A 57,671-nucleotide genomic window follows, 5' to 3' on the forward strand; every position below is an offset into this window, starting at 1 on the left:
CAAGTACCAAGTTACTTACCCCTGGGAGGGGCCATGGAGTACGACTACGTGATCGTCGGGGCGGGGTCGGCCGGATGCGTGCTGGCCAACAGGCTGTCGGCCGATCCAGGGGTGTCCGTGGCGCTGGTGGAGGCGGGCGGCCAGGACGACAAGCTGGAGATCCGGATGCCCGCCGGGTTCGCCAAGCTGTTCAAGACCGACGCCGACTGGGACTACACGACCGCCAAGCAGGCCGAGATGGGGGAGAGGGAGCTCTACTGGCCGCGCGGCAAGGTGATCGGCGGCTCGTCCTCGCTCAACGCCCAGATGTGGGTGCGCGGCTGCCAGCGCGACTACGACCAGTGGGACGTGCCCGGCTGGTCCTACGACGAGGTCCTGCCGTACTTCAACAAGGCCGAGCGCCGGGTCGGCAGCAACCGCGGCGACGTGTACGGCTCCACCGGGCCGCTGTACATCTCCGAGCTGCGCAGCCCCAACGTCACCACCGCCGCCTTCCTCAGGGCCTGCGAGGAGATGGGCATGCAACGGCTGGCCGAGCTCAACGGCCGGTCCAACGAGGGTTTCAGCCCCACGCCCGTCACCCAGCGGCGCGGCCGCCGGTGGAGCGCCGCCGACGCCTACCTGCGGCCCGCGCTGAAGCGGCCCAACCTGACGGTGATCACCGGCGCGACCGTCGACCGGGTGCTGTTCGACGGCCGGCGCGCCACGGGCGTCGAACACGACGGAGGCGCCCAGGTCAGGGCCAGGCGCGAGGTCATCCTGTCGGCGGGCGCGATCGGCTCGCCGTACCTGCTGCTGCGTTCGGGCGTGGGCGCGGCCGAGGAGCTGCGCGAGGCGAGCGTCCCGGTCGTGCACGAGCTGCCGGCGGTCGGCCGCAACCTGCAGGACCATCTCACCAGCGGGGTGCTCGTGCGGTGCAAGCAGCCGGTGACGCTGACCAAGGCCGAGTCGCTGGGCAACCTGCTGCGCTACGTCGTGGCGCGTTCCGGCATGCTCACCACGAACGTCGGCGAGGCGGTCGCGTTCATCAGGACCTCACCGGAGGAGCCGGCGCCGGACATCGAGCTGGTCTTCGCGCCGGGACCGTTCATCGACCACGGGCTCACGCCGCCCACCGACCACGGGATGACCGTGGGCGTCGTGCTGCTGCAGCCGGAGAGCCGCGGCCGGGTCGGGCTGAGCGGGCGCGACGTGGTGATCGACCCCGGCTACCTGACCGAGGAGGCCGACGTCCGGCGGCTGGTCGCCGGGCTGAAGACGGCCAAGCAGGTCTTCGCCACGGACGCGATGAAGCCCTTCGCCGACGGTCCGTTGCCGCCCTACACGTTCCCCGAGAGCGACGAGGAGTTCGTGCAGTGGATCCGCGACAGAGGGGAGACGCTCTACCACCCGGCCGGCACCTGCCGGATGGGCACCGATGCCGAGTCGGTCGTCGACCCCTCGCTGAGGGTGCGCGGCGTCGAGGGGCTCCGGGTCGTGGACGTGTCGATCATGCCGACGGTCAACCGTGGCCACACCCACGCGCCGGCCGTCATGATCGGTGAGAAGGCGGCGGATCTCATCCTGCCGGAGCAGGCCTTGACGTAAGTGAACACTTGCGTGAAGGTCGTGGAGTATGACGCTCTCCTTGGACACGGACCTGTCGCGGATCCCGTTCTGGGCGTTGCCCCAGGCTGAGCGGATGGCCGCCTTCCGGCGGCTGCGCGCGCTCGACAGGCCCGTGTTCGTGCCCGAGCAGCAGGTGCCGTTCATCGGGGGCGGCCCCGGCTACTACGCGCTGGTGCGCCACGCGGACGTGACCGAGGCCAGCCGCAACGCCGCCGTCTTCAGCAGTGAGCCCTGCTCCAACAGCATCCCCGACATGCCCCGCTGGCTGGCGGTGTACTTCGGCTCGATGATCAACATGGACGATCCGAGGCACGCGCGGCTGCGCCGGATCGTCTCCCGGGCGTTCACCCCGCGCATCCTGTCCAAGATGGAGGAGGACCTGGCCAGGGCCGCCGCCGAGATCGTGGACCAGGCGATCGAGGAAGGGCCGGGCGACTTCGTCCCCCAAATCGCCGCGAAGCTTCCCGTACGTGTCATCTGCGACATGATGGGGATTCCGGCGAAATTTCATGACATGGTGTTACGCCGGACCAACGTGATCCTCGGCAACGCCGACCCCGAGTACACCGGCCTGTCCCCCGACTTCAGCCGGGTCAACGTGGCCCGCGGCCTGGTCAAACTGCTGCACGCCGGCTTCTCGCTGAACCGCCTGGCCGCCCGCCTGGGCGACGAGCGGCGCGAACGCCCCACGGGCGACCTGGTGAGCCTGCTGGTCAACGGCGAGGAACGGCTCACCTCGCAGGAGCTGGGCTCGTTCTTCATCCTGCTCGTGGTGGCCGGCAGCGAGACGACCCGCAACGCCATCGCGTACGGGCTCAAGCTCCTCACCGACCACCCGGACCAGCGCGAGCTGCTGCTGGCGGACTTCGACGGCCGCATCGGCAAGGCCTGCGACGAGATCGTCCGCTACGCCACCCCGGTGATCCAGTTCCGCCGCACCCTCACCCGCGACCACGAGATGAACGGCATGAACTACCGGAAGGGCGACAAGGTGCTGCTCTTCTACAACTCCGCCAACCGCGACGAATCGGTTTTCGCCGACCCCGACGCGTTCGACATCACCCGCGACCCCAACCCCCATGTCGGCTTCGGCGGCCCCGGCCCGCACTACTGCCTGGGCGCCCACCTCGCGCGCAGGGAGATGACCGTGATGTTCCGCGAGCTGTTCACCCGGCTGCCGGACATCAGAGCCACCGCGGAGCCCGACTTCCTGCTGTCCAACTTCATCAACGGCATCAAACACCTGCGCTACACCTACTGACCGAATGCTAGGTTTCGCAGTCATGGAGATCAGAACTATCCACGCCAATGGGGTGGAGTTCGCGTATCTGGCCGTTGGGGAAGGACCGCTGGCGCTGTGCCTGCACGGCTTCCCCGACACCGCGCACACCTGGCGGCACCTGATGCCCGCCCTGGCCGAGCGCGGCTACCGGGCGGTGGCGCCGTTCATGCGCGGCTACGCGCCCACCGAGGTGCCCGCCGACGGCGCCTACGAGGGAGCGGCGCTCGCCGCCGACGTCGTCGCCCTGCGCGAGGCGCTCGGCGGGGACGAGCGGGCCGTCGTCATCGGCCACGACTGGGGCGCCTTCCCCGTCTACGCCACGGCCGGCCGCTTCCGCCGGGCCGTCGCCATGGCGGTGCCTCCCTCGGGCACGCTGTTCCCCGCGTTCCTGGAGTACGACCAGCTCAAGCGGTCGTTCTACGTCTTCCTCTTCCAGACCGGCCTGGCCGAGACGGCCGTCGCGATGCCGGGCTTCCTGGAGAAGCTCTGGGCCGACTGGTCACCCGGCTACGACGCCGGCCGGGACGTGGAGTTCGTCCGGCGCAGCATCGGCGAGCCCGCCAACCTGGCGGCGGCCCTCGGCTACTACCGTGCCGAGCTGGGCACGACGCCGCCGTCCGGCCGCTACCCGGAGCCCTCTCCGACCCCCACCGGGCCGGTCCTCTACCTGCACGGCGCCCAGGACGGCTGCCTCGGGCCCGAGGTGGCCAAGGGCGCCTTCGACCACCTGCCCGAGGGGTCGAGGGCCGAGCTGGTCGCCGAGGCGGGCCACTTCCTCCACCTCGAACGCCCCGACGAGGTCAACCGCCTCATCCTCGACTGGCTCGGCCCCGCCCCCTCCTGAACGTCAGCGGTCTCGCCGGCGCCGGGGACGAGGGCGTTTCCTGAGCACCGCGATCACCGGGTGGCGTCCGGCCAGGCTCACCTCCAGCGTCCGCTCCACATCGAAGCCGGGCGGCACACCGGTCGCGCCCGGCGCGCCCTCGTGCAGGAGCGCGACCGCGACCCCGTCGCCCGCCAGCACGCGCCACAGCTCCCGCCAGAGCAGCCCGGCGTCGCGTGCCAGCGCCCCCGACGGCGCCACCTGCCGCCCCCAGGGCGGGTTCACCAGCACCCGCTCCACACCGCCGTCCGGCACCGGCAGCCGGCCGGCGTCCCCCAGCGCCCACCCGAAGGCGCTCCGCCCGGACGATGCCCGGGCGGCGTTGGCGGCGGCCGTGCGCAGCGCGAGGGGGTCGCGGTCGACGCCGAGCAGGCGCGCGCCCGGGGCGAGCGCGTGCGCCTCGATGAGCGTGGTGCCCGCGCCGCAGCACGGGTCCAGCACCGTGCCGGCTCCGCCGATCCCGGCCAGCCGCGCCATCGCGGCGGCCACCGGCGGGTGCAGGGTCCCGGCGACCGTGCCCAGTTTGTACGGCCTGCGGTGCAGCGGCCGGTCGGCCACCCGCAGCGCGATGACCGCCTGGTCGTCCTCGACCGTGACCCGCCAGGCCAGTGACCCGCCGGGCGGCACCCCGCCGTCGCGGCGCGGGTGATAGGGCAGCCCGAGCGGCCGGGCGAGCGCCGCGCCGACGCTGTCCTCGAGGTCGAAACGGGTGTAGTTGCGGCGTCCGACGAAGGAGGCCGACACCTCCACGCCCGTCACGGGAGACGGACCGCCCTGCTCCCGCGCCTCTCCGTCCGCCGGGCGAGCGGCCCCGGTGATGCGCCGTCTGAGCCGCAACAGGCCCGGGGCGTCGATCTCGCGGGCTGCCCTGCCGAGGCGCTCCAGGGCGCTCCGGTCGCGCCCGACACCCTCGACGACGGCCGCCACCAGCAGCACGTCGTCGGCCGTCCGCAGGCTCAGGAGCCCGGGCCCCGGCTCCGCCGTCTCGAACCACACCTCACGGTGGCGCGTCGCGCGCACCCGTCCCAGCCCGCTGATCTCCGCGGCCACCAGGGGCTCGATGCCACGCACCGCCCTGGCCACGGCATATGTACGCACGTGTCCTTCTCCCACGTCGCGACCCGGGGCGGCGGTCGGCCGTCCCGCATCGCCGGCGGTGGGTCGTCCACGGACCCGCCGGCGGATCGCTAACGCAGGTGGAAGAAGAAGAACACGCCGCCACCCTAAAGCTTTGGGATCTTGGGCGCGACAGATTTTCCGAGAGATGGACGTACGGTGTACGTCGAAAGCATTGACGTGAGTGTCGTCACTTTGAATGATTGCCTCATGAGCGTGGACTTCGACCTCTCCGACCAACGATTCTGGGCTCGGCCCATGTCCGAGAGGGAGGAGGCGTTCGACCGGCTACGCGCGCTTGAGACGCCGGCCTTCTTCGAGGAGATGGAGATCGGCCTCATTCCGAAGGGGCCCGGATACTACGCGTTGGCCAAGCACGCCGACGTCGTCGAAGCCAGCCGCAACGCCGAGGTCTTCTGCTCGGGCGACGGGGGAGCGACGAACATCCCCGACATGCCCGCCGAGTTCGCCGAGTACTTCGGCTCCATGATCAACATGGACGATCCCCGTCACGCCCGCCTCCGCCGGATCGTCTCCCGGGCCTTCACGCCCAAGATGATCAAGCAGTTCGAGGCCGACGTGGAGACCGCGGCGTCGGGCATCGTCGACGACCTGCTGGACAAGGGCCCCGGCGGCGACTTCGTGACCGACGTGGCCGCGCGGCTCCCGCTGAAGATCATCTGCGACATGATGGGCATCGCCGAGCGGGACTACCGGTTCGTCTTCGACCGCTCCAACATCATCCTGGGCGGGTTCGACCCCGAATACGCCGGCGACGACGTCAGCAAGATCGCCGAGCGGCTGCTCACGGCGGGCATGGAGCTCCAGCAACTGGTGCATGACCTGGCCGCCCACCGCGCCGAGAACCCCACGAACGACCTGACGTCGTCCCTGGTCAACGCCAACATCGATGGCGAGCGGCTGACCATGCAGGAGCTGGGGTCGTTCTTCATCCTGCTGGTGGTGGCGGGCAACGAGACCACCCGCAACGCGATCTCGTACGGACTCCGGCTGCTCACCCAGAACCCCGACCAGCGGGCGCTGTGGCTGGAGGACATCGACGGCCGCGCGCCCGGCGCGGTCGAGGAGATCGTCCGGCTCGCCTCGCCGGTCAACTTCATGCGCCGCAAGGTGACCAGGGACCACGAGATGAACGGTCACCTCTACCGCAAGGGCGAGAAGGTCGTCCTCTACTACTGGGCGGCCAACCGCGACCCCGAGGTGTTCGACTCGCCGTACGCCTTCGACATCACCCGCAGCCCCAACCCGCATGTGGGCTTCGGCGGGCCCGGGCCGCACTTCTGCCTCGGGGCGCACCTGGCCCGGCGCGAGATCACGCTCATGTTCCGCGAGCTGCTGCGCCGCGTCCCGCGGATCGAGGGCGGCAAGCCCGACCGGCTCCACAGCAGCTTCATCAACGGCATCAAGCACATGGAGTGCACCTTCTAGCGCGACGGCTAGCGCGACGGTCACCGCGCGGCCGGGCTACGACTGCGCGGTGACCTTCAGCTGCTTGACCACGGTGTTGATGTCGGGCAGCAACTGCTTGCCGGTGGACGGCACCGACATGTACACGATCGCCGGCAGGTCGTTGCCGCTGTTGACGGCGATGGTGACGATCGTCGCCTTCTGCGTGTCCGACGTCAGCGAGTAGGCGATCAGGCGGCCGGTGGCGTCGCCCACCTTGATCGGCTGCTGAGCGATCTTGCGGACCTGGTTGCCGGGCGGGAAGAACCGCTTACGGGCGTTCACCACGACCGCCTTGATCACCGGTTCGAGATCGTCGCCGGAGGTGTAGGCCGACGCCATCCGCTGCGGCAGCGGGCCCGTGAGCAGCTCGGCCTGGGTGTCGCCGACCCTGGCGTGCTGGCGGGTCTCGAAGCCGTAGGTGGCCTGGACCGTGGCGCGCTGGTCAAGCTGCCAGGTGCCGCCGAGCCGCGGCACCGAGACGCCCGCCGTGGGGCTCTGCACGACGCCGACGACCGGGGCGGCGGTGCCGGCGTAGGTGCGCAGGCGGCCGATCGAGTTGGACGTCTTCTTGGGGGCGGTGGCGCTGGCCGACGCGCTCGGCTGGGCCACCGGGTCGTCCGCGCCGTCACCCGCCAGGGGGCCCGCCAGGAACGCCCAGAGCAGGGCGCCGACGAGGGCCACCCCTACCGATCCGGCCAGAGCGTAGATCCAGATGGGTTTGCCCGTGTCGTCCAGCGAATCCGGCTCGCCCATGGACTGGTAGTCGTCGCCGAAGACGGTGTCCCAGAGCTGCTGCTGGCGCTCCGGCGGAGGGGTGCGCGAGCCGCTGATCTGACCGGCCGTCACGAACGGCCGGTCGGGGTCGGAGGGGTCGCGGCTCAGGTTGGCGCCCGGCCTGCCGTGCCGCGCCTGCTGCTCGCCGCCCGGCCGCTCGCCCGCGGGCTGCGGCGGTCCCTGCGGCATCGCCCGCTCGTCCAGCGGCGTCCCCCCGCCGTAGGGGGCCTGCTGCGCGGCGCGTCCGTCGAAGGCGGGTTGCTGCATGGTGCGCTCGTCGAAGGCGGGCTGTTGCATGGTGCGCTCGTCGAACGGCGCAGCGCCGACCTGCCCGCCCTGCGGCGCCCGGGTCTCCGGTCCGGAAGGTGCGGCCTGGCGGGCCTGGTCGGCCTGCGGCCAGGGAGCGGGGGAGCTGAGGTTGGCCCAGCCGGTCGCGGCGGGCGGCGCCTCCTGCCAGGCGGGGACCGGATCCTGCCGGCTTGGCTCCGGCCGTGCCGGCTGCTGCGACGGCGCTGTCGCGTCCGGCCAGGACGGCTGCTCGTAGCGCGGGCTGTCGGGCCAGGACGGCTGGGACGGGGAGGTGGCGTCGGGCCAGGACGGCTGCTGTGCCGGTGCGGCGCCCGGTCGCTGGGCCGGTTGTCCGGGCCGGGTGGCGTCGGGCCACGACGGTTGCCGCGGGGGCGGCGTGGCGTCCGGCCAGGAGGGTTGCGACGGCGGAGCGGTATCAGGCCAGGACGGCTGCGACGGCGGAGCGGTGTCGGGCCAGGACGGCTGCCGGGAGGTGTCGGCTCGCTGCGCCGGGGAGGTGGCGTCGGGCCAGGACATGGGGACGTCCGCGTGGCCGCCGGCCGGCCACGAGGGGGGCACATCGCGCTGAGGAGCCTCCTGCGGCGGCACTTCGGGCCAGGACTGTGGCAGGTGTGGTGCTCCGGAATTCTCCGTTGCCATTGCTGCCATACCTCCTGGTGGTGTTATGTCCGCATTTGACGCATCGGGCGTGATCTCATGGGATTTTCCAGGAGACCCAGCGGGTTCCGCAGGGAAACGGGCGAAGCCGTGCGGATCGGTGGGCGGGTCCTGCATCGGCAGGCCGTCCATCGATCGTTCGGGCTCAGCTGGGTACACCACGGCGACGAGAGTATTCTAAAGGGACATATGAGGTCACAACGGATACATCACCATCAGGTCTCACCAGACCTGAAGTGCCTATTGTGCCCGGCTACCACGGTCGAGTATCGGCATTCCATTGAAGAGGTGCGCTAGGCTTGACCTATGCGTTCCGCGACCCTGCTTCTTAGCGGGCCGCGACGGCTCTGAGAGAGCTCGCCGTCGCGGCTGCCCCTCGTCACGCGCGCGAGGGGTTTTCTTATGGGTCCGAAGTCAAACCAGAAGGACAACCGCCGTGAGTGAGTACGATCCGCAGGCGCTGCAGGCCAAGTGGCAGCAGCGGTGGGAGCAGCTGGACCCGTTCCGGGCGAGCGAGGACGCCGCCGACACCCGGGAGCGGCGCTACATGCTCGACATGTTCTCCTACCCCTCCGGTGACCTTCACATGGGCCACGGCGAGGTGTTCGCGATCGGTGACGTCTTCGCGCGTTACTGGTTCCAGAAGGGCTACAACGTCCTGCACCCGATCGGCTGGGACTCCTTCGGCCTGCCGGCCGAGAACGCCGCGATCAAGCGCAACGCGCACCCGGCCGAGTGGACCTACGCCAACATCGAGACCCAGGCCAACTCCTTCAGGCGCTACGCGATCTCCTTCGACTGGTCGCGCCGCCTGCACACCAGCGACCCCGACTACTACCGCTGGAACCAGTGGCTGTTCCTGCGCTTCTTCGAGCGCGGCCTGGCCTACCGCAAGGGCGGCCTGGTCAACTGGTGCCCCAACGACCAGACCGTGCTGGCCAACGAGCAGGTGGTGGCCGGCAAGTGCGAGCGCTGCGGCGCCGACGTCATCCGCCGCGAGCTGACGCAGTGGTACTTCAAGATCACTGACTACGCCGAGCGGCTGCTGGACGACATGGCCCAGTTGGAGGGCGGCTGGCCCGAGCGTGTGCTGACCATGCAGCGCAACTGGATCGGCCGCTCCGAGGGCGCCGACGTGCTGTTCGAGATCGAGGGCCGCGAGGAGCCGGTCCACGTCTACACCACCCGGCCCGACACCCTGTTCGGCGCGACGTTCTTCGTGGTCGCCGTGGACGCGGCGCTGGCCGACGAGATCGTCACCGACGAGCACCGCGAGGCGTTCGAGGCCTACCGCGCCGAGGTCGCCAAGCTGAGCGACATCGAGCGGCTGTCCACCGACAAGGACAAGACCGGCGTCTTCCTGGGCCGCTACGCGATCAACCCGGTCAACGGCGAGCGCATCCCCGTCTGGGCGGCCGACTACGTGCTGTCCGACTACGGCCACGGCGCCATCATGGCCGTGCCCGCCCACGACCAGCGCGACCTCGACTTCGCGATGAAGTTCGGGCTGCCGGTGAAGGTCGTCGTGCACACCGGCCTGGCCGATCCGGGTGAGACCGGCGTAGCCACCCCCGGCGAGGGCAAACTGGTCAACTCCGGCCCGCTCGACGGCCTGACCAAGACCGAGGCCATCGCCAAGATCATCGACATTCTGGAGGTCGAGGGCCGGGGCACGGGCGCGGTCAACTTCCGGCTGCGCGACTGGCTGCTGTCCCGCCAGCGGTTCTGGGGCACGCCGATCCCGATCATCCACTGCGTCGACTGCGGCGAGGTGCCCGTCCCCGACGACCAGCTGCCCGTCACGCTGCCCGACCTGCGCGGCGAGGCGCTGGCCCCCAAGGGCGTCGCCCCGCTGGCCGGCGCCAGTGAGTGGGTCAACGTCGAGTGCCCCAAGTGCGGCGGCCCGGCCAGGCGCGACACCGACACGATGGACACCTTCGTCGACTCGTCGTGGTACTACCTGCGTTACTGCTCGCCCGGCTACACCGACGGCCCGTTCGACGTCGAGCAGGTCCGCAAGTGGGGCCCCATCGACCAGTACGTCGGCGGCGTCGAGCACGCGGTGCTGCACCTGCTCTATTCGCGGTTCTTCACCAAGGTCCTGCACGACATGGGCATGCTCGACTTCACCGAGCCGTTCCTGCGGCTGCTCAACCAGGGCCAGGTGATCAACGGCGGCAAGGCGATGTCCAAGTCGCTGGGCAACGGCGTCGACCTGGGCCAGCAGATCGACGCCTACGGAGTCGACGCGGTCCGCCTGACCATGGTGTTCGCCGGGCCGCCCGAGGACGACATCGACTGGGCCGATGTGTCGCCGGCCGCGTCGCAGAAATTCCTGGCCCGCGCCCTGCGGGTGATGGACGAGACGGCGAGCGAGCCGGGCGTCGCCTTCGAGGGCGGCGACCTGGAGCTGCGCAAGGTCACCCACCGCACCATCGACGAGGTCACCAAGCTGATCGAGTCCCACCGCTTCAACGTGGCGGTGGCCCGGCTGATGGAGCTGACCTCGGCGGCCCGCAAGGCCATCGACTCGGGGCCGGGCGCCGCCGACCCCGCCGTGCGCGAAGCCGCGGAGACGCTGGCCGTCATGCTGTCGCTGGTGGCGCCCTACACCGCCGAGGAGGGCTGGGAGCGGCTGGGTCACCAGGGCTCGGTCGCGCTGGCGGGCTGGCCGGTCGCCGAGCCGGAGCTGCTCGTCCAAGACTCCGTGACCTGCGTCGTCCAGGTGGCCGGCAAGGTGCGCGAGCGCCTGGAGGTCTCGCCCGCCATCTCCGAGGACGACCTGCGGGCCCTCGCCCTGGGCTCGGAGAAGGTGCGGAGCTACCTGTCGGGCGAGCCGCGCAAGGTGATCGTGCGGGCGCCCAAACTGGTCAACATCGTTCCCTGACGCCTCACAGGGCGCGCAGCGCCGGCAGCAGCTCCCTCTCGGCCCAGCCGAAGAAGGGCTGCTGCTGGTCGTGCCCGATCTGCACCAGGGCGACGTGCGAGTAGCCGGCGTCGACGTACTTCCTGACGGCCGCCACCACGGCGTCCACGTCGGCGCCGCACGGCACGCTCGCGGCGATGTCGTCGGGACGTACGTACTCGGCGTAGGCGGCGATGTTCACCGGTGCCGGCAGTTCGGCCATGACCTTCCAGCCGGCCGCCGACCAGCGCCACAACCGGTGGGCGCGTTCCTTGGCGGCCTGCGCGTCGGTGTCGTACGACACGGCCAGCTGCCCGTACACCGGCTTGCCCACGCCTCCCGCCGCGGCGAACTGGTCGACCACGTCCGGCAGGACCTCGTTGATGATCAGCGCGTCGGCGAAGTCAGCCGCGATCGAGGCGGACGTCCGGCCGGAGGCGGCGACGCCGATCGGCACCGGGGCGTCCGGCAGGTCGTAGAGCTTGGCCGAGTCGATGTCGTAGAACTCACCCTGGTAGGTGACGTAGTCGCCGTCGAACAGCTCCCGGATGATCTCGATGGCCTCACGGAACATCCGGTGCCGGGTGTCGGCCGGTGGCCAGCCCTCGCCGATGACGTGTTCGTTGAGGTTCTCGCCGGAGCCCAGGCCGAGGGTGAAGCGGCCGTGGGTGAGCACGCCCATGGTGGCGGCCTTCTGCGCGACCACGGCCGGGTGATAACGCATCGTCGGGCAGGTCACGTACGTCATGAGGGGCAGATCCTCGGTCGCCTGGGCGGTCGCGCCCAGCACGGACCAGGCGTAGGGAGAGTGCCCCTGTTCCTCCACCCAGGGAAAGTAATGGTCGGAGATCACCGCGTAGTCGAAGCCGATCCGCTCAGCCGTCACCGCGTCGTCCACGAGCTGCCGGGCGGGCGTCTGCTCGCACATCAGGGTGTATCCGATTTGCACCATGCAGTGCTTTCTGCCCGGAATTGATGGATTTTAGGTCAAGAGCACCGGAGATCAATGATGGTGCGTGGCTCGCTGAGCTCGTCGAGGACCAGGCCGAGCCCCATGCCCAACAGCCAGACGTCCTTGGCCAGCGCGAGACCGTTGGGGGAGGGGCGCAGGCTGCCCTCCCGGCGCATGCCCGGCGTCTTGAGATACATCCCGAGCAGGCCGCCGGCGAACGCGGTGAGGGCGGCCCCGGCCAGCAGCGAGGGGACCAGCGGGACCAGCAGCGCCGCGCCAAGGGCCATCTCCGTCCTCGACAGCATCTTGACGAACTCCTCCGGATCCTTCCCGCGAAGGGCGGGATAGGTGCCGGCGGCCATGCCGTGCACCCGTACCGCGGTCTCCCGGTCGGCCTTGGCCTTGGAGAGACCTGAGTTCAGGATGAACACACCGGCCGCGATCCGGGGCGGAAGGTGGTACGCGTGAGTGCAGAACATCATGATTCCTCGCAGGTGAGATGTGGTCTCGCACTCCTGCCCGCGACATTCCACCGCATCCCGGTCTGAGCCCGGACTTGACCAGGAATTTCATAGTTTCTAGTGCGGCTTCGCCTCCTCGCGGACGACCGAGACAGCTCAGGCTCTCGGTGGACGGCACTAGTGTGCACGTGTGACAACTGGCGCATACCTGAGATATCCGCATCTGCACGGTGACCTGGTCACCTTCGTCGCCGATGACGACGTTTGGCTGGCCCCCGTGACGGGCGGCAGGGCCTGGCGGTTCACCGCCGACCGCACTCCCGTCTCCCACCCCAGATTCTCGCCCGACGGCACCCGCATCGCGTGGACCAGCAACCGTGAGGGAACGCCCGAGGTGTTCGCCGCCGAGCTCGACGGGCCCGAGGGAGACCGCCTCACCCACTGGGGCAACGCGACGACCGGATCGCGCGGCTGGACCCCCGCCGGGGACGTGCTCGCCGTCACCGCGGCCGGAGAGGGAGGCCGCATCAGGACCTGGGCGTACGCGGTCCCGCTCGACGGCGGAGAGCCGATCCGCCTGCCCTACGGGTGGGTGAGCGACGTCGCGGTCAGCGGAGATCGAGTGGCGACCGTGTCGCCAATGTGGCGCGAGCCCTCACAGTGGAAGCGCTACCGCGGCGGAACCGCGGGCAAGATCTGGGTCGACGTCGAGGGCGACGGTGAGTTCACCCGGTTGTTCGCCGACAGCACGGCCCAGTACTGGTCGGCCCTGTGGGTCGGCGACCGCCTGGCCTTCCTGTCCGACGTGGACGACAACGGCAACCTGCACTCCTGCCTCGCCGACGGCTCCGACCCGCGCAGGCACACACCACACGAGAAGTTCTACGCCCGTCACGCCGCCACCGACGGGCGGCGGGTGGTCTACAGCCACGCCGGCGACCTGTGGCTGCTGGAGGACCTGGACTCCGAGCCGTACAAGCTGGACATCAAGCTCGGCGGGCCGCGCCCGGCGCGCGCGAAGCGCCCGGCGCCGACCCGCGTCGGCTCCTTCTCGCCCGATCCCACCGGGCGGGCCAGCGCCGTCGAGATCCGCGGCACCGCCCACTGGGTGACCCACCGCGACGGCCCCACCGGCGTGCTGCGCGCGCAACCCGGAGTCCGGGTACGGCTGCCGCGCGCCCTCGACGCCGACGGCCGGACCGTCTGGATCTCCGACATCACCGGCGAAGACGGACTGGAGGTCGGCACCCCCGGCGGCGAGATCCGCACGCTGGCCGCCGGACAGCTCGGCCGGGTGCTCGACCTCGACGCCTCACCCGACGGCAAGCACGTCGCGGCGGCCACCCACGATGGACGGCTGCTGGTCGTCGACCTCGAATCCGGCCAGGTCAGAGAGCTTGACCGGACCACCCAGGGTGACATCAGCGGGCTCACCTTCTCACCCGACTCGGCCTGGCTGGCCTGGGTGCACCCGCACCAGGACCCGCTGTCGCAGATCAAGATGGGCCGCGTCGACGGCTCGTCCATCATCGACGTGACTCCGGTGCGTTTCGCCGACTTCGACCCGATGTTCACCCGGGACGGCAAGCACCTGGCGTTCCTGTCGGTACGGACGTTCGACCCGGTCTACGACGCGCACGTGTTCGACCTGTCCTTCCCCGCGGGCTGCCGGCCGTACATGGTGCCGCTGCGGGCCACGGCGCCCTCGCCGTTCGACCCCTGCCTGCGGGGACGCGGGTTCAACGGCGAGGACGACAAGCCCGCGTCCGACGAGAAGCGGAAGGACGACACCCCGCCGCGCACCGAGGTCGACCCGGAGGGGCTCGCCTCGCGCGTGGTGCCGGTGCCCGTCCCCGCCGGACGGTACGGCAACCTGCGCACCGCCAAGGACGCCCTGCTCTGGCTGCGTTACCCGCTGTCCGGCCAACTCGGCGACGGCACCGAGCCGGTCCGCGAGGTCGTCCTGGAACGCTATGACCTGAAGAAGCGGGTCAGGTGCGAGCTGGGCAGGGAACTGCGGGCGTTCGAGGTGAGCGGCGACGGCACCCGCCTCGTCCTCACCGGCAAGAACGGGCTGCAGACCCGCGCCGCCACAGAGGGAGACGAGGTCGTCACCATCGACCTCGACCGGATCGCGCTCCAGCTCGACCCGGTCGCCGAGTGGCGGCAGGGCTACCTCGAAGCCGGCCGGCTCATGCGCGACCACTTCTGGCGCGCGGACATGAACGGCGTCGACTGGCAGGCCGTGCTCGACCGCTACGCCCCGCTCGTCGATCGGATCGGCGCCTACTCGGAGCTCATCGACCTGCTCTGGGAGGTGCAGGGCGAGCTCGGCACCTCCCACGCCTACGCCCGGCCCAGCGGCCCCGCCGTCGACCCGCGCTGCCGCCAGGGCCTGCTCGGCGCCGACCTGCTCAGGGACGACGAGGGCGCGTGGCGCGTCGCGCGGATCCTGCCCGGCGAGTCGTCCGACCACGACGCGCGCTCGCCGCTGCTCGCGCCCGGCGTCGCCGTCCGCGAGGGCGACGAGATCGTCGCGGTGGGCGGCCGCCAGGTCGACCCCGTCCGCGGCCCGCTCGAATGCCTGTCCGGCACCGCCGACCAGCCCATCGAGATCACCGTACGGCCCGCGTCCGGCGGCGACCTGCGCAGAGTCGTCGTCACCCCGATCAGCGACGAGACCCAGCTGCGCTACCACGACTGGGTGGAGGGGCGGCGGGCCTTCGTCAGACGGGCCTCCGGCGGTCGCCTCGGCTACCTGCACGTGCCCGACATGGTGGCCTCCGGATGGGCCCAGTTCCACCGAGACCTGCGCACCGAGATGGCCCGCGAAGGACTCGTCGTGGACGTTCGGGAGAACGGCGGCGGACACACCTCGGAGCTCGTCCTGGAGAAGCTGTCCCGCCGCGTCACCGGCTGGGCGCACGCCCGAGGCTACGAGCCCACGCGTTATCCCGAGGACTCGCCACGCGGCCCCATCGTGGCCGTCACCGACGAGTTCGCGGGATCCGACGGCGACATCGTGAGCGCCGGCATCAAGAACCGGGGCATCGGCCCGCTCGTCGGCACCCGGACGTGGGGCGGCGTGATCGGCATCGACTCGCGCTACTCGCTCGCCGACGGGACCGTCGTGACCCAGCCTCGCTACTCGTACTGGCTCGAAGGCGAGGGCTGGGGCGTGGAGAACCACGGCGTGGACCCCGACGTCGAGGTGGTCATGACGCCGCAGGACCGGGTCGGCGGGCGGGACCCGCAGCTGGAGAAGGCGGTCGAACTGGCCCTGGCCGCCCTCGACGAGCACCCCGCCGCGACGCCTCCCGACCTGCCGCCCCCCACCTGGTCCTCCCGATCCTGACCGTCGCGACCGGATCGGGCCGGGCCGGTGCTTATCCGGCCCGGTTCAGCCGGTTGAGGATCTCGGTGAGGATGGGCTCGGTGGTGGCGAAGTTCAGCCGGACGTGGGTGTCGCCGCCGGGGCCGAACAGGGCGCCGTCGCTCAGCAGGACCTTGGCCTCCTGTTCCAGCACCTTCGCCATGCCGGGCCGCCCGTAGTCGAGCCAGGCCAGGTAGGTGGCCTCCGGGACGCGGTAGCCGACCGTGGGAGGCAGGCGTTCGGCGATGGTCCGGCGGTTACGGTCGAGCAGGGCGAGGGTCTCCCGGAGCCAGGCGTCGCCGTGCCGCCACGCGGCGACCGTCGCCTCCACCCCGAACAGGTTGGCCGACCCGTAGACGAAGGGCGGTTGACCGTCGAGGGCCTCGCGCATCTCCGGTGAGCCGATGTGGGCCACCGAGCAGCGGATCCCGCCGAGGTTGAACGCCTTGGTGGCCGAGGTCAGGGTGACGGTCCGGTCCGGCAGGATGGTGGCGAACGGGATGTGCTCGTACGGGTCGTACACCAGGTCGGCGTGGATCTCGTCGGAGATGACCAGCAGGTCGTGCCGCTCGGCGTGCTCGGCCAGCCGTTCCAGCTCTTCGCGGGTGAAGACACGGCCGGTGGGATTGTGCGGGTTGACCAGCAGCAGCACCCGGCAGCCCGACAGGTCGGGCACCTCGAACCGCCAGGACTCGCCCTCGGGCCGCATCTGGATGGCGTGGAGCGGGCGCTCCATGACAGCCAGGGTGTCGAGGAACGGGTGGTAGGCAGGGGTGTGGACGGCCACGCCGTCACCCGGCCGGGTCCAGACGTGCAGCAGCACCTGGAGCGCCTGGTTGAGATCGTTGTAGCTGCGCACGTGCACGGGGTCGGCTTCCCAGCCGTACCTGGTCGCCATGCGCTCCGCGAACGCCTCGGCCAGCGGGCCGCATTGCTGGCTCAGCAGCCAGGCCGGGTAGCCAAGATCACCTTCGGCCCGGCGCTGTAGCGCTTGGATGACTTCGGGGGCGGTGGGCAAGTCCATGTCGGCCACCCAGGCGGGGATGACTCCTGGTCCGGCTTCGGCCCACTTCAACCCATCATGCTGTGACTTGAGGTCGTAGAGATGGATTTCGTCGCTCACGTGCTCAGTCTAGATCTCCTGGGCGAACCGTCTGAGTGTTCGCCTGCGTGTGCCACTCGCCTCGACCTCCATGAGCAGCTGCCGACCTCAGCTGGACGCGACCGGCTGAACCGGCCGCCTGAAGGGACACGCCGGTGCGGCGCGGGCGATGAGACGCCGCGCGCCGCGGGGAACGGTGGACCGTCAGAGGCGGCGCAGCACCGCGACGACCTTGCCCAGGACGCTGGCCTCGTCACCCGGGATGGGGTCGTAGTTGGAGTTGTGGGGCACCAGCCAGACGTGGCCGTCCTTGCGCTTGAACGTCTTGACCGTGGCCTCACCGTCGATCATGGCGGCCACGATGTCGCCGCTCTCCGCGACCGGCTGCTGGCGTACGACCACCCAGTCGCCGTCGGCGATGGCGGCATCGATCATGGAGTCACCGGCGACCTGCAGGAGGAACAGGGTGCCCTCGCCGACCAACTGCTTGGGGAGGGCGAAGACGTCTTCGACGCTCTCCTCGGCGAGGATCGGACCGCCGGCGGCGATCCGGCCGACCAGCGGCACGTAGGCGGCGGTGGGGCGGCTGACCGGGGACTCCTCGCTGCCGGCATCGGGGTCGACCCAGAGCGCGGGCTCACCGGGCAGTCGCACCTCCAGCGCACGTGGCCGGTGGGGATCGCGCCTCAAGTAGCCCTTGCGCTGCAATGCCGTCAACTGATGCGACACGCTGGACGTGCTCGTCAGCTGCACGGCCTCGCCGATCTCACGCATGGACGGCGGATATCCGCGCTGTTGCACCGAGTCGCGAATCACTTCGAGGATTTTGCGCTGCCTCGGGGTCAGCCCCAAGGAGTCACGCCGCCGCACCGCGAGGTCAGTGACCCCGTTAGCGTCATCCCGCTCGCTCATGCTCTTCCTCCTCGCCCGGTCGCCCGCCTCACCGGCGAACCCTCCGGTCCGTGGTCTCCATGTCGCACACAGCGACCGTATCGCTGTTGAAGATCATCTTCAAACAATTGTTCGAGTCTTCCTCGAAAATGTCGGCAGCGTGGTGTACAACATCGTACGGGAGTTCGATCGACACCGTGTTCGATTCGCCGATCTTTATTTGGCCATTTCCCGGGGCCGCGACGGTGTGGGAGGTCCATCCGTGCGAACCACCAGGATCACAGACCCGAGCCGAGACCAGGTCAAGCAACCGGCCGCCGAAGCCGGCGCCACTCGGGGCCGTCACGGCCGCACAGGCCCCGTACGATGCCCCACGAAACTTCCGGCCCTGGACCGCGTCCTCGCGAAACCTCCGGCCCTGGACCGCCTCGCGAAAGATCCGGCGTCGGACCGTGTCTTCGCGAAACCTTCGACGCTGGACTGCGTCCTCGCGAAAGCTCCGGTCCTGGACCGCCTCGCGAAAGATCCGGCGTCGGACCGTGTCTTCGCGAAATCTCCGGCCCTGGACCATGCCCCTGGGAAATCACTTGCGACACGCCATGCGCCGATCGACATTGCGCGGTCGCTCACTCCCATGGCCGTCTCAAGTCCCCCCGGCATCCCGGGATCGTTCGGCGGGGCCGCGTCGCTGGGTGACGCCGAAGGTCGCCGTGCCGGGGGCGCCGACAGGGTTGACCTTCCGGTGACGGCGACGTTGGCAGTGGTGGCGATAGCGACAGTGATGGTGATGGTGGCGGCGACGGGGACGACGACGGGGGCGGTGGCGGTGGTAACGGTGGTGGCGGTGGGGTCGCTGGCCGTGGTCGCTCGGGTGAGGTCGTTAGTCCCGGTCGAGCGGGGATGCGGAACTGAGGGGTGATGCCGGAGCCGGAGCGGATCGAGCTGGAGTGCGGGGCGAGAAGGGAGGGGAAAGCGTGGTTTCGCATGATGGGCGAAGGGCGGGGCGCAGGTCGACGGGGCCGGGGAGGCCGCAGCTGTGGCTGGTGCCTCCGCCGCGTACGGAGCCAAGGGATGAGGACATCGCGCCATACGGGGGGGAAGGAGCGAATCCTGGAGGTGGGGCCCGTGGAGCGAGGGGGCCTGACGACACCGCCTCGGCACGCAGGGAGGGGCGACAGCCCGCCAAGCGAGAAGTGACGGGCGCGGCGCCGGTGCGATCCCAGAAAGGTCGCAGGGCGGGACGTAGCGGGGGTCGTGCAGCGGACGCGCTGCTGCGGACGAAGCGGGGCCCGGCCCGCGGCGGCGAGCCCGGGCAGATCCTCATGGGTGGCCTTTCCCTGAGAGACGTCGGGGACGATCCGGTGCGCCCGAGTGGGCAGCGGCCGAAAGGATCGCCACCTGCGCCACCACGCCGATCGGAACGGCGAGCCCTTGGGCAGGAGACCGCGGGCCAGGGTGAGCCGGTCGGTCAGTACGGAAAGGCCCGTCCGGGAGAGCCTGCCCGAGACGGCACGGCAAGCCGCGCGGACGGTTGGTTCTGGCTTCGAGGAAAGCCGGGGCGCGGACGTGCATCCGGCTCGCGAGAGCGTGGACGTGGATCCGGCTCGCGAGAGGAGGCGGCTCGCGCGGCCGACTCTCGCCGGCGATCCGAGGCGGAAGGGTCGAGGGGCGGCGAACGTCGGGCGGAGCCGGCGAAGGGCATCCGGCGTCAAGGCCAATCGGGGCGCGTGGTTGGCCCCCTTTGGCGAGACCGGTCAGGTCGGGCGGCCGCAGCCGAGAGCGGCGGGCGGAGTCGTGGGGCCGCGGCTAAAAGTGGCGGGCGGAGTCGTGGGGCCGGGGCCAAAGGTGGCGGGCGGAGTCGTGGGGCCGGGGCCAAAGGTGGCGGGCTGAGCCGTGCGTCCGGGGCCAAAGGTGGCGGGCTGAGCCGTGCGTCCGGGGCCAAAAGTAGCCGGCAGGGGCGTGCGTCCGTAGCCGGCAATGGTGGGCCGGGGCGTGCTGGCGGGGTGGAGGGTGGTGCGCGGGGGCGTGCGGCCGTGGTCGGCAATGGTGGGCCGGGTCGTGCGGGTGGGACTGAGAGTGGTGGGCGGGGGCGTGCGGGCGCGGCCGAGAAGGGCGGGCGGCGGTTGAAGCTGGTGCCGACCGGCGCGGACCTGATGGCGAGTCGGCCGGAGAGTGAGCAGAAGGGGCCGCACAAGCAAGCGCACAAGCAAGCGCGCAGACGAGCGCGTAAAGGCCGGCGGCCTCAGGAGCTGAGCCGGCGCACGCGTGGGAGGCGGCGCGGCGGCGGGGGCGGGGGCGTGACGCGTCCGGCGAAGCGTCAGGCACCGCCCGTGCGTCTGACGCGACGAGGCCGCGCGGTCCTGGTGGTGGGCATGGCACTGCTGTCGCTCGGCGGATTCTGGCTCGGCACCAGGACGGCGAGTCACGCGGCCTCGACGCCCGCGGTGACGGGGCATTCCTGGCAGGTGGGCCTGCCGTGGGTGGACGTGCGCAGGGGCGACACGCTGTGGAAGATCGCCGAGGCGGTGACGCCCCAGTTCGGTGACCCCGGCGTGTTCGCCGAGGAGATCAGGCGGCTCAACCGCCTGCCCGACCCGTTAGTCCGGCCGGGCGCCCGCGTCTACCTCCCGCCCGGTATCGAGGGCTGACAGCGGGCACGAGCGCCCGCTGTGGGCTGGCTGAACGGTGTGCAACCGGATCGCGGTGTGAGAGAAGTTCACGGACGTGATGCGAGCCAAGCGAAGTGACGCATGAACCGACACGCCCGGGGCAGCGAGATGAGGCTCTGCTGATCAGCGAGTTCGGTTGGATGGGTCTGCTCAACTTGCGTTCATGGTCGCGCGCTTCTACCGTTGGACCACAACATCTAGTAGTTACACCGATGTAGTTCACCACACCTTGTGTTTCAGCGACCGCACCATGGCACGCTATGGGGCGTGCGCGAGCGTTCCGTTGCACATGCTTTACGCCGGTGGTGACCGCGGGTCTAGGAGGCGAAAGCGTGCATTGTCCGTTCTGTCGTCATCCTGACACCAGGGTCATCGACAGTCGTTCCACGGACGACGGAGCTGCCATCCGGCGTCGCCGGACCTGTCCCGAATGCGGGCGCAGGTTCACCACGCAGGAGACCGTACTCCTCATGGTGAGCAAGCGCAGCGGGGTGACGGAGCCGTTCTCGCGGGACAAGGTCGTCGCGGGCGTGCGGCGGGCCTGTCAGGGCAGACCGGTGAGCGAAGACTCGCTGGCCCAGCTCGGCCAGCGGGTGGAGGAGGCCATCAGGGCCAAAGGCGCGGCGGAGATCCCCTCCAACGAGGTGGGGCTGGCGATCCTCGGCCCGTTACGGGAGTTGGACGAGGTGGCCTACTTGCGGTTCGCATCGGTATATCGCGGTTTCGAGAGCCTGGCGGACTTCGAAGCCGAGATCGAACAGTTGAAGGCGGAGAAGGGGGAGTCATGACGGAGACGGTCAGCGGTTCAGTCACACGCGGGGGTAAGCGTCCTCGCAAGGGCTTGAAGATGAAGCGGATCTTCACCAAGCCGGGCGTGCACCCGTACGACGACATCGCGTGGGAGCGCCGTGACGTCGTCATGACCAACTGGCGCGACGGCTCGATCAACTTCGAGCAGCGGGGTGTCGAGTTTCCGGAGTCCTGGTCGGTCAACGCGGCCAACATCGTGACGACCAAGTACTTCCGCGGCGCCGTGGGCACGCCGCAGCGCGAGTGGAGCCTCAAGCAGCTCGTGGACCGGGTCGTCGGCGTCTACACCCGGACGGCGGTCGAGCACGGCTACTTCGCCGGCGACGAGGACGCCGAGATCTTCGATCACGAGCTGAAGTACGCCCTCGTCCACCAGATCTTCGCGTTCAACTCGCCGGTCTGGTTCAACGTGGGCACCCAGTCGCCCCAGCAGGTCTCGGCGTGTTTCATTCTGTCCGTGGACGACCAGATGGAGTCGATCCTGGAGTGGTACAAGGAAGAGGGCGTGATCTTCAAGGGGGGGTCGGGCTCGGGGGTCAACCTCTCGCGCATCCGTTCCTCCAAGGAGTTGCTCTCCAGCGGTGGCACGGCCAGCGGTCCGGTGTCGTTCATGCGCGGCGCCGACGCGAGCGCGGGCACCATCAAGTCGGGCGGCGCCACCCGCAGGGCCGCCAAGATGGTCGTGCTCGACGTCGACCACCCCGACATCGAGGAGTTCATCGAGACCAAGGCGCGTGAGGAGGACAAGGTCCGCGCGCTGCGCGACGCCGGGTTCGACATGGACCTGGGCGGCAAGGACATCGTCTCGGTCCAGTACCAGAACGCCAACAACTCGGTCCGCGTCTCCGACGAGTTCATGCGGGCCGTCGAGCAGGGCGACGGGTTCGGCCTGCGGGCCCGTCTCACCGGCGAGGTGATCGAGACCGTCGACTCCCGCGACCTGTTCCGCAAGATGGCCAAGGCCGCCTGGGAGTGCGCCGATCCGGGCATCCAGTACGACGACACGATCAACGACTGGCACACCACTCCCGAAACCGGGCGAATCACCGCAAGCAACCCCTGCTCGGAATATGTGCATCTGGACAACTCGTCCTGCAACCTGGCCAGCATCAACCTGCTGAAGTTCCTGAAGGACGACAACTCCTTCGACATCCAGGGCTTCGTCAAGCTGACCGAGTTGATCATCACCGCGATGGACGTGTCGATCACGTTCGCCGACTTCCCGACCGAGAAGATCGGCGAGACGACCCGTGCCTACCGTCAGCTCGGCATCGGCTACGCCAACCTGGGCGCGCTGCTCATGGCGACCGGCCACGCCTACGACTCCGACGGCGGTCGCGCCGTGGCCGGGGCGATCACCTCGCTGATGACCGGCACGTCCTACCGCCGCAGCGCGGAGCTGGCCGGCGCCGTCGGCCCGTACGACGGCTACGCCCGCAACGCCGAGCCGCACAAGCGGGTCATGCGCAAGCACGCCGCCGCCAACGACAACCTGCGCACGATCGGCTCGATGGACGGCAAGATCCACGCCGAGGCGTCCCGGCAGTGGTCGGAGTGCCTGCGCATCGGCGAGAAGAACGGCTACCGCAACGCCCAGGCCAGTCTGCTCGCGCCGACCGGTTGCCTCACCGGCGACACGCTGATCACCACCGACCGTGGTCTGGTCCGGCTCTCGGAGATCGGCGACGTCTACGGCGACCGCTGGCAGGATCTGGACATGACGGTCTCGACAGATGAGGGACCACGCCGGGCTACGAAGTTCTTCGTCAATGGCGAGGAGCCCACCCGGCTGCTCAGGACCGCCGGGGGCTACCAGATCCAGGGCACCCTCACCCACCGTGTGAAGGTGGTGGACCAGGCGAATGGCGAGTGGATCTGGAAGCGCATGGCGGACGTGGGCGCGGGCGACATCCTGCCGATGCAGCTGAGGACCTTGGTGGGGACCCCTCGCAAGGTCGCGCTGCCCGTTCTGGACCAGGCCTACTATGCGGGCGACCGGAACATACGGGTTCCCGATGCCGTCTCCGAGGAGCTCGCCGAGTTGGTGGGTTACTTCATGGGTGATGGCAGCCTGCACAGCGAGGGCATCAGGCTGTGCGTGGCGGACGCCGATCTCGATGTGGTGGAGCGACTGCGGATCATCTCAAAGTCGCTGTTCGACCTGGAGCCCGTCGTCACGGCGAAGGAGGGCTACCACGAGGTGGTTCTGCAGTCCGTCCGGCTGGCTCGCTGGTGGGAGGGATCCGGCTTCGCCAAGGAGCTTCCCGGCGTCGACCATTCGGGCAAGGGCTGGTCTCCGCGGGTTCCCTCGGCGATTCTCGAGTCCAACGACGCTGTTGTGTACGCGGCGTTCCTGCGTGGTCTGTTCGAGGCCGACGGCACCGTCGCCGAGGGTGTCCCTAGCCTCAGCACCGCGTCGAAGTCCTTCGCGGGTGAGATCCGCACGCTTCTGCTCGCCCTCGGCATGATCACGACCACCAGGACGACGGTCAGCGGTTTCGGAAGCGATCTCTACCAAGTGCGCCTGCGCAACATCGACCACGCGCTGATCTACGACGAGGTGATCGGCTTCCTCGGCGAACGTAAGGCGCGGGCGCTGGCGTTCGCGGAGCCTGACGGGTCGGCCAGGCGAGACCACGTCTACCTGCCGCGCGAGGCGTGGGAGGAGCTTGCGCCCAAGGGCCACAGGTCCCGCGACGCGATCCTCCAGTCGCTTCGCAACGTCGGTGGGGTGCCGCGGATGGCGGCCAGGCTGCTGTTCGCGGAGACGCACGACGAGCGGCTGGCACACGCCCTGGGCCATGCCTTCGAGGTCGTCGCGGCCAACGAGGACGGCGGCGTGCAGCCGACCTACGACCTTTCGGTGCCGGAGAACGTCACCTACGTGGCCAACGGCATGGTCAGCCACAACACCATCGGCTTGATGATGGACTGTGACACGACCGGCATCGAGCCCGACCTGGCGCTGGTCAAGTTCAAGAAGCTGGTGGGCGGCGGCTCCATGCAGATCGTCAACCAGACCATCCCGCGGGCCCTCCGGCAGCTCGGCTACCAGCAGGAGCAGACCGAGGCGATCGTCGAGTACATCGCCGAGCACGGTCACGTCGTCGACGCTCCCGGGCTGCGCGGGGAGCACTACGAGGTGTTCGACTGCGCGATGGGCGAGCGCGCGATCGCTCCGATGGGCCACGTGCGCATGATGGCCGCCGCCCAGCCGTTCCTGTCGGGCGCCATCTCCAAGACGGTCAACCTGCCCGAGTCGGCGACCATCGACGACATCGAGCAGGTCTACATGGAGGGCTGGAAGCTCGGCCTCAAGGCACTGGCCGTCTACCGCGACAACTGCAAGGTCGGCCAGCCGCTGTCGGCCGGCGGCAAGAAGGAGGCCAAGACCGAGGAGGCCAAGACCGAGGCGCAGCCCGAGGTCAAGGTCGTCGAGATCAACCGCCCGACCAGGCGGCGGATGCCCAACCAGCGGCCCAGCACGACCACCCGCTTCACGGTGGGCGGGGCCAAGGGCTACATGACCGCCTCGTCCTACCCTGACGACGGGCTCGGCGAGGTCTTCCTCAAGATGTCCAAGCAGGGCTCGACGCTGGCGGGCGTCATGGACGCCTTCTCGGTGGCGATCTCGATAGGGCTCCAGTACGGCGTGCCGCTGGAGACGTACATGAGCAAGTTCGTCAACATGCGGTTCGAGCCGGCCGGGATGACCGACGACCCGGACATCCGGATGGCGACCTCGGTGATGGACTACATCTTCCGGCGTCTGGCGCTCGACCACCTGCCCTATGACGAGCGGGCGGCGCTGGGCATCTTCTCGGCGGCCGAGCGCGCCGCGCAGCAGCGCGGTGAGGACCCGGCGGTGCTGCAGGAGTCGGTCGACCGCGAGGCGCTCGCGCAGTCGGCGCCGATCGAGGAGAAGCCGGAGGTGGAGCCGGCCAAGGAGCTCACGCTGGAGAGCCACCGGCGCATCACCGCCGACGCGCCGCTCTGCATGACGTGCGGCACCAAGATGCGGCCCGCGGGCAGCTGCTACGTCTGCGAGGGCTGCGGCTCGACCAGCGGCTGCAGCTAGGGATCGCGGGCGACGCGCCAGTCGATCTGATCGACTGAGGGCGTGGTCGCAGGTCAAGGAGGGGAGTCCGGGCATCGGCCCGGCTCCCCTTCTCCCTTTTGGTGAAGAAGGGCCGGTTAACTGAGCAGGCCGCGACGATAACCCTCGCCGACGGCGGCAGCCCGGTCGCGGACGCCGAGTTTGTCGTAGATGTGCAGCAGGTGGGTCTTGATGCTGGCCTCGCTGATGAAGAGTTTGGCGGCGGCCTGGCGGTTGGAGGCGCCGTCGGCGACAAGGGCGAGAACCTGTAGCTCGCGGTCGGTGAGGGCGGCCTTGACCGGTCGGCGCACCTGGCCCATCAGGCGGCCGGCGACCGAGGGTGACAGGACCGGCTCGCCGGCGGCGGCGGCGCGGACGGCACGCAGCAGCTCGTCGGTGGGAGCGTCTTTGAGCAGGTAGCCGGTGGCGCCGGCCTCGATGGCGGGCAGGACGTCGGAGTCGCCGTCGAAGGTGGTCAGGACGAGGACCTTGACGTGAGGGTGGGCCCGGCGGAGGGCGGTGATGGCGGCGACGCCGTCCATCTCGGGCATGCGCAGGTCCATGAGGACGACGTCGACGTCGAGTTCGGCGGCGCGTTCGAGCCCTTCGCGGCCGTTGGCGGCCTCGCCGGCGACATCGATGTCGGGTTCGGCTTCGAAGACGGCGCGCAGGCCGTCGCGGACGATGGGGTGGTCGTCGACGAGAAGAAGGCGGATCACTGGGGGCCTATCTGGAGGGCGGGGACGGTGGCGCTGACGGCGGTGCCTTCGCCGGGGGCGCTTTCGATCTCGAAGTCGCCGCCGACGCCGCGCACGCGTTGTCTCATGCTGCTGAGCCCGAATCCTTGGCCGTTGGTGCCGTCGATGCCTTTGCCGTCGTCGCGGATGTCGAGGAGGACGACGGTGCCGGTGTAGGAGAGGGTGAGGCCGGCGCGGGTGGCGTTGGCGTGTTTGGCGACGTTGGTGAGGGCTTCCTGGGCGACGCGGAAGAGGGTGACCTCGATGGCGGGGCTGAGGGGGATGCGGTCGCCGGTGACTTCGACGTGGAGGTCGACGCCGGCGGTCTGGGTCCAGGTGCGGGCGAGGGTGGTCAAGGCTTCGGGAAGGTGGGCGTCTTCGAGCTGGTGGGGACGGAGGGCGTCGACCGAGCGGCGGGCTTCGGCGAGGCTGTCCTGGGCGAGGGTGAGGGCGCGGTCGATGTGGGTGTCGCGGTCTTGGACGCGTTGGGCGGCGCGAAGCTGGGTGATGATGCCGGCGAGGCCTTGGGCGAGGGTGTCGTGGATTTCGCGGGCCATGCGCTGGCGTTCGTCGAGGATGCCGGCTTCGCGGGCTTGACTGAGGAGGTGGGCGTGGAGGTCGGCGTTCTCTTCCAGGGCTTTTTGGAGGTCGGTGAGTGCTTGGCGGTACCTGCGCTGCCGTTCTTCGATCCTGATGCCGAAGATGTGGCCGCCGCCGATGGTGAGGGTCTGGACGGCGATGATCGCGATGTGCAGGAGGACGATCTGGGCGTTGACCTGGGACCAGTCGAGTGAGGTTCCGTACAGGACGGTGGAGGTGGCGGCGACGGCGGCGAAGGTCCACTTGGAGGGGGCGAAGGAGCTGGCGAGGAAGAAGCCGGAGATGCAGTAGATGAGGAAGATCGGGTCGTGGAAGGACAGGAGCGCGGAGGTGGCCAGGACGCCGCAGAAGTAGGTGATGGTGGTGGCGCGGCGGTTGCGGAGGTCGGCGGGCAGGAGGGTGTGGGCGCCGAGGATCCAGGCCAGGGCCAGGGCGGTGAGGGCGAGGGTGCGGGGGATCCCGCCCGCGGGCTGCTCGGGTGAGGTGACGCTGATGGCCAGGGCGGTGGCCAGGGTGAGGTAGGGAACGACCTCGACGAAGATCCCGAAACGTCGTTCCCAGGTGGAGGGTGGGAAGGGGTCGTTCATGGCGCTGAGCTTATGCGCATGGGGATGAGGATCGCGTAGCCGTACATGAGCAGCCCGAGGGTGATCATGAAGATGATGGTGGGCCACTGCCAGAGGGGTGGCAGGTGCAGGGCGAGGAACCAGACGGGGTCCTGGATGCCGACGATTTTGAAGATCATGGGGACGATGCCCTGGGGGAAGGTGGGCAGCCAGGCCACGCAGTAGCAGAGGGTGACGGCGATGCGGTGCTTGAGGGGCAGGTCGGCGGCGGTGCGCTTGCCGGTGGGCTGGGGGGCGGGGCCGTGCTTCATGAGGCTGAGCAGCTCGGTCCCATGGCTTTCGAGCCTGCGGTGGGCGATCCTGCCGAGGCCCCAGAAGCTGAGGGCGCCGGTGAGCAGGCCGACGGGGATGCCTGCCCAGGGTTGCAGGAGGATGGCGGCGGCGGTGGGGAGCGCGATCGTGGGGACGGCGACGAGCATGAGCCAGGCCAGGCCGGTTTCGGCGCCTTCGTCGGCGCCGGTGTTGAGCGGGTTGCCGCCGCGCTTGTGGGGGTCGGTGCCGGGGACGAGGGAGGTGACGGCGATGCAGACGATGAGGCCGGCGGCGCCGCCGAGGAGGGCGGGGAGCAGGCCGAGGACCCAGGGCCAGGCCCAGGTCTGGCCGCTGACGGCGGTGCCGACGAGGGTGAGGATGGTGGCGGCCGGGCCGACGACGAGCAGCCAGGCGAGCTGGCGGCCGCGGACGTCGGCGCGTTCGGCGCCTGGGGTCATGAGGGTGAGCCACAGGGCGGTTCCGTCTACGCCGTAGAGGTTGGCGGAGACTCCGGCGGCCATGACGATGGCGATGAGCCCGGTGAACGGGACCATGATCCATGAGTCGATGGTGACGAGGAGCAGGGGGAAGACCAGGGCGTAGGAGAAGGCGGTGCCGAGAAGCTGGATGCGGACCAGGTCGCGCCACCAGGCGCGCAGTTCCTTGGCGGCGGCGATGCGGGCGCCGCCGGCGGCGGGGAAGGGGCGGGGTGTGCCGCGGCGGGCGGGTACGCCGCCGCGGGCTGCCGAGACGACGCGCCGGGCGAGCAGGCCGGCCCAGGCGAGCAGCAGCAGGGCGATGGCGGCGCCGTTGGCGGCGAGGATGACCAGGGCGAGGGGCCAGGATGCTTCGATGGCGGCCACGCCCCAGCCGGAGGGCACGACACGGACGAGGGTCTGGGTCCAGGCGAGGGTGTCGGTGGTGCCGAGGGCCACGGCGGGGGCCCAGCCGTTGCCGCAGAGGGCCAGGGCGGTTCCGGTGACGATGCCGGCGGTGGCGGCGGTGACGCGGGATCGGACGAACAGCCCGATGACGGCGACGACGACCCGGGAGATCACCACCATCGTGGTGAGCGTGGCCAGGGCGGCGGCCAGCCCGATGAGGACGCCGGCGGGGCCGTGGCGCCAGCCGTACACCGGCAGGGACAGCAGGGCGATGAGGGTGACGAGTGGTGCGGGGCCGGCGAAGGCTCCGGCGAGCAGTCCTGCCGCGATACGGCGGGGCGTGGCGGGGAGCATGGCGAAGTATTCGGGGCGGAGGGTCTCGTCGCCGCCACCGGTGAAGATGGGGCCGAAGATCCAGCCGGTGAGCCAGACGGCCAGGGCCAGGGGGAGGTAGGCGGGCCACAGGACGGCGACCACGATCGTTCCGGCGGCCAGGGCGAGGCCGAGCAGGACACCGAAGTACAGGTTGGTGGCGCGGTCGCCGCGCAGGGAGTTGCGCAGCAGGGCGAGCCGCATCCGGATCAGGATGTGCGCCAGGTCGGCCTGGCCGGGGGTCATGCTGTGAGCCATGCCAGTCCCTCCGTCCCACGGCTCTGGGCGCCGACGAGGCCGACGAAGGCGTCCTCGAGTGTGGCGGTGCCGCGTACGTCGGCCAGAGGGCCGGCGGCCACGACGCGCCCGTCGGACATGACGCCCACGTGGTCGCAGAGCTGCTCGACCAGGGCCATGACGTGGCTGGAGATGATGACGGAGCCGCCGCTGTCGACGAACCTGCTCAGGATGGCCCTGATGGTGGCCGCGGAGACGGGGTCGACAGCCTCGAACGGCTCGTCCAGGACGAGGAGGCGGGGGGCGTGCAGGAGGGCGACGGCCAGGCCGATCTTCTTGCGCATGCCGGTGGAGTATTCGATGACCAGAGTCCGCTCCGCGGCGTCGAGTTCGAAAACCTGAAGGAGCTCGTCGGTGCGTTCGGCGACGACGTCGGCCGGCAGGCCGCGCAGGAGACCGAGGTAGGTGAGAACCTCGCGCCCGGTGAGCCGTTCGGGCATGGCGTTGCCGTCGGGCAGCACGCCGACGAGCGCCTTGGCCTGGACGGTGTCGTGCCAGACGTCGACTCCGAAGATCCGGGCGCTGCCGGCGTCGGGCCGCAGCAGGCCCACGGCCATGGCCAGAGTGGTGGTCTTTCCGGCGCCGTTGGGGCCGACCAGCCCGTAGAAGGATCCGGCGGGGACGGTGAGGTCGACGTCGTCGACGGCGACGTGGTCGCCGAAGGCTTTGCGGAGTCCCGTGGTCTGGAGGGCGGGCTCCGGAGGTGTTGACATGCTTCGAGGATCGCGCGGGGGTGTGGGGTGGCGGATCGGCCGAGTGGGGAGCGGAGTGGTGGATTCCGGCATCAACCGATCGGTTGATGCGGAGAGGGGCGGCTGCTCGGAGCGCCGAGCCTTCGACCGCCGGCCGCGGCGCCCTCGCGCGATCGATCGGCCCGCTCGGAGGGAGGGGCTGACGGCGACGAGCGCCTGGCCTTGGGAAGGCCAGGCGCTCGGGTCGCTGCCAGGCGCGCCGGTCAGATCCGGACAGGCGCTGACCGTGGGGCGCTGATGTCGGGACGTGGTGTCACGCGGCGCGCGCCACCTCCACGACAGCGGTCAGTACGACCCCTCGGTGGACGGGCTCGACGACTCGTCCTGCTGGTCGTCGCGCTGCGAGCGGTCGTCCTCGCTGTGCCTCCGGTCTTCCTGGCCCTCGCGGTCCATGCCCTCGTAGCCCTTGCCTTCGGGGCCCTTTCCGTCGCGAGCGCTCATGTCGCGGATCACGACGGCGGTGGCGGTGTCGCCCTCCACCTTCGCCATGATCGCGACCTTCTGCCCGGCCTTCACGGTGTCGATGCCCTCGCCGCGGCGGTTGATCCGGGTGTCGTCGTTGACTGTGTACTCCTTGGTGTAGCCGTCCGCGCTCTTGACGGTGACCGAGCCTTGGCCGACGGCTGTGACCTCGCCTTGCTGGCCGGTGAAGGTCGCGTACCCGCCCTCATCGTTGGGGACGACGAACTCACCGTGGATGGGGAGCTTGTGGAAGCCCCACTTGTGTCCCCGGTCCTTGCCCGACTTCTTGTCGGAAGGCGCCCCGGAGGGGGTGGCCGACGGTGTGTCGCTCGACGTGGCGGCCGGCGCCGTCGGGGAGGTGAGGGCGGCGGCGGTGGCCACGCCACCGCCGGTCGCCACCACGAGCGCGGTGGTGGCCATGAGCAGCAAGGAGCGGGAAACGCGGCGCCTGGCCGGCTTGCCGGCCTGGGACGTGGTGGTGCTGTCCGATCCTGGGGTCATCTTTCTTGTCCTCCCGAGCTGTGAATAGGACAAGTGTGCACGAATCGGTCTAAAACGGACGTAAACGCTGTCTGTGTTCCGGTAGACACCCTCCGTCAGCCACGGTTCGGCGGCCTCGCCGGACATGGGGGCCCGCCCGCAGCCACTGCCGTACGGCCTGGGGCGGGTCACTCGGCGCGCAGGCTCATCCCGTACAGCCGAGCCACGCTGAGCCTGATCACCATGCGCCGGTCGTCGACCATCCGGCGCAGGAACGTGGCCTCGTCACCCGGGGCGGCGAATCCCGACCGCATGGCCAGCAGCTCACGGCCGACCTCGTCGCCGGGCTCGACGGTCACCGGTGACAGCTCGGCCTCACCCTCGGCCACCCCGTAGGAACGGAAGCCTTCGCCGGCCACGTAGAGGGCGCCGCGCGGATCCTTGTGCAACTGGCGCACCTTGGGCCGGTCAGCGATCGTCGAGATGCGGACGACCCGCTGCTCGGGGTCCCACGCGTAGCGGACGGTGGACATCTCGGGACGGCCGCTGCTCCGGACCGTGGCGAGCGTGCCGAAGCGCTGCTCACCCAGCAACCGGGACACCTGCGCGTCGGACAGGAAGCCGCCAGGCGAGCCCATGGCCGGCCCTTGGGTCTCCTGTGACATCGGCGGACTCCCCTTTTCGTCACAGGAACCCTACCGGAGCTCAGTCCATGCCCAGCCGGCGCGCGAGAGCCTGTCCGTCGGAGATCACCCAGTACTCGGCGAACCTCTCGCCCTCGACCCGCAGGATGTCGTGGCCGCTGAAGGTGACTCTGGTCCCCGCCGGAGCCGTCGCGCCCGGCAGGCCGCCGCGGTAGGAGCCGCCGAACGTCCAGCGGGCCGCCACCCGATCGCCGTCGACGATCGGCCCCACGTCGAGGGTGACGGAGACGTCGCCGAACGGCGCGTGGCCCTGGCGGAGCATCTCGATCAGCTCGCCGGGGCCCGTCACCTCCTTGTCCGGCCAGTGACCGACGAACCCGGGGGTGACGAGGTCGTGGGCGAGCTCGAAGTCGCCGTTCCACATCTCGAGCAGCCAGCGCTCGTACAGTGTCGCGATCATCCGCCGCCCGTACCCACGAGACGCGCGCTCTCACCTGTGAGGGGGACAAAGATCGCGACCGGCAAGTGACCGTTAAGTGAGCGTCGATGGGGCAGATCGATAGTGGGGGTTCGAATCGACGAGAGGCGCCACGATGACAGTCCCCTTACGGCCCCCCGCCCTCACCGGTCACCCCAGCAAGGCGCTGCTGATCGGCCTCGTGGTGTCCAGCCTGCTGGCCGTGGTCGTGCTGGTCGTACTGCTGCTGAACGGTGGTCCCGTCGGGTTCGGCCTGTCGATGGGGCTGGCCCTGGCGCCGCTGCCCCTGCTGCTCGCGGCCGTGCTCTCACTCGACCGGCTGGAGCCGGAGCCGAAGCTGCACCTGGCCTTCTCCTTCGCCTGGGGCGCGGGTGTGGCGATCGTGCTGGGGATCGGGCTCACCGTCGCCGGCCAGGCGCTGTTCGCCAAGGCGGGCTACGGCTCGCAGGTCGTCAGCACCGTGGGCACCGTCTTCCTGGCCCCGGTGGTCGAGGAGGCGCTGAAGGGTGCGGCGCTCCTGCTGCTCCTGCGCAGGCGGCGGGAGATCGACGGGCTCACCGACGGCATCATCTACGCCTCCATGGCCGGGCTGGGCTTCGCGGCCGTGGAGAACGTCGGCTACTACCTGCTGAGCTTCACCCAGGGCGGTGTGGGCGCGACCATCCAGCTGTTCGTGATCAGAGGGCTGATCGACCCGCTCGGCCACCCCGTCTACACCTCCATGATCGGTGTGGCCGTGGCGTACGCGCTGACCCGCCGTGGTCCGGCCCGGTACGCTGTGATCCCGCTCGGCTACCTCGCGGCGGTCCTTCTGCACGGGCTCTGGAACGGCAGCGCCACGACGGAGTCGCTGTCCTGGATCGGCCTCGCCTACCTGGTGATCATGGGTGCGCTGGTCTTCCTCATCATGGTGACCGTACGGGAGCGCAGGCACCTGGTCGCCACGATGGGCGTCCACCTGCCGGCGTACCAGCAGACGGGGCTGGTCACACCGGCCGACATCGCCATGCTGAGCTCCCTGCCGGGACGCAGACTCGCCCGCAAGTGGGCCAGGGGCAAGGGGCTGGGCAAGGAGATGTCCGACTACCAGCAGGCGGCGACCGAGCTGACCATGCTGCACCTGCGGGCCGAGCGGGAGGGCATGGACCTGGACACGTTCGCGGCCGACCGCAACGCACTGCTGGGGGTCATGGCGAATTCCCGCCAATGGTGATGTCGGACGGTTCACCCGATTCTGACAAGATCGAGCGAACCCCCGAAAGGAGCGCGTATGAGCTGGGTGGAGATCGGGTCCGAGGCCGAACTGCGGGATCTGCTGGGAGAGGTGAAGGCGCGCTCGGCGACCAAGGAGCGCGTCCGCCTGCACGAGCGCGACAGGCAATGGCTGGCCGCCTCGCCGTTCTGCCTGATCGCCACCTCCGACGCGGAGGGCAACTGCGACGTCTCGCCGAAGGGCGACCCGGCAGGGTTCGCCCACGTCATCGACGACACCACGATCGCCATCCCCGACCGCCCGGGCAACCGCAGGGCCGACGGATTCCGCAACATCCTGCGCAACCCGCACATCGGCCTGATCTTCCTGATCCCCGGCCGCAACGAGACCCTCCGCGTCAACGGCCGTGCCCGGCTCGTCCGGGAGGCGCCGTTCTTCGACGAGTTGATCGTCAAGGGACACCGCCCGGACCTGGCGATCGTCGTGGAGATCGAGCAGATCTTCTTCCACTGTGCCAAGGCGTTTCTGCGTTCGTCGCTCTGGAAGCCCGACCGCTGGGAGCCCGACCGGCTGCCCTCGCACGCGCAACTGGTCAAGGACGTGCAGAAGGTGGACGAAACCCTCGAAGAGCTCGAGGACTACTACGGCGAGACCTACGCCAAGCGGTTGTACGGCTGAGCCCCGGCCGTCACAGCCGGGGCTCGGAGGTCAGGCCGCGGGAGGCGGGCCGTCGGGGAAGCGGATCACGTTGCGGCCGCTGTAGGCGCGCAGGTCAACGATCTTGGGATCGGGGGGAACCGGCTTGTGGCGGTCGTCGGTGCGGATGTCGCGGACCTTGTGCCTGGACACGTGTGGCGGCACTGCCACGAGCCTCTTCATGTGAGCCCCCCGTGATGTTCTTGTTACCTATGTTATCTACAGATACCCGGGTAAGTTCTGTGTAAGGAGTGATTCAGTAGGGAAGCCGTCGGCCCGATGGGGACCGCAGGTCCAGGCCCGTGTCGCGGTCCGGACGCCGCTTCGCCGTCGGCTTGACGATCCTCACGCGTCTCATGGTCTGCCCCCTCTCGGTGTCTCGGCCTGGGGCCCACTGTGCGCCCCGCCGGTTGCCGGGGAGTTGGTGAGCACTTGCAGCCAACCTAGTCCGGGTCCGGGACGCGGCTCCACGCATTTCTACGGTCTCGCCGTACGCGTCCGGTGCCGTCCCGAATCATCAGCCGTTCCCGCCCGGGAGCCGTCCGAATCACGACCCGCGCTCCCCGGGCCGTAACGGGCGCGCGCCCGTTACGGCCTGGCCCGGCTCAGCCGGCGGGCGCGAGGCGGGTGGCGACGCCGATCCGGTTCCAGGCGTTGATCATGGCGATCGCCACGACCAGCGTCGCGAGCCCCGTCTCGTCGTAGTGCTCGGCCGCCTGCCGCCAGACCTCGTCGGGCACGGCCTCGCGGTCGGCCAGCCGGGTGGCCTCCTCGGCCAGCGCGAGCGCCGCCCGCTCGGCCGGGGTGTAGTAGGGCGCCTCCCGCCAGGCGGCCACCGACCAGAGCCGCTCGTCGCTCTCACCGGCCTTCTTCAGGTCACGGCTGTGCATGTCGACGCAGAAGCCGCAGCCGTTGATCTGGCTGACGCGCAGCTTGACGAGCTCGATCGTGCTGTGCGGCAGACCGCTGCGCAGCAGGAAGCCCTCGACGGCGACGAACGACCGGTACGCCTCGGGCGCCAGCTCGGCCACATTGATCCGCTGGGACATGACTACCTCCATCGTGTCGTGGTTACAGGGACAAGACGGGATGGGACCGGCGAATGTGACACTTTGTCCGTGCGTCGAAGCCAGCTGCGCATGGCATTGATCGATGGAGACCCGTGGCGGCTCGGCGACCCCTGGCCGGCCGGTCGCGTCGGATCGGGCGAACCCGGCCCGAATATGGACGTCCCTTGAGGTCCCTTGAGGAAAGCGCACCCGGAAACCGGGTATCTGGTCGGCGAAGCGACCGGACAAAGGGGATCATCATGGCCATCTGCGAGGCATGTGGCAACGACTACGACATGTCCTTCGAAGTGCACGCCCAGGGAGCGGTGCACGTCTTCGACTCCTTCCAGTGTGCCATCCAGACCATGGCGCCGATCTGCGAGCACTGCGGCACCCGGGTCATCGGCCACGGCGCCCAGTCCGGCGATCACTGGTACTGCGGCGCCCACTGCGCCCGCCAGGAGGGCACCGCCGGGATCGTCGACCGGGTCATGGCGGGGACGTCCGCCTAGAGACTCCTCGCCCGGTTCCGCCCGGCGCACCGAAGCGATGGGCACGGAGGGCTTCTCCTGATCGTGCGCAGTGCCCAGACTGGAGGACGTGGCCGACTTCGAGGTGGTTGTCATAGGTTCCGGGCCCGGCGGACAGAAGGCGGCCATCGCGGCGGCCAAGCTGGAGAAGCGGGTCGCCGTCGTCGAGCGCCGCAACATGATCGGCGGCGTGTGCATCAATACGGGCACCATCCCCTCCAAGACCCTGCGCGAGGCCGTCCTCTACCTGACCGGCCTCAACCAGCGCGAGATGTACGGCCAGAGCTACCGGGTCAAGGACGAGATCACGGTGGGTGATCTGGGGATCCGGACCCAGCACGTGATCGGCCGTGAGATCGACGTGATCCGCTCCCAGCTGGCCCGTAACCATGTGACGGTGCTCATGGGGTCGGCCCGGTTCGTCGACGCGCACACGCTGGACGTGGTCGACGAGGCGGGGCGCGGGGTCAAGGTCACAGCGGACAAGATCATTGTGGCGACGGGGACACGGCCGGCGCGGCCGGCGTCGGTGGAGTTCGACGAGCAGACGATCATCGACTCCGACGGGATCCTGCATCTGCGGGCCGTGCCGGACTCGCTGGTCGTGGTGGGCGCCGGGGTGATCGGGATCGAGTACGCGTCGATGTTCGCGGCGCTGGGCACCAAGGTGACGGTGGTGGAGCGGCGCGAGCGGATGCTGGACTTCTGCGATCTGGAGATCGTGGAGGCGCTGAAGTACCACCTGCGGGATCTGGCGGTGACGTTCCGGTTCGGCGAGACGGTGGCGGCGGTGGAGCGGCGCACGCGGGGCGCGCTGACGTTACTGGAGAGCGGCAAGAAGATCCCGGCCGAGACGGTGATGTACTCGGCGGGGCGGCACGGGATGACGGACGAGCTGTGCCTGGAGGTGGCGGGGCTGACGGCCGACGCCCGGGGCCGGATTCCGGTGGACGGGCACTACCGTACGGAGGTGCCGCACATCTACGCGGTGGGCGATGTGATCGGGTTCCCGTCGCTGGCCGCGACGTCCATGGAGCAGGGGCGGATCGCGGCGCATCACGCGTGTGACGAGCCGTTGCCGGGGATCCATCATCTGCAGCCGATCGGGATCTATACGATCCCGGAGATCTCGTTCATCGGACGCACCGAGGACGAGCTGACCGCGTCGCAGGTGCCGTTCGAGGTGGGCGTCTCGCGCTATCGGGAGCTGGCACGGGGGCAGATCATCGGTGACACGTACGGCATGCTGAAGTTGCTGGTCTCACCCGAGGACCGGTCGCTGCTGGGGGTGCACGTGTTCGGCACGGGGGCGACCGAACTCCTGCACATCGGGCAGGCGGTGATGGGGTGCGGGGGGACGATCGACTATCTCGTGGACGCGGTGTTCAACTATCCGACGCTGGCCGAGTCGTACAAGGTGGCGGCGCTGGACGCGATGAACAAACTGCGGCGCGTCGCCCGCTTCGAACTCTGACCCGGAGGCGGCGGGCGGGCATCGGCCGCAGTCTGGCCCGGCTGTGCGAGGAGGCGCTCTGGGCCGTTCCTGGCCTCGGCCCTGTTGTTCCTGGTGGTGGCTGAGATCGCCGGGTGATGGCGGACTCGTTCCAACTGCTTTCCGCAGACACGGCACGGACTGAACCCCCGGCCTTCAGGCCGGGGAGCGCGTCAAGCGAAAGCCGGTGAGGCCCAGGCGACGCGGACGAAGTCGTCCGTGGTGACCTCTTCGGTGCTGCGGACCATGGTGACCTTCAGCCGGATGCGGGTGCCTCCGGTGACCGCCACCCTGATCGGCTGCGGGTTCTGGTACGTGGCCGTGGCGGAGGCGAGCTTCGAGCCGTCCACCGCGAGCACCTCGAAGCGCACCTGCGCCGTGGTGTTGGGCGACAGCCGGTCGATGCCGGCCTGGGCGGCGAACTCGCGCGCGCTCGCCGGGACCAGGTAGTCGACGTGGCCCGTCGCGGCGCCGGTCCAGTTGATCCGGCAGGTGAGCGCGGGTAGCTGGGCGCCGCTGCTGTCGAGCGAGACCGACTTGTCGTACCAGGAATTCGAGCCGTCGCCCGACACGTAACAGTTCTCGTGTGACACGGCGTTGGACGTGGTGAGAGCGACGCCGTTGGCCGGACCGGTCGTGTCGGCCGGGGTGACGGGGGTGCTCGGCGGCGTCGCGGTCACCGTCGTGGTCGCGGTCGCCGTGTGCGTGACGGCGGCGTTGGGGGCGATCGCCTGGGAGATCCCGGTCGGCGCGAAGCGCACCCCTATCACCGCCACGACCACGGTCGCCACTCCCGTGATCAGCGCGGACAGGATCGTGCCGCGCGCGCTGATCCGGGCGACCCGGATCTCGTGTCCCTGGCCGGCGGCGCTGCCCGCCGAGGTGTTCCGTGCCATCAGGTGGCCTTTCGCTCTGCCTTTTCCGCGCCGGGTCCCGTGCGATTTCCAGGACCTTTTCGTGGGCGCGAATTTAATGCGCGGAACAGGCATTGCGCAGGCGAATCCCGCCATCGTCATCGCGGCGCAATCAACTTCGTTTCAGCCGCTTCACCTGGGGGTTTCGGTTAAATCGGATTTATGCCATTAATTTCGCATAACCAGTCCAGGCGCTGACAGCGCATTCCCGGTCAGTCGTCGGCGGGGGTGCGGCGACCGCGGGCCGGTGGCTTCTTGCGGCCCGCCACCAGCGTGTCGCCCGGCGACGCCGAGGCGGTGGGCTCCTCGGACGGTGCGGCGTCACCCGTACGGCGCGGCCGGGGATGCGGCGCCGTGTCCTCCAGCTTGGCGCCCTCGGTCTTGGCGGTCTCGGCGGTGGTGCCGTCGGCGTCGTCGGGCTTCGACGAGACGGTGGACGCCTTGCCGCCGGACGGCCTGCTCCCGGTCGGTTTGCTCCCGGACGAGGTGCCACCCGGCGGTCGTGCCGGCTTGGTCGCCGTCGGGGGCGGGGGGCCATCCGGCTCGCGGAGCGAGGCGATGACCTGGTCGGCCTCCGAATCGGCGGCGAACTCGCTGGCCGCGGCCGACTCCCTGCGCCGGATCACCACCATGTGGTCGACCGAGATCCGCCCGGCGCCCACCACGGCGAGCAGCAGCGCGGCAGCGCCCAGCAGGATGATCTCGTTCAGCGTGATCGGATTGAGTGGCGGAGCGATCAGGAACACCGCCAGCGCCTCGGCGAACAGGGTCAGTCCGACGACCGACACGGCCAGCCCGGCGATCAGCAGGGCGCCGCCGATCAGCTCGGTGAGCATGGTCACGGTGGCCCAGGCGCCCGGCGCGGGCGCTCCTTGTCGCGCGAACTCCTCTCCGGTGGCCTTCAGGCCGATTTCCAGCTTGTTCCAGCCGTTGGCGAAGAAGATGCCGCCCACACCTATGCGGGCGACTAACGCGGCAAGATCACGGAGGGCTTGTCTCACGGTTGATGCCTGCCCTAATCGGGACATCACACACCTCAATCACGGCGGAGCAGCATGGCCACGGCGATGGCGGTCAGGCTGAGGAGGACGACGCTCACGACGACGGTCGTGTGCAGGGCGTTGACGAAGGCCCATCGGGCGGTGTGGAGCAGCGCGTCGCCCGCGCTGCCGCCGATCTCGTGCGCTACGTGGGCGGCTCCGGCGAGTGACTGCCTGGCCTGGTCCATGCCACCGGCGGGCACGCCGGGCACGGCGGTGAGCGCGGGCGCGTACGCGATGGTGGTGATGGTGCCGAGCACCGCGACGCCCAGGCCGGCGCCCAGCTCGTAGGCGGTCTCCTCGATGGCGGCCGCGCCTCCCGCGTGGGACTCGGGCACCGCGGACATGATCGTGTCGGAGGCGGCCAGGAGGGAGACCTGCACGCCGAAGCCGATGCCCACGAAGCAGACCGCGAGCATCACCGGATGGCCCTCGACGCCCCAGGTCAGCGTCGGGGTCAGCGCGACCGCGACGAGCCCGAGCCCGCCGCTCATGGTGGCCCGCAGGCCGATCCTGGGCAGGAAGTGGGCGGCGGCCAGGCCGCCGACGACGGCCGAGACGACCAGCGGCAGCATCCTGAGCGCGGCGCGCACGGGGCTGTCGCCGAGCACGAGCTGGAGATACTGCGCCAGCATCAGCTGCAGCCCCACCAGGGCGAACACACCCAGCAGCACCCCGGTCACGCCGGTGCTGAACTCTCGGTCGCGGAACAGGCGGACCTCCAGCAGCGGCGAGGCCAGCCGGGTCTGCCGCCGGACGAACCACACGAGCAGCGCCACGCCGCCCAGGAAGATCGAGAAGGCGGCGCCGAACGGCATCAGGCTGCCCGACCCGGCCTCCTTCAGCCCGAACGCCAGCGCCAGGATGCCGAACACCGACAGCGCCGCGCTCAGGCCGTCCCACGGCCGGTCGGCCCGCTTGCGTGACTCGGGCAGCAGCCGGGCGGCGACGGGCAGCAGCACGAGCAGGATGGGCACGTTGACCAGGAAGACGGCGCCCCACCAGATGCCCACGAGCAGCCCGCCGACCAGCGGCCCGATCGCGGCGCCGGCGGCGGCGACCGCGCTCCAGACGCCCAGCGCGATGGCCCGCTCGCGCCGGTCGGTGAAGACCTGGCGGATCAGGGAGAGCGTGGCCGGCATGATCATCGCGCCGCCGACGCCGAGCAGCGCCCTGAACACGATCAGCGCCAGCGCCGTGGGGGAGAAGGCGGCGGCGGCCGAGGCGACGCCGAACAGCACGAACCCCGCCAGCACCAGCCGCTTACGCCCGTAACGGTCGCCGAGGGCGCCGAACATGATCAGCAACGGCGCCACGACCAGCGAGTAGACGTCGATGATCCAGAGCAGCTGCACCGCCGACGGCTCCAGCGCCGCGGTCAGCGCGGGCACCGCGATGTGCAGCACGGTCGCGTCGACCGTGATCAGGAGCAGGCTCAGACAGAGGACCAGGAGGATGGACCAGCGATTGTCGTGCTGTCGCTGAACCGCGCGCCGTGCGACGGGCGCGGCCTGTGTGACGGTCATGGGCCTCCTCGCAGGCCGATCCGGTCACTACGGGCCCGCACGTGCTGGTGGTCACGGCCCGCGTCGGAACTCGTGGGCGGGCGACCGGCTCCCTCCTCCCGAGCTCCTCCGCTCCGGCCTGCGTGGCAGCTTAAGCCATGCCATGCCCTTGGTATAGCGGTATGGACGCATCGAGCGTCCCGCCGGCACCTCTCTAGAGAGATACAGCCATATGTCGGCACCTATCCAACCTTCGCTGACCAGCCGATCATGGACAGAGTGGGTACCGGCCCAGGCGATCAGTACCGCCCTGACCACAGCGACGACGACAAAGGCGACGACAACTCCGGCGGATCCTCGCGTGACTGGTGCCGCGAGGCCGTCACCCGCCTCGACGCGGGACGCCCCGAAGACGCCCTGACCGCCGCCCACCGGGCGGCCGATCTCGACCCGTTCAGCGAATGGGCCCATCGCCTGAGCAGCCTCGCCTTCGAACGACTCGGCCGCGACGCCGACGCGCTCCCGCCCGCCCGGGAGGCGGTGCGCCTGGCCCTCGGCTCCTGGCCGGCCCGGGTACGGCTGGCGGCGGTTCTGCGCCGGCTGCCCGGCCACTGGGACGAGGCCCTCGACCAGGTGGCCCTGGCCCGCCGCTTCGCCCCCGAGCGGCCCGGCCCGTACGTCCTCGACGGCGATCTGGCCCTGCTGCGCGCCGAGCACTCCCGCGCCGCGGCCGCCTACCGGGCCGCACTCGACCTCGACCCCGGACACCCGCAGGCCCGCGTCAACCTGGGCCTCACACTGCTGCGCTGGGACCGCCCCCGCGCCCATCACGATCCCGCCTGGCCGATCGAGCCGCGCGAGACGGGCCGGGCCAGACGCGCGCTGGAGGTGTGGTCGCGTCAGGCCCGCCTCCTGGTGGCGCTGGCCACGCTCACGGTCGCGGTGGCCGCCCTCGGCTTCGACCGTGGGGCCGAGGCCAAGCTGGCCGGGTTCGCGGTGCTGGTGCTGCTGGTTCCGCTCACTCTCGGGCAGGCCCGCCGGATCAAGGTCTGGCCGTACGTGCCGGGCATGCTCGGCCGTGACCCCTGGCTGGGCACCGCCGTGGTGTCGGCGGCGGTGTCGGTGGTCGCGTTCGCCGCCTGGCTGGGCCTGGCCACGGTGCCGGGGGTGCCGTCGTCGTTCGACCCGGTATGGGTCGGTCTGGCGGCCATCGCGGTGCTGGGCTGGCCGATGCTCGCCGCCCTGCGCGCGCTGGCCGAGACCTGGCGCGGCCGGCCGATCCAGGCCCTGACAGAGTTCATCCGCGCCGCGGGCGAGCGGACGGCCAGGCGGAACGCCGGGGTGGCGCTGTGGATCGTGCTCGGTCGCACCTGGTCGGTGCTGGTGCCGCTGGTGCTCGGCGCGCTGGCCGTGGAGCCGCGGGCGGCGCTGCTCGCCGTGGCGGTGCCGTACCCGCTGGTCGGTTCCTACCGCCGGGCCGGATATCGGGAGGACAAGTGGCTGGCGGCGGCGACGGCCCTGGTCGCGCTCGCGGCGGCGGCCTGCGCGGCGGGCGGGACGCTGGGCTCCGCGTGGGGCTGGCGGGCGGGCCTGGGCGCGCTGGGTGCGGTGGCGATCGTGTTCGCGCTGCGAGCCGTGCGCGCGTGGTGGCGGGGCGCGCCCGGCCCCTGGCGCGCGTCCCTGATCATGTGCGATCTGCCCGTCGGCGCCGAACCGTCCGTGGAGCTGACCCCCGAGATACGCCAGGCGTTCGCGTACGCCAGGAACGTCGTGCTGACCTACGGCGACTCCCTGGGACCCCGGGTGGTCGGCGCGGTGGCGACGGTCGGGCCGTCCGGCGAGCTCAGGCTGATCGCCGAGACCGAGGCGTGGGAGGCGATCGACACCGACCCACGGGTGGCGGTGTTCGCGGCGGACCCGCTGCAACGCCGGTTCTGGGCGGAGGTGCGCGGCATCGCGCTGGCCGACGGCGACCTGCTGCGTGTCACGCCCAAGCAGGTGCTCATGGGTGAGTTCCCTGGGCGGCATCAGCGCCGCTAGCTAGAGTCATGTTCTATGCGAATCCTCCGCACTCCCGACGAACGTTTCGCCGATCTGCCCGACTTCCCCTACGAGCCGCGATACGCCGAGGTCGACGGGCTGCGCATGGCCTGGGTGGAGGACGGGCCGTCCGCTGGCGAGCCCGTGGTCCTGCTGCACGGCGAGCCGAGCTGGTCGTTCCTCTACCGGCACGTCATGCCGGAGCTGGCGGCGGCCGGGCTGCGCGGCATCGCGGTCGACCTGGTCGGGTTCGGCCGCTCCGACAAGCCGGCCGAGGTGGGCGACCACACCTACGCCCGGCAGGTGGAGTGGACGCGGGCGCTGCTGTTCGACGCCCTGAAGCTGACCGGCGTCACCATGGTGGGCCAGGACTGGGGCGGCCTGATCGGGCTCAGGATCGCCGCCGAGCACCCGGATCGCATCGCCAGGATCGTCGCCGCGAACACGGGCCTGCCGACCGGTGACATCCCCATGCCGGAGGTGTGGCACCGGTTCAAGGACACGGTGGTCGACTCGCCCGCCCTGGACATCGCCAGGTTCGTGCAGTCGGGCTGCAGGACCAGGCTCTCACCCGAGGTGCTCGCGGCCTACGACGCGCCGTTCCCCGACGAGTCGTACAAGGCGGGGCCCAAGGCTCTGCCCGGCCTCGTGCCGATCAGCCCGGACGATCCGGCGGCGGCCGCCAACCGCGCGGGATGGCAGGTGCTCACCACCCTCGACCGCCCTTTCCTGGTGGCCTTCTCCGACTCGGACCCGATCACGGGCGGCATGGCCCCGATCATGAAGCGGACGATGGCGGGCGCGGCCGGGCGCGAGCACCCGGTGATCGCCGGCGCGGGCCACTTCCTCCAGGAGGACGCGGGCGCCGAACTCGGCCGCCACGTAGCCGCGTTCGTCAGTGTCACCTAGCGTGTCAGGTCCGCCCAATCGTTGGTCCGGTGCGATATAACCAGGGGCGGACCGGGGAGGCGTGATGCGTGAGTCCGACAGGGCGGCCCAGGCCGCGGGGCGGGCCGCGGCCCGGGATCTGTTCGAGCGGGTGAGGCTGCGCTATTTCCGCCTTCCACCGGCCGTCCGGCGGGTGATGTACGTCTCCGCGCTGATCGGCGCGGTCGGGCTCGGCGCGGCCCTGAGCTGGGACCTGCCCCAGACCTTCGTCGTCGCGCTGGTGGCGCTCGCCTTCGTCGCGCTCACCCTGCGCTTCCCGAGGGCCGCCGCGACCACCCTCGTGGTGGGCGCCTGGGTCGTGCTGACCATCGGCATGTCGGGGCTGCTCTTCCCGGCGGGCTCGGCGCTGCTGCTCGCCCTGCTGGCGCTGCCGGTCGCCGCCGCCGCCCACCTGATCCGGTGGGTGACGCCATGGCTGACGGCCCTGCTCGCCCTTCTGCCGGCCGGTCTGCTCGCCGCCGCCCTGTCCCTGGTCTCCGAGACGATCGCGGTCTGGGTGGCGTACGGCGTGGCGGCCGCGGCCCTGCTCTACCGGTTCCTGCTCGCCCGCCGGGCCCGGGCCGAGCTGACCGGCCAGGAGCAGGAGCAGCTGCGCATCCGGGTGCGCGAGGGCATGCCGGGGGCGCCCGCCGACAGGTCGCCCCAGCCGCCCAGCATCTCGGTCGAGGAGGCGCTCAGCGAGCTGGAGAGCATGATCGGCCTGGCCCCGGTCAAGGAGCAGGTGCGTTCGATAGCCGCGTCCATCGAGGCGTCACGGCTGCGCGCCGAGGCGGGCTACACGGCCGGCCCGCCCACCCGGCACTTCGTCTTCGTCGGCCCGCCCGGCACCGGCAAGACCAGCGTGGCCCGTACGGTCGCGAAGATCTTCTACGCGTTCGGCCTGTTGGAGACGCCCGACGTGGTGGAGGCGCAGCGGGCCGACCTGGTGGGCGAGTTCCTCGGCGCGACGGCGATCAAGACCAACGAGCTGGTCGACCGGGCGCTTGGCGGAGTGCTGTTCATCGACGAGGCCTACGGCCTGGTCATCTCGTCCGACGGCCAGCCTGACCGGTTCGGCGCCGAGGCCGTGCAGACGCTGCTCAAACGGGCCGAGGACGACCGCGAGCGACTGATCATCATCCTGGCCGGCTACGAGCAGGAGATGACCTCCTTCCTCAGCTCCAACCCGGGCCTGGCCAGCAGGTTCGCCACCCGGGTGCGCTTTCCCAGCTACTCGCCCGGTGAGCTGGCCGAGATCACCGCGCTGCTCCAGCGGCGGCGGGGTGACACGATGTCGGGCGAGGCCAGGACGGCGCTGCTCGGTCTGTTCGAGGACGTGCAGCGGCGCGGGCTGGTCGACGAGCTGGGCAACGCCAGGTTCGTCCGCAGCCTGGTCGAGGCGGCCGCGCAGGCCCGCGACGTGCGGGTGGTGGGCGCGGGCGGCACGCCGACCACCGAGGACCTGGTGACCACGACCACACCCGACGTGACCAAGGCGTTCAACGAGCTCACCGCGCGCTTCCGCGGCTACGAGGCCACGCCCACGCTGGAGGAGGCGCTGGCCGACCTCGACCGGATGGCCGGCCTGGCGCCGGTCAAGCGTCAGGTGCACGCCATCGCCGCGCAGCTGCAGGTGGCGCGGATGCGGCAGGAGCGCGGGCTGCCCACACCGCCGCAGATGCGTCATTTCGTGTTCGTCGGGCCGCCCGGCACCGGCAAGACCACCGTGGCCAGGGTTCTCGGCCGGGTCTTCGCGGCGCTCGGCCTGCTGGCCCGGCCCGACGTGGTGGAGGCGCAGCGGGCCGACCTGGTCGGCCAGCACCTCGGCGCGACGGCGATCAAGACCAACGAGCTGGTCGACCGGGCGCTCGGCGGGGTGCTGTTCGTCGACGAGGCCTACAGCCTGACCAACCCCGGCTACTCCGGCGGCGACGCCTTCGGCGCCGAGGCCGTCCAGACGCTGCTCAAGCGGGCCGAGGACGACCGTGACCGGCTCGTCATCGTGCTGGCCGGCTACCAGAGCGAGATGGACGCGTTCCTGTCCACCAACCCCGGGCTGGCCAGCCGGTTCAACCAGCGGGTGGCCTTCCCCAGCTACTCGCCGGCCGAGCTGTCGGAGATCGCGGTGCTGCTCGCCGACAAGTCGGGGGACCGGTTCGACGACGACGCGCTGCGCGACCTGGACGAGGTGTTCGCCTGGGTCTGCGACGAGCGGCTGATCGACGGGCTGGGCAACGGACGGTTCGCCCGGTCGCTGTTCGAGCGCGCGGCCATGCGCCGTGACGTGCGGCTGGCGGCCCTGGCCGGCAAGGGCGGCGCCACCACCTCCGCCGAGCTGACCACGATCACCAGCGACGACGTCCGCACCGCGATCGACGAACTTTCCGGGCGCTGACCCGACGCTTCCGTGCGCCGTCCCCGTGTCATGGTGTAGCAATATGACTACGCACCGTGCGCGGGAGGGGGGGCGATGGCCGGGTTCCTGGCCCGCAGGCTGCTCAACTACCTGGTGCTCGTCGTCGTCGCGTCCAGCCTCGCCTACCTGCTGGCGGCCAGCGCTCTCGACCCGCGCTCCAACTACGCCGACCGCACCCCCAAGCCGCCGCCGGCCGTGGTCGACGCCCAGCTCACCGCGCTCAACCTCAACGACCGCACCCCGCTGATCCAGCGTTACGCCACCTGGGCCGCCGGGGTGCTGCACGGCGACTTCGGCAAGAGCGTCACGGGCACGCCGGTCAACGACGACCTCGGCCGCCGCGCCGGTGTCACGGCCCGGCTGGTCCTGCTCGGGCTGGCCTGCGGCAGCCTCGCCGGGGTGCTGCTCGGCGCCTACGCCGCGGTCAGGCAGTACGGATGGTTCGACCGGCTGTCGGCCGGCCTGTCCTTCGTGGTGCTGGCGGTGCCCGTCGTCGTGCTGGCCAACACGCTGATCCTGTTCGGCACCTGGGCCAACGAGAACGTCTTCGGCCGGCAGGTGTTCCTGGTCAGCGGCGAATACAGCGCCGGGCTCGACACCGGGTTCTGGGGGAGCGTGCTCGACCGGGCCCAGCACCTGATCCTGCCCACGGTCTCGCTGTCGCTCGGGCTGATCGCGGTCTTCAGCCGCTACCAGCGCAACATGATGCTCGACGTGCTCGGCGCCGACTACGTCCGCACCGCCATGGCCAAGGGGCTGAGCAGGCGCCAGGCGCTCATCAGGCACGCGCTGCGCACCGCGCTGATCCCCGTGGCGACCTACTTCGCGTTCACCTTCGGCACCCTGCTGATCGGGGCCACCTTCACCGAGAAGATCTTCGGCTGGCACGGCCTGGGCGAGCAGCTGATCAACTCCATCTTTACCAACGACGTCAACACCGTGGCCGCCATCTCCCTGCTCGCCGCGATCGCCGTGCTCTGCGCCTCCCTGGCCGCCGACCTCCTGCACGCCGCCCTGGACCCACGGGTGAGGGCGGGATGACCCTCTCCGAGGAGGAGCTGGGCGAGGAGCTGATCGGGGCCCGCGAGTCCAGGGCGCCGTCCCGGGTCCGGATCGTCGCCAGGAGGTTCTTCGGGTCCCGGCAGGGGCGGGTCGGCTTCGCCGTACTCGTGCTGATGTTCCTGCTGGCGTTCGCCGGGCCGATGCTCAGCCCGTGGTCCTACACCGACAAGGACTTCACCGCGTTCCTGCAGCCGCCGTCGGCCAGCCACTGGTTCGGCACCCTGCAGACGGGCGCCGACGTCTACGCGGTCACGCTGCGCGGCATGCAGAAGTCGCTCATCGTCGGCCTGCTCGCCGCCCTGGTCTCCACCGCGCTGGCCGCCGTGGTCGGCGCCTTCGCCGGCTACTTTCCGGGCTGGCCCGACCGGGTGCTCTCCTGGGGCGTCGACCTGCTGCTCGTGCTGCCCGCGTTCCTCATCCTGGCGATCATGTCGCCGCTGTTCGGGGCCGGGAAGTGGGTGCTGTTCGTGATCATGCTGGCGTTGTTCCTCTGGATGGTCACGTCCAAGATCGTCAGGGGGATGACCATCTCGCTGAAGCGGCGCGAGTTCATCCAGGCGGCCCGGTTCATGGGCGTCCCGCCGGTCACGATCATCTTCCGGCACGTGATCCCCAACCTGTCGTCCCTGCTGATCGTCGACGCCACCCTCAACGTCAGCGCCGCCATCCTCACCGAGACCTCGCTGTCCTACTTCGGCTTCGGCATCCAGCCGCCCGACGTCTCCTTCGGCACGCTCATCGCCGACGGCTCCCGGACCGCCGTCTACGCGCCGTGGACGTTCTGGTTCGTCGCGGGGCTGCTGGTGATCACCGTGCTGGCGGTCAACCTCATCGGCGACTCCCTGCGCGACGCCTTCGACCCCACCTCCACGAGGCCGCGATGACCCCGGTTCTCGAAGTCGCCGGCCTCGGCGTCTCCTTCGGCCCGGTGCCCGCCGTACGCGGAGTGAGCTTCGCCGTACGCCGGGGCGAGGTGCTCGGCATCGTGGGGGAGTCCGGCTCCGGCAAGTCCGTCACCTCGGCCGCGATCATGGGCTTGCTGCCGCCCGGCGCCACCGTCACCGGGTCGGTGCGGCTGCACGGCAGGGAGCTGATCGGCGCCCGCGAGCGCGATCTGACCGCCCTGCGCGGCAGGACCATGTCCATGGTCTTCCAGGACCCGCTGTCCGCGCTGACCCCCGTCTACCGGGTGGGCGACCAGGTCGCCGAGGCCATCCGGGTGCACCAGCCGGTCAGCCGCGAGCAGGCCATGGTCAAGGCCGTCGACCTGCTCGACCTGGTCGGCATCCCCAACGCCGGACAGCGGGCGCTGGCGTTCCCGCACGAGTTCTCCGGCGGCATGCGGCAGCGGGCCATGATCGCGATGGCGATCGCCAACGATCCCGACGTGATCATCTGTGACGAGCCCACGACCGCGCTCGACGTCACCATCCAGGCGCAGGTGCTGGAGGTGCTGAAGAAGGCGCAGCGGGAGACAGGCGCCGCGATCGTGATGATCACGCACGATCTCGGGGTGGTGGCCGGCTTCGCCGACCGGGTGCTCGTCATGTACGCGGGCCGGGTCGTCGAGGCGGGCGACGTCGACGACATCTACTACCGGATGCGGATGCCCTACACCGCGGGGCTGCTCGGCTCGATCCCGCGGATCGACCAGGGCGGCCGCCCGCTGGTGCCGATCGAGGGCACCCCTCCGTCCCCCGCGGCGCTGCCGCCGGGGTGCCCGTTCGCGCCGCGCTGCCCGATGCGGATCGAGGCCTGCGTCCACGGTGAGCCACCGCTGTTCGACGTGGACGAAGGCCACCGGGCGGCGTGCATCCGGTGGGAGGACGTCCGTCCGGCCACCCTCGGTGAGCACCCGCCGCCCGCCCCGAGGCCACCGCGCGGCGAGCCGGTGCTGCGGGTGGACGACCTGGTCAAGGAGTTCCCGCTGATGCGGGGCTCTGTGTTCAAGCGGCGCGTCGGCACGGTCCACGCGGTGGCCGGCATCAGCTTCGACATCTGCGAGGGCGAGACGCTCGGGCTGGTCGGCGAGTCGGGCTGCGGCAAGACCACCACCCTGCTGGAGATCCTGGAGCTGACCAGACCGCAGCGGGGCCGCATCGTCGTGCTCGGTCACGACACCGCCCGGCTGGGCGCGGCCGAGCGGATGGCGATCCGGCGTGACATGCAGGTCGTCTTCCAGGACCCGCTGGCCTCGCTCGACCCCCGCATGACCGTCTACGACCTGCTCGCCGAGCCGCTGCGCACGCACGCCAAGGGCGACCCGGGCCGCCGGATCGGCGAGCTGCTCGCGCTGGTCGGGCTCGATCCCTCCCACGCCGCCCGCTACCCGCAGGACTTCTCGGGCGGGCAGCGCCAGCGCATCGGCATCGCCCGCGCCCTCGCCCTGGAGCCCAGGCTGCTGGTGCTCGACGAGCCGGTCTCGGCGCTCGACGTGTCGATCCAGGCCGGGGTGATCAACCTGCTCGGCTCGCTGCGGGCCCGGCTCGGTCTGTCCTACCTGTTCGTGGCGCACGACCTGGCCGTGGTCCGCCACATCGCCGACCGGGTGGCCGTGATGTACCTCGGCAGGATCGCCGAGATCGGCGACGTGGACGCGGTCTACGGCACACCGATGCACCCCTACACGCAGGCGCTGCTGTCGGCGATCCCGCTGCCCGACCCCGCCCGCGAGCGCTCGCGCCGCCGGATCCTGCTCGAAGGCGACCTGCCCAGCCCGGCCGACCCGCCGTCGGGCTGCCGGTTCCGCACCCGATGCCCCAAGTTCCGGGCGGAGCTCACCGGCGAGCAGCGGGTTCTGTGCGTCGACGTCGAGCCCGAGATCCGGCCGCTCGGCGTCGACCAGGGTGCGGCCTGCCACTACGCCGAGAAGCTCGAAGTCGTCTAGACCAGGAGGATTCCTTGATGAACGCATCACGTCTGGCCGTCGCTCTGGCCGTCGCCGGTTCGCTGTCGCTGACGGGCTGTGGAGGCGGCCCGGGCGGCGCGGGCGGTTCAGGCGGGCCGGCCGGCGGAGGTGACGCGCGGACGCTCAAGGCGTACGACATCAATCCGCAGCCGCGCGACCGGATCAAGGAGGGCGGCACGTTGCGCTGGGGCATCAACGAGTTCCCCGCCCAGTGGAACCGCAACCACGTCGACGGCAACCTCGCGGTGGCCGCCATGATCAGCAACGCGCTGCTGCCAACGCCGTTCCTCTCCAACGAGAAGGCGGAGATCACCCCCAACCCCGACTACGTGCTGAAGGCCGAGGTCACCGGCAGCGAGCCCAAGCAGGTCGTCACCTACACGCTCAACCCCAAGGCCAGATGGTCCGACGGCAAGCCCATCACCTGGGCCGACTACCAGGCGCAGTGGCAGGCGCTCAACGGTCGCGACGCGGCCTTCCACATCGTCTCCGCGACCGGCTACCAGGACATCGAACGGGTCGAGCGGGGCAAGGACGACTACACGGTGATCGTCACCTTCGCCCGGCCGTTCGGCGACTGGCAGTCGCTGTTCGGGCCGTTGCTGCCCGCCGCCACCAACCGGACGCCCGAGGCGTTCAACGAGTCCTGGCTGAACAAGATCCCGGTGACGGCGGGGCCGTTCGCCTTCAAGGGCTTCGACCAGACGGCCAAGACCATCACGCTGGTCCGCGACGACAAGTGGTGGGGCGAACGGGCCAAACTCGACCAGATCATCTACCGCGCCTCGGAGCAGGACTCCCTGATGGGCGCGTTCGGCAACGGTGAGCTCGACATCACCGACGTCGGCCCGTCGGCGCCCGACTACGCCCGCGCCAGGTCCACCAGGGGAGCCCAGGTGCGGCAGGCGGCCGGCCCCGACTTCCGCCACTTCACCTTCAACGGCTCCAGCGAGCCGCTCCGGGACGTACGCGTCCGCCAGGCGATCCAGCTGGGCATCAACCGCGACGCCATCGCCCAGTCCGACCTGGCGGGCCTCGACTGGCCGATCACCCCGCTCAACAACCACTTCTTCATGAACACCCAGGAGGGCTACCAGGACAACGCCGGCGACCTGGGCGTCTACAACCCCGAGCGGGCCAAGCGGATGCTGGACGAGGCGGGCTGGAAGCTCACCGGCCAGGTGCGGACCAAGAACGGCAAGCCCCTCGCCCTGCGGTTCGTGGTGCCGTCGGGCGTACAGACCAGCAAGTCCGAGGGCGAGCTGGCGCAGAGCATGCTCGGCCAGATCGGGGTCAAGGTGTCCATCCAGGCGGTGCCCAGCGACGACTTCTTCACCAAGTACGTGATCCCTGGCAACTTCGACATCACGCCCTTCGCGTACATCGGGACACCCTTCCCCGTGTCGAGCAGCTACGGCGTCTACGCGAACTCACCCGACGGCAAGACCTGGAACGCCAATTTTGGCCGCACCGGCTCCGCGGCCATCGACCAGGCGATGAACAAGGCGAGCCAGAACCTCGACCCCGCGCAGGCGCGGGCCGACGCCAACGCCGCCGACAAGCTGATCTGGCAGGAGGTCAACGTGCTGCCCCTCTACCAGAGGCCGCAGTTCGTGGCGGTCAGGCAGTCGCTGGCCAACGTGGGCGCGCGCGGCTTCTACGACCTCCGCTACCAGGACATCGGCTTCACCGCCTGAGGCTCCGGTCTGTCGGCGCGGTCTGTCGGCAGGGTTGTCGGAGGGGTCCGATAGAAGTGACGGGTGACCCTTCAGCTGACCTGGCCGCAGATCCTTTCCTGGCGGCTGCGGAGACAGTTCGTGAGCGGCTCCGGCGGCCCCGACGCGGTCTCGGTCGTCCGCAGGTTGTGCGGCGTCCAGACCCAGGTCGCCTCCTCGGCACAGCTGGCCGTGGCTCTCAGGAGCGCCACGCCCGGCCCCGGCGCCGTCGACCGGGCGCTGTGGGCCGACCGGAGCCTGGTCAAGACCTGGATCATGCGCGGCACCCTGCACCTCCTGCCGTCCGACGAGCTGGCCGGCTGCTGCGCGGCCCTCGCCACGCTGCGGTTCTGGGAGAAGGGCTCCTGGCAGCGCGGGCACGGCGTCACCGCGGCCGAGATCGAGGCCGTCATCGAGGCCGTGCCCCAGGCGCTGGGCGAGCGGGCGCTGACCCGTGACGAGCTGGTCGACGCCGTCGTCGACGTCACCGGTGACGCCCGCCTGAGGCAGGCGCTCACCTCCGGCTGGGGCGCCCTGCTCAAGCCGCTCAGCCGCCTCGGCGAGCTCTGCTACGGCCCGCCGCGCGACGGCAGGGTGACGTTCACCGCGCCCCGCCACTGGCTGCCGGGCTGGCCGCCGGTGCTCCCGCCGCAGGAGGAGGCCGGCGTGCGTCTGGCCCGCGCCTTCCTTGGCGCCCACGGCCCGGCTACGCCCGAGATGTTCGACAAGTGGCTCTTCGGGGGCATCGCCAGGAAGGCCGTGCTCAGGGCCTGGTTCCGCGACCTCGGGCCCGAGCTGACCGAGGTCGAGGCCGATGACGGCCGCCGGTTGCTCGCCCTGACCGAGCACCTCGACGATCTCGCCGCCACCCGGCCGTCCGGCGAGACGCACCTGCTGCCGGGGTTCGACCAGTTCATCCTGGCGGCCCCTCGCGACCTGGAGCCGCTCATCCCGGCAGCCGTCAAGGCCAAGGTCAGCCGTCAGGCCGGGTGGATCTCTCCTGTGGTGATCCACGAGGGCAGGGTGACCGGCGTCTGGGAGCGCAAGGGCGGGCAGATCGGCCTCGACCTCTTCGCGCCGGTGCCCGAGAGGGCCCTGGGCCGGGCCGTCTCGCGGATCGAGTCCCTCCTTGCCACCGTGCCCGAGAAGTCGTGACGGCGGGGCCGGGCACCGGGAGCTCCCGGCAGGCGGTGGAGTTCTGCGAAGCTTGCCGTATGTCGCGCCCCTTTTCGCAAGTCGACGTCTTCACCGCCACGCCCTACTTCGGCAACCCCCTCGCGGTCGTCCTCGACGGAGACGGTCTGACCACCGAGCGCATGCAGCGCTTCGCCCACTGGACCAACCTGGCCGAGACCACGTTCGTGCTGCCGCCGACCGTGCCGGAAGCCGACTACCGGGTCCGGATCTTCACCCCCTTGTCCGAGCTGCCGTTCGCCGGTCATCCCACACTCGGCACCTGCCATGCCTGGCTGGAGGCCGGCGGCACTCTCAAGGACGACGCCGTGATCGTGCAGGAGTGCGGCGCCGGGCTGGTGCGGGTGCGCAGGACCGACGACGGGCTCGCGTTCGCCGCGCCGCCGTTGACACGATCCGGGCCGATCGACGAGCCGCAGGTCCAGCACATCGCCGAGGTGCTGGGCATCGGCCGCGACGAGATCGTCGACGCCGAATGGGCCGCCAACGGCCCCGGCTGGGCGGCCGTGCTGCTCCGCGACGCCGACGCGGTCCTCGCGCTGCGCCCCGGCCGCGTCGACCTCGACCTCGGCGTCGTGGGGCCCTACCCGCCCGGATCGCCGCTCGCCTTCGAGCTGCGAGCGTTCTGTCCGTCCGAGGGCGGCACGGTGGAGGATCCGGTCACCGGCAGCCTCAACGCCTCCGTCGCCCAGTGGCTGCTGCGCACCGGCCGGGCCACCGCCCCCTACGTGGCCGGTCAGGGCACCGTGCTCGGCAGGGCGGGCAGGGTGCACGTCTCGGCCGACGCCGGACAGACCGTCTGGGTCGGCGGCTCCACCGTCACCTGCGTCAGCGGGCAGGTCGAGTTGTGAAGCGCACCTCGTCGCCCGGGCACAGCTGGGCCGCGATCGAGAAGTCGGCCGTCGCGACCACGCCGATCACCGGATAGCCGCCCGTCGGCGGATGGTCGGCCAGGAACACGATCGGCTGCCCGCTCGGCGGCACCTGGACGGCTCCGGTGACCATGCCCTCGCTGGGCAGCTCGCCCTCCCTGGCCCGCGCCAGCTCCCGGCCGCGCAGCCGTACCCCCACGCGGTTGCTGTCCTGGCTCACCTCATACGGCCGCGCGCACAGGTCGGCGAGCGCGCCCGGGACGAACCAGTCGTCGCGCGGCCCCGGCAGCACCCGCAGCACCGCCGGGCCCGGGGAGCGCGCCGGAGCCAGGTCGACGGAGATCGGCTCCGCCGCGCCGACGGCGCCCACCGGCAGCACCGTCCCCGCCCGCAGCGGCTCCGGCCCGAGCCCCGACAGCGAGTCGGTGGACCGGCTGCCGAGCACCGGCTCGACCGCGATGCCGCCCCGCACGGCCAGATAGGTACGCAGCCCCCGAGGCGGCGCGCCGAACCGTACCTCGCCCCCCGCCGGAACCCAGAACGGAACCCGCATGCCGGACGCGGCGCCGCGGCTCGTCAGGGGGCAGGGCGCGCCCGTGACGGCGACCCACGCGCCCGAGCGGAACACCAGCCGGGCCCCGCCGTAGGTCAGCTCGATCCCGGCCGCCCCCTCGGGGTTGCCGACCAGGCGGTTGGCCAGCCGTAGACTGCCGGCGTCGGCCGCGCCCGAGCCGGGCACCCCCAGGTGGGCGTAGCCGCGGCGGCCCAGGTCCTGGACGGTCGCGTACGGGCCGGGCGCGAGCACCTCGATCATGCGGGCTCGAATCGCACGCGGATCCCCGGCCGGAACGGCGACGGAGGATCGGCGCCGGTGTCCCACACCCGCACCGAGGTGCGGCCGAGCAGCCGCCACCCGCCCGGCGAGGCGCTGGGGTAGACGGCGGAATAGGGCCCGGCGACGGCCACCGACCCGGCGGGCACCGAGGTGCGCGGAGTGTCCAGCCGCGGCAGGTGGAGCGCCGGATCCAGCCCGGTCAGATAGGCGAACCCAGGAGCGAACCCCAGCCACCCGACCACCAGCTCCCGCCCGGTGTGCCGGGCGATCACCTCGGCCACGGACAGCCCCGCCAACGCCGCCACCGAATCGAGATCCGCGCCGTCGTAGACGACGGGAATCGTCACCACGTCCTTCGGCGCCGGGCGCGAGGGCGTGCCAGGCGCCGGCTCGCGCGCCTCGGCGAGCAGCTCACCCAGCCGGGCCCGCAACCGGGGCTGGTCCGCTCCGGGGGCCACGACCAGCACGGTCTCCGGCCCGGGCACGATCTCCACCACCCCTTCGAGACCGCGGGCGCGCAGCACAGCGTCGAGCCGGTGCGACACCTCCAGCGCCCCCGTCTCCACGAGCAGCGCGTACTCCCCGGCCGTCCGGATCACACCGACACCCCACGTCCCGGCGCGACGGTCACGCGAACGCCTGCAGAACCACACCCGCCTCAAGCAACCCGTCTCGTACGGCCTGCGCCAGCCGTACGGCGCCGGGCGTGTCGCCGTGGACGCAGATGGAACGGGCCGAGACCGGCACCGGGGTGCCGTCGATCGAGGTCACCGAGCCCTCCACGGCCATCCGCACCGCGCGGGCCGACACCGCGGCCGGATCGTGGACGAGCGCCCCCGGCTCCCGGCGTGACACCAGGGCTCCGGCGGAGGTGTAGGCGCGGTCGGCGAACGCCTCGGCGATCGTGGGCACGCCCTCGGCCGCCGCCGCGCTGTGCACGGCCGAGCCGGGCAGCGTGAGCACCGGCAGGGACGGGTCGTAGTCGACCACCGCGTCGACGAGCGCCGCCGCCTGCCCCTCGTCGCGGCAGACCCGGTTGTAGAGCGCGCCGTGCGGCTTGACGTACGAGACCCGGCCGCCCATCGCCCGGGCGATGCCGTCGACGGCGGCCAGTTGGTAGAGCACCTCGGCGCAGAGCTCCTCCGGCTCCAGGTCCATCTCCCTGCGCCCGAAGTGGGCCAGGTCGCGGTAGGACACCTGGGCCCCGATCGACACGCCCCGGTCGACGGCCGCCGCGCACGTGCGCCTGATCGTCACCGGGTCGCCGGCGTGGAAGCCGCAGGCCACGTTGGCGCTCGTGACGATGTCGAGCAGCGCGAGGTCGTCGCCGAGCTCCCAGATGCCGAAGCCTTCACCCAGGTCGGCGTTGAGGTCGATCACCATGGATCCATCATGACGGCACGGTCACCTCGGCGCGACGAAGAGTGTCTGAGTCGCCGTGCCGACCTCGCCGCTCTCGTCGTACAGCGTGGAGCGGGTCAGGCCGCGGCCCGCCGGACCGATGACGGTGGTGGCGTCCATGCAGATCCACTCCCCGGCGGGGGCGCGGAAGAGGGAGATCGTCAGGTCGACGTTCACGAACAGGTGGGTCTGGAAGTCGAGCGCATGGCTGATGCCGTTGCCGCTGTCGGCGAACAGCGCCAGCCGCTCCAGCGGGGAGATCTCCTCACCCTCGACCAGCGGCACCAGGACGCGGCCCCAGACCGTGGCGGGCCCGGTGACCATCGGTCCGCCGGTGACGAACCGCCAGTCCAGCGCCCTGCCGTAGCCGAATCCCGAGCCCAGCCACGAGCTCCGATCGGCCTCGGAGCGCGGCGGGACGGGCGCGGGCGGGGCGGCCACCGGCGTCGCGGGCGTGCCGGACTCCCGGATGCGCCAGGCGGTGGCGCGGCAGTGCTCGCGGTCGCCGGACCAGACGCTCGTGGTCAGGCACTGCACGCGTTTGCCGTCGCGGATCACGTCGGTGCGCAACTCCAGCTCGCCCACCGGCACCGGGCCGAAGACGTCCACGACCAGGCGCGACAGCTCCAGGCCCGCCCTCGGGGCGGTCTGGGTGAGCTCGTGGATGATCAGGGCGGTGACGGGGCCCATGTGCTGCGTGGCGGGATCCCACGGCCCCTGGGTGTGCTCCGAGGCGAGGTAGCGGCCAGTCGCCAGCCGGGTGTACATCGACATAGAACGAAATTCTACGGCGGGACGGAAAGCGGAGCCGCGCCTAGATCTCGTCGGGGATGTCGGCGATGTCGTCGAGGGCCGCGGCGAGCTCCTCCGGGTCGCCGCCGATGCGCTCGGCGATCTCGATCAGCACGTGCAACACGTCATGACGATCGTGGCCGAGGTCGAGCAGACGCTGCGCCGCCTCCCACAGCTGCGGCGGATCACCCACCCACAACCGGCCGGCGATCTCCTCGTGCCAGGCCAGATGCTCCTCGTCGACGGTGCCGACATGGTCGATCTCCAGCAGGGTCCGCCGGTCGGCGTCGTCGGCCGGGTTGAGCCGGTCGAGGTCGACGCCGTTGTGCACGCCCTGCAGGAACGGGAACGCGAAGACCCGCCTGGCCAGCGCCGACAGGTCGCCGTCGGGCAGCAGCCGCTCCAGCAGCTGCCGGTCGAGCCCGAACGACGTCGGGTCGCGGTAGGCCTCGGGGAACTTGCCGATCGCCTCCCACACCGCGTCGAGCGTGGCCTTCAGCCCCCGCTCGGGCAGCCCCGTGCGCAGCGCCGCGAAGCGCACCCAGGCGGCCAGCACGTGCGGCATGGCCTCCTGCTCGGCGACGCTCAGCATCACCTTGCGCGGCAGCCAGTCGAGCAGGAACGTCTCGCACTTGGTGGGGCTGACCCGCAGCGGCCGGCTGAAGTCCTGCTCGCAGCCGTAGTCGATGATGTGGTCGGCGCAGCGCGAGGCGGCCGACGGGTCGGACAGGTGCTCGGCCGCGTCGGACGCGAGGAACTCGGCGGCCAGCATCGCCCGCCGCTCGCGGCTGTAGGGGGCCTCGATGTGCAGCGGCGCCGGACGCTTGCGCCCCGGCGGCAGCGCCTTGAGCCGGGCTCGGGCGAACGCGTGGTAGGCGCTGTAGCTCTCGCTGACCGGGGGAGGCGTCTTGGGCTCCCGGGTGGCCTTCATGGCCGACTCCAGCAGCGCCCTGGCCTGCTGCGGCTCGATCTCCTCGAACAGCAGCATCGCGTTGCCGGCCGCCTCGGCCCGCGCCTTCTCGATCAGCATGTCGACCTGGGAGGAGACCCAGGCGTCACGCGCCATGCCGGACATGTTGTGGTCGACGACCATGACCAGCGCGTGGGGCTCGTGGCCGGCCCCGGCGG

At 70.7% G+C, this 57,671-nt stretch carries 45 protein-coding genes (1 of these 45 only partly in view); 22 read left to right on the forward strand and 23 right to left on the reverse strand.

Annotated elements, in window-relative coordinates; genetic code table 11:
- Positions 1–33 precede the first annotated feature (33 nt).
- The 3 genes from AC5L3X_RS13485 to AC5L3X_RS13495 are packed head-to-tail and all read left to right on the forward strand — an operon-like array spanning position 34 to position 3,734.
- Entirely contained in the window at positions 34–1,587 is a 1,554-nt protein-coding gene (locus AC5L3X_RS13485) for a GMC family oxidoreductase (protein ID WP_494857273.1), read from the forward strand.
- Positions 1,588–1,615: 28 nt separating this feature from the next.
- Positions 1,616–2,869, forward strand: coding sequence for a cytochrome P450 (locus AC5L3X_RS13490; RefSeq protein ID WP_494857274.1), 1,254 nt, complete (start codon positions 1,616–1,618; stop codon positions 2,867–2,869).
- A 22-nt stretch (positions 2,870–2,891) separates the two neighbouring features.
- Positions 2,892–3,734 (forward strand): alpha/beta fold hydrolase, encoded by an 843-nt coding sequence (locus AC5L3X_RS13495; RefSeq protein WP_494857275.1) that lies wholly within the window; start codon positions 2,892–2,894, stop codon positions 3,732–3,734.
- A 3-nt stretch (positions 3,735–3,737) separates the two neighbouring features.
- Here AC5L3X_RS13495 and AC5L3X_RS13500 read toward each other — a convergent pair whose 3' ends face one another.
- Entirely contained in the window at positions 3,738–4,871 is a 1,134-nt protein-coding gene (locus AC5L3X_RS13500) for a methyltransferase domain-containing protein (RefSeq protein ID WP_494857276.1), read from the reverse strand.
- 228 nt (positions 4,872–5,099) lie between these two features.
- On the opposite strand from AC5L3X_RS13500, the gene AC5L3X_RS13505 reads away from it, so the two are divergent.
- Positions 5,100–6,338: a cytochrome P450 gene (locus AC5L3X_RS13505; RefSeq protein ID WP_494857277.1), complete on the forward strand. Its 1,239-nt coding sequence runs from the start codon at positions 5,100–5,102 to the stop codon at positions 6,336–6,338.
- A 36-nt stretch (positions 6,339–6,374) separates the two neighbouring features.
- Here the strand turns inward: AC5L3X_RS13505 and AC5L3X_RS13510 are convergent, their stop codons facing one another.
- Positions 6,375–7,958 carry a hypothetical protein gene (locus AC5L3X_RS13510; RefSeq protein WP_494857278.1) on the reverse strand — a complete coding sequence of 528 codons (1,584 nt, stop codon included), beginning with the start codon at positions 7,956–7,958 and terminating at the stop codon, positions 6,375–6,377.
- Positions 7,959–8,535: 577 nt separating this feature from the next.
- Here AC5L3X_RS13510 and leuS point away from each other — a divergent pair.
- Entirely contained in the window at positions 8,536–10,986 is a 2,451-nt protein-coding gene (gene leuS, locus AC5L3X_RS13515; RefSeq protein WP_494857279.1) for a leucine--tRNA ligase, read from the forward strand.
- A 4-nt stretch (positions 10,987–10,990) separates the two neighbouring features.
- Here the strand turns inward: leuS and AC5L3X_RS13520 are convergent, their stop codons facing one another.
- Together AC5L3X_RS13520 and AC5L3X_RS13525 are read right to left on the reverse strand one after the other, a co-directional pair.
- Positions 10,991–11,956, reverse strand: coding sequence for a TIGR03557 family F420-dependent LLM class oxidoreductase (locus AC5L3X_RS13520; RefSeq protein WP_189127248.1), 966 nt, complete (start codon positions 11,954–11,956; stop codon positions 10,991–10,993).
- A gap of 35 nt (positions 11,957–11,991) precedes the next feature.
- A complete protein-coding gene (locus AC5L3X_RS13525; protein WP_189127247.1) occupies positions 11,992–12,438 on the reverse strand; it encodes a hypothetical protein in 447 nt (148 codons plus the stop codon).
- 169 nt (positions 12,439–12,607) lie between these two features.
- On the opposite strand from AC5L3X_RS13525, the gene AC5L3X_RS13530 reads away from it, so the two are divergent.
- A complete protein-coding gene (locus AC5L3X_RS13530) occupies positions 12,608–15,772 on the forward strand; it encodes a S41 family peptidase (protein WP_494857280.1) in 3,165 nt (1,054 codons plus the stop codon).
- Between the two features lie 31 nt (positions 15,773–15,803).
- Here the strand turns inward: AC5L3X_RS13530 and AC5L3X_RS13535 are convergent, their stop codons facing one another.
- Both AC5L3X_RS13535 and lexA read right to left on the reverse strand, forming a co-directional pair.
- Entirely contained in the window at positions 15,804–16,913 is a 1,110-nt protein-coding gene (locus AC5L3X_RS13535) for a MalY/PatB family protein (RefSeq protein WP_494857281.1), read from the reverse strand.
- Between the two features lie 183 nt (positions 16,914–17,096).
- Positions 17,097–17,804: a transcriptional repressor LexA gene (lexA, locus tag AC5L3X_RS13540; RefSeq protein WP_225263931.1), complete on the reverse strand. Its 708-nt coding sequence runs from the start codon at positions 17,802–17,804 to the stop codon at positions 17,097–17,099.
- A 2,309-nt stretch (positions 17,805–20,113) separates the two neighbouring features.
- On the opposite strand from lexA, the gene AC5L3X_RS13545 reads away from it, so the two are divergent.
- The 3 genes from AC5L3X_RS13545 (at position 20,114) to AC5L3X_RS13555 (ending at position 25,340) form a co-directional block, all read left to right on the forward strand.
- Positions 20,114–20,431, forward strand: coding sequence for a LysM peptidoglycan-binding domain-containing protein (locus AC5L3X_RS13545; RefSeq protein WP_494857282.1), 318 nt, complete (start codon positions 20,114–20,116; stop codon positions 20,429–20,431).
- A 353-nt stretch (positions 20,432–20,784) separates the two neighbouring features.
- Positions 20,785–21,240 (forward strand): transcriptional regulator NrdR, encoded by a 456-nt coding sequence (gene nrdR, locus AC5L3X_RS13550; RefSeq protein WP_357685486.1) that lies wholly within the window; start codon positions 20,785–20,787, stop codon positions 21,238–21,240.
- Positions 21,237–25,340 (forward strand): vitamin B12-dependent ribonucleotide reductase, encoded by a 4,104-nt coding sequence (locus AC5L3X_RS13555; RefSeq protein ID WP_494857283.1) that lies wholly within the window; start codon positions 21,237–21,239, stop codon positions 25,338–25,340. The genes nrdR and AC5L3X_RS13555 overlap by 4 nt, the downstream gene beginning before the upstream one ends.
- A 116-nt stretch (positions 25,341–25,456) precedes the next feature.
- Here AC5L3X_RS13555 and AC5L3X_RS13560 read toward each other — a convergent pair whose 3' ends face one another.
- The 7 genes from AC5L3X_RS13560 to AC5L3X_RS13590 all read right to left on the reverse strand — a co-directional run bounded on the left by AC5L3X_RS13560 (position 25,457) and on the right by AC5L3X_RS13590 (position 31,924).
- Positions 25,457–26,077, reverse strand: a complete 621-nt coding sequence (locus AC5L3X_RS13560) for a response regulator (protein ID WP_494857284.1) — start codon at positions 26,075–26,077, stop codon at positions 25,457–25,459.
- Positions 26,074–27,282, reverse strand: a complete 1,209-nt coding sequence (locus tag AC5L3X_RS13565) for a sensor histidine kinase (RefSeq protein WP_494857285.1) — start codon at positions 27,280–27,282, stop codon at positions 26,074–26,076. Before AC5L3X_RS13565 ends, AC5L3X_RS13560 begins: the two co-directional genes overlap by 4 nt.
- Complete coding sequence (locus AC5L3X_RS13570) at positions 27,279–29,087, reverse strand: hypothetical protein (RefSeq protein ID WP_494857286.1); 1,809 nt, start codon at positions 29,085–29,087, stop codon at positions 27,279–27,281. The genes AC5L3X_RS13565 and AC5L3X_RS13570 overlap by 4 nt, the downstream gene beginning before the upstream one ends.
- Positions 29,072–29,839: an ABC transporter ATP-binding protein gene (locus AC5L3X_RS13575; protein WP_494857287.1), complete on the reverse strand. Its 768-nt coding sequence runs from the start codon at positions 29,837–29,839 to the stop codon at positions 29,072–29,074. Before AC5L3X_RS13575 ends, AC5L3X_RS13570 begins: the two co-directional genes overlap by 16 nt.
- A gap of 324 nt (positions 29,840–30,163) precedes the next feature.
- Positions 30,164–30,841, reverse strand: a complete 678-nt coding sequence (locus tag AC5L3X_RS13580; RefSeq protein WP_494857288.1) for a hypothetical protein — start codon at positions 30,839–30,841, stop codon at positions 30,164–30,166.
- 167 nt (positions 30,842–31,008) lie between these two features.
- The gene (locus AC5L3X_RS13585) at positions 31,009–31,485 is read right to left on the reverse strand and encodes a TIGR03618 family F420-dependent PPOX class oxidoreductase (protein WP_494857289.1); all 477 of its coding nucleotides are present in this window, start codon (positions 31,483–31,485) and stop codon (positions 31,009–31,011) included.
- 40 nt (positions 31,486–31,525) lie between these two features.
- Positions 31,526–31,924: an ester cyclase gene (locus AC5L3X_RS13590; protein WP_494857290.1), complete on the reverse strand. Its 399-nt coding sequence runs from the start codon at positions 31,922–31,924 to the stop codon at positions 31,526–31,528.
- A gap of 133 nt (positions 31,925–32,057) precedes the next feature.
- On the opposite strand from AC5L3X_RS13590, the gene AC5L3X_RS13595 reads away from it, so the two are divergent.
- Positions 32,058–33,155 (forward strand): PrsW family intramembrane metalloprotease, encoded by a 1,098-nt coding sequence (locus AC5L3X_RS13595; protein ID WP_494857291.1) that lies wholly within the window; start codon positions 32,058–32,060, stop codon positions 33,153–33,155.
- Positions 33,156–33,212: 57 nt separating this feature from the next.
- Positions 33,213–33,833 (forward strand): pyridoxamine 5'-phosphate oxidase family protein, encoded by a 621-nt coding sequence (locus tag AC5L3X_RS13600; protein WP_494857292.1) that lies wholly within the window; start codon positions 33,213–33,215, stop codon positions 33,831–33,833.
- Between the two features lie 30 nt (positions 33,834–33,863).
- Here AC5L3X_RS13600 and AC5L3X_RS13605 read toward each other — a convergent pair whose 3' ends face one another.
- Together AC5L3X_RS13605 and AC5L3X_RS13610 are read right to left on the reverse strand one after the other, a co-directional pair.
- The gene (locus AC5L3X_RS13605) at positions 33,864–34,034 is read right to left on the reverse strand and encodes a hypothetical protein (RefSeq protein ID WP_494857293.1); all 171 of its coding nucleotides are present in this window, start codon (positions 34,032–34,034) and stop codon (positions 33,864–33,866) included.
- 422 nt (positions 34,035–34,456) lie between these two features.
- Complete coding sequence (locus AC5L3X_RS13610) at positions 34,457–34,900, reverse strand: carboxymuconolactone decarboxylase family protein (RefSeq protein ID WP_494857294.1); 444 nt, start codon at positions 34,898–34,900, stop codon at positions 34,457–34,459.
- A 260-nt stretch (positions 34,901–35,160) separates the two neighbouring features.
- On the opposite strand from AC5L3X_RS13610, the gene AC5L3X_RS13615 reads away from it, so the two are divergent.
- A complete protein-coding gene (locus AC5L3X_RS13615; protein ID WP_494857295.1) occupies positions 35,161–35,412 on the forward strand; it encodes a metallothionein in 252 nt (83 codons plus the stop codon).
- An 88-nt stretch (positions 35,413–35,500) separates the two neighbouring features.
- Positions 35,501–36,904, forward strand: coding sequence for a Si-specific NAD(P)(+) transhydrogenase (gene sthA / locus AC5L3X_RS13620; RefSeq protein ID WP_494857296.1), 1,404 nt, complete (start codon positions 35,501–35,503; stop codon positions 36,902–36,904).
- Between the two features lie 191 nt (positions 36,905–37,095).
- On the opposite strand, the gene AC5L3X_RS13625 is transcribed toward sthA, so the two are convergent.
- The 3 genes from AC5L3X_RS13625 to AC5L3X_RS13635 form a co-directional block, all read right to left on the reverse strand.
- A complete protein-coding gene (locus AC5L3X_RS13625) occupies positions 37,096–37,818 on the reverse strand; it encodes an NPCBM/NEW2 domain-containing protein (RefSeq protein WP_494857297.1) in 723 nt (240 codons plus the stop codon).
- 230 nt (positions 37,819–38,048) lie between these two features.
- A complete protein-coding gene (locus tag AC5L3X_RS13630) occupies positions 38,049–38,837 on the reverse strand; it encodes a DoxX family protein (protein ID WP_494857298.1) in 789 nt (262 codons plus the stop codon).
- Positions 38,838–38,872: 35 nt separating this feature from the next.
- Complete coding sequence (locus tag AC5L3X_RS13635) at positions 38,873–40,402, reverse strand: MFS transporter (RefSeq protein WP_494857299.1); 1,530 nt, start codon at positions 40,400–40,402, stop codon at positions 38,873–38,875.
- A gap of 258 nt (positions 40,403–40,660) precedes the next feature.
- Here AC5L3X_RS13635 and AC5L3X_RS13640 point away from each other — a divergent pair, with 258 nt between their 5' ends.
- From AC5L3X_RS13640 to AC5L3X_RS13680, 9 genes are all read left to right on the forward strand, one after another.
- The gene (locus AC5L3X_RS13640; protein WP_494857300.1) at positions 40,661–42,421 is read left to right on the forward strand and encodes a tetratricopeptide repeat protein; all 1,761 of its coding nucleotides are present in this window, start codon (positions 40,661–40,663) and stop codon (positions 42,419–42,421) included.
- A 15-nt stretch (positions 42,422–42,436) separates the two neighbouring features.
- A complete protein-coding gene (locus AC5L3X_RS13645) occupies positions 42,437–43,330 on the forward strand; it encodes a haloalkane dehalogenase (protein WP_494857301.1) in 894 nt (297 codons plus the stop codon).
- Between the two features lie 64 nt (positions 43,331–43,394).
- Positions 43,395–45,743 (forward strand): AAA family ATPase, encoded by a 2,349-nt coding sequence (locus AC5L3X_RS13650; RefSeq protein WP_494857302.1) that lies wholly within the window; start codon positions 43,395–43,397, stop codon positions 45,741–45,743.
- Between the two features lie 75 nt (positions 45,744–45,818).
- Positions 45,819–46,805: an ABC transporter permease gene (locus AC5L3X_RS13655; protein ID WP_189127224.1), complete on the forward strand. Its 987-nt coding sequence runs from the start codon at positions 45,819–45,821 to the stop codon at positions 46,803–46,805.
- The gene (locus AC5L3X_RS13660; RefSeq protein WP_494857303.1) at positions 46,802–47,710 is read left to right on the forward strand and encodes an ABC transporter permease; all 909 of its coding nucleotides are present in this window, start codon (positions 46,802–46,804) and stop codon (positions 47,708–47,710) included. Before AC5L3X_RS13655 ends, AC5L3X_RS13660 begins: the two co-directional genes overlap by 4 nt.
- Positions 47,707–49,713, forward strand: coding sequence for a dipeptide ABC transporter ATP-binding protein (locus tag AC5L3X_RS13665; RefSeq protein ID WP_494857304.1), 2,007 nt, complete (start codon positions 47,707–47,709; stop codon positions 49,711–49,713). Before AC5L3X_RS13660 ends, AC5L3X_RS13665 begins: the two co-directional genes overlap by 4 nt.
- A 17-nt stretch (positions 49,714–49,730) precedes the next feature.
- Positions 49,731–51,431, forward strand: a complete 1,701-nt coding sequence (locus tag AC5L3X_RS13670; protein WP_494857305.1) for an ABC transporter family substrate-binding protein — start codon at positions 49,731–49,733, stop codon at positions 51,429–51,431.
- A gap of 63 nt (positions 51,432–51,494) precedes the next feature.
- On the forward strand, positions 51,495–52,604 hold the full coding sequence (locus AC5L3X_RS13675) for a winged helix DNA-binding domain-containing protein (RefSeq protein ID WP_494857306.1): 1,110 nt from the start codon (positions 51,495–51,497) through the stop codon (positions 52,602–52,604).
- 59 nt (positions 52,605–52,663) lie between these two features.
- Positions 52,664–53,494, forward strand: a complete 831-nt coding sequence (locus AC5L3X_RS13680) for a PhzF family phenazine biosynthesis protein (protein WP_494857307.1) — start codon at positions 52,664–52,666, stop codon at positions 53,492–53,494.
- On the opposite strand, the gene AC5L3X_RS13685 is transcribed toward AC5L3X_RS13680, so the two are convergent.
- The 5 genes in view from AC5L3X_RS13685 to AC5L3X_RS13705 are tightly spaced (at most 40 nt apart) and all read right to left on the reverse strand, a layout consistent with a single transcriptional unit that may run on beyond the window.
- Positions 53,472–54,329 (reverse strand): 5-oxoprolinase subunit C family protein, encoded by an 858-nt coding sequence (locus tag AC5L3X_RS13685; RefSeq protein ID WP_494857308.1) that lies wholly within the window; start codon positions 54,327–54,329, stop codon positions 53,472–53,474. The genes AC5L3X_RS13680 and AC5L3X_RS13685 overlap by 23 nt on opposite strands.
- Positions 54,326–54,949, reverse strand: a complete 624-nt coding sequence (locus AC5L3X_RS13690) for a 5-oxoprolinase subunit B family protein (RefSeq protein WP_494857309.1) — start codon at positions 54,947–54,949, stop codon at positions 54,326–54,328. Before AC5L3X_RS13690 ends, AC5L3X_RS13685 begins: the two co-directional genes overlap by 4 nt.
- A gap of 28 nt (positions 54,950–54,977) precedes the next feature.
- On the reverse strand, positions 54,978–55,733 hold the full coding sequence (locus AC5L3X_RS13695) for a LamB/YcsF family protein (protein WP_494857310.1): 756 nt from the start codon (positions 55,731–55,733) through the stop codon (positions 54,978–54,980).
- A 21-nt stretch (positions 55,734–55,754) separates the two neighbouring features.
- On the reverse strand, positions 55,755–56,525 hold the full coding sequence (locus AC5L3X_RS13700; RefSeq protein ID WP_494857311.1) for a thioesterase family protein: 771 nt from the start codon (positions 56,523–56,525) through the stop codon (positions 55,755–55,757).
- Between the two features lie 40 nt (positions 56,526–56,565).
- Positions 56,566–57,671: the 3' portion of a hypothetical protein gene (locus tag AC5L3X_RS13705; RefSeq protein ID WP_189127299.1), read on the reverse strand. 394 nt of this gene lie beyond the right edge of the window; 1,106 of the gene's 1,500 nt are visible here — the last part of the coding sequence; its start codon lies beyond the right edge, outside the window; it ends in the stop codon at positions 56,566–56,568.

It is taken from the genome of Nonomuraea sp. CX421, from assembly GCF_059358955.1.

What these genes read in the sequence shown, in the direction of transcription:
- AC5L3X_RS13635 (WP_494857299.1), bottom strand. Translation starts at nt 40,402, where the DNA reads ATGACCGTCACACAGGCCGCGCCCGTCGCACGGCGCGCGGTTCAGCGA.
- AC5L3X_RS13600 (WP_494857292.1), top strand. Translation starts at nt 33,213, where the DNA reads ATGAGCTGGGTGGAGATCGGGTCCGAGGCCGAACTGCGGGATCTGCTG.
- AC5L3X_RS13520 (WP_189127248.1), bottom strand. Translation starts at nt 11,956, where the DNA reads ATGGTGCAAATCGGATACACCCTGATGTGCGAGCAGACGCCCGCCCGG.
- AC5L3X_RS13555 (WP_494857283.1), top strand. Translation starts at nt 21,237, where the DNA reads ATGACGGAGACGGTCAGCGGTTCAGTCACACGCGGGGGTAAGCGTCCT.
- AC5L3X_RS13670 (WP_494857305.1), top strand. Translation starts at nt 49,731, where the DNA reads ATGAACGCATCACGTCTGGCCGTCGCTCTGGCCGTCGCCGGTTCGCTG.
- AC5L3X_RS13495 (WP_494857275.1), top strand. Translation starts at nt 2,892, where the DNA reads ATGGAGATCAGAACTATCCACGCCAATGGGGTGGAGTTCGCGTATCTG.
- AC5L3X_RS13590 (WP_494857290.1), bottom strand. Translation starts at nt 31,924, where the DNA reads ATGATCGCGACACTGTACGAGCGCTGGCTGCTCGAGATGTGGAACGGC.
- AC5L3X_RS13595 (WP_494857291.1), top strand. Translation starts at nt 32,058, where the DNA reads ATGACAGTCCCCTTACGGCCCCCCGCCCTCACCGGTCACCCCAGCAAG.
- AC5L3X_RS13615 (WP_494857295.1), top strand. Translation starts at nt 35,161, where the DNA reads ATGGCCATCTGCGAGGCATGTGGCAACGACTACGACATGTCCTTCGAA.
- AC5L3X_RS13685 (WP_494857308.1), bottom strand. Translation starts at nt 54,329, where the DNA reads ATGATCGAGGTGCTCGCGCCCGGCCCGTACGCGACCGTCCAGGACCTG.
- AC5L3X_RS13610 (WP_494857294.1), bottom strand. Translation starts at nt 34,900, where the DNA reads ATGTCCCAGCGGATCAATGTGGCCGAGCTGGCGCCCGAGGCGTACCGG.
- AC5L3X_RS13665 (WP_494857304.1), top strand. Translation starts at nt 47,707, where the DNA reads ATGACCCCGGTTCTCGAAGTCGCCGGCCTCGGCGTCTCCTTCGGCCCG.
- AC5L3X_RS13485 (WP_494857273.1), top strand. Translation starts at nt 34, where the DNA reads ATGGAGTACGACTACGTGATCGTCGGGGCGGGGTCGGCCGGATGCGTG.
- AC5L3X_RS13700 (WP_494857311.1), bottom strand. Translation starts at nt 56,525, where the DNA reads ATGTCGATGTACACCCGGCTGGCGACTGGCCGCTACCTCGCCTCGGAG.
- AC5L3X_RS13575 (WP_494857287.1), bottom strand. Translation starts at nt 29,839, where the DNA reads ATGTCAACACCTCCGGAGCCCGCCCTCCAGACCACGGGACTCCGCAAA.
- AC5L3X_RS13680 (WP_494857307.1), top strand. Translation starts at nt 52,664, where the DNA reads ATGTCGCGCCCCTTTTCGCAAGTCGACGTCTTCACCGCCACGCCCTAC.
- AC5L3X_RS13565 (WP_494857285.1), bottom strand. Translation starts at nt 27,282, where the DNA reads ATGAACGACCCCTTCCCACCCTCCACCTGGGAACGACGTTTCGGGATC.
- AC5L3X_RS13570 (WP_494857286.1), bottom strand. Translation starts at nt 29,087, where the DNA reads ATGGCTCACAGCATGACCCCCGGCCAGGCCGACCTGGCGCACATCCTG.
- AC5L3X_RS13490 (WP_494857274.1), top strand. Translation starts at nt 1,616, where the DNA reads ATGACGCTCTCCTTGGACACGGACCTGTCGCGGATCCCGTTCTGGGCG.
- AC5L3X_RS13625 (WP_494857297.1), bottom strand. Translation starts at nt 37,818, where the DNA reads ATGGCACGGAACACCTCGGCGGGCAGCGCCGCCGGCCAGGGACACGAG.
- AC5L3X_RS13510 (WP_494857278.1), bottom strand. Translation starts at nt 7,958, where the DNA reads ATGTCCTGGCCCGACGCCACCTCCCCGGCGCAGCGAGCCGACACCTCC.
- AC5L3X_RS13585 (WP_494857289.1), bottom strand. Translation starts at nt 31,485, where the DNA reads ATGTCACAGGAGACCCAAGGGCCGGCCATGGGCTCGCCTGGCGGCTTC.
- AC5L3X_RS13660 (WP_494857303.1), top strand. Translation starts at nt 46,802, where the DNA reads ATGACCCTCTCCGAGGAGGAGCTGGGCGAGGAGCTGATCGGGGCCCGC.
- AC5L3X_RS13695 (WP_494857310.1), bottom strand. Translation starts at nt 55,733, where the DNA reads ATGGTGATCGACCTCAACGCCGACCTGGGTGAAGGCTTCGGCATCTGG.
- lexA (WP_225263931.1), bottom strand. Translation starts at nt 17,804, where the DNA reads ATGAGCGAGCGGGATGACGCTAACGGGGTCACTGACCTCGCGGTGCGG.
- AC5L3X_RS13505 (WP_494857277.1), top strand. Translation starts at nt 5,100, where the DNA reads ATGAGCGTGGACTTCGACCTCTCCGACCAACGATTCTGGGCTCGGCCC.
- AC5L3X_RS13645 (WP_494857301.1), top strand. Translation starts at nt 42,437, where the DNA reads ATGCGAATCCTCCGCACTCCCGACGAACGTTTCGCCGATCTGCCCGAC.
- AC5L3X_RS13650 (WP_494857302.1), top strand. Translation starts at nt 43,395, where the DNA reads ATGCGTGAGTCCGACAGGGCGGCCCAGGCCGCGGGGCGGGCCGCGGCC.
- AC5L3X_RS13655 (WP_189127224.1), top strand. Translation starts at nt 45,819, where the DNA reads ATGGCCGGGTTCCTGGCCCGCAGGCTGCTCAACTACCTGGTGCTCGTC.
- AC5L3X_RS13580 (WP_494857288.1), bottom strand. Translation starts at nt 30,841, where the DNA reads ATGACCCCAGGATCGGACAGCACCACCACGTCCCAGGCCGGCAAGCCG.
- AC5L3X_RS13605 (WP_494857293.1), bottom strand. Translation starts at nt 34,034, where the DNA reads ATGAAGAGGCTCGTGGCAGTGCCGCCACACGTGTCCAGGCACAAGGTC.
- AC5L3X_RS13525 (WP_189127247.1), bottom strand. Translation starts at nt 12,438, where the DNA reads ATGATGTTCTGCACTCACGCGTACCACCTTCCGCCCCGGATCGCGGCC.